Source organism: Photobacterium sp. (assembly GCF_057456235.1).
Window position 1 is genome coordinate 173,014 of record NZ_JBVCPH010000006.1, and the last position, 57,671, is coordinate 230,684.

Below are 57,671 nucleotides of genomic sequence, written 5' to 3' on the forward strand. Positions count from 1 at the left end.
GCCTGGGTGGCCGGCAGGAGACATCCAGTTCGCAGACAGGTTGATACGCTTCATGTCGCCGATATCAGCACTTGCGATATTGGTAATGGCTTCACCGACGGCTAAGCGTGCAGACGCACCGAAATCAAGCAGGGCTACGGGCGTACGCTCACCCATTGACATCGCTTCACCATGATACGTGTCATAGCTCGCAGCAGTTACGGCGCAGTTAGCAACCGGTACCTGCCACGGACCAACCATCTGATCTCGTGCAACCAAACCTGTTACCGTACGGTCACCAATAGTGATCAGGAAGGTCTTCTCAGCAACAGCTGGCAGACGGAGCACACGGTGGGTTGCTTCTTCTAGCTTGATCGCACTGCGGTCAATGGCCTGACCTTGCACTTTTTGCGTCTTAACGTCGCGATGCATCTTCGGCGCTTTACCCAACAAGATATCCATCGGCATATCAATTGGCGTATTGTCAAAGTGACTGTCTTCCAGCGTCAGGTGACGTTCTTCGGTGGCTTCACCCACGACGGCGTATGGCGCACGCTCGCGTTTACAGATCGCATCAAATACCGCCATGTTTTCTGGTGCAACCGCCATAACATAACGTTCTTGCGATTCGTTACACCAGATCTCTAACGGGCTCATACCGGGCTCATCGTTAGGTACATCGCGCAACTGGAACTTACCGCCACGTTCGCCGTCATCAACCAGCTCAGGCAGTGCATTAGAAATACCGCCCGCCCCTACATCGTGGATAAAGGCGATTGGGTTGTTTTCACCCATCTGCCAGCAACGGTCGATCACTTCCTGGCAACGACGTTCCATCTCTGGATTTTCACGCTGTACCGACGCGAAATCTAAATCTTCCGCAGACTGACCCGATGCCATGGATGAAGCGGCACCGCCGCCCAGACCAATGTTCATCGCTGGGCCGCCAAGGACGATTAATTTGGCACCTACCGGGATTTCTTTCTTCTGTACGTGTTCTGCCCGAATATTTCCCATGCCACCGGCAATCATGATCGGCTTGTGGTAACCACGGATTTCTTCACCGTTGTGCGAGATCACTTTTTCTTCGTAGGTACGGAAATAACCTAACAGGTTAGGACGACCGAATTCGTTGTTAAATGCAGCGCCACCTAGCGGCCCTTCGAGCATGATATCTAATGCGTTAACGATACGCCCCGGTTTACCGAAGTCGGTTTCCCATGGCTGTTCAAACCCAGGAACGCGCAGGTTAGAGACAGTAAAGCCCACCAGACCCGCTTTTGGCTTACCGCCGATACCGGTCGCGCCTTCATCACGAATTTCACCACCAGAGCCGGTAGAAGCGCCAGGCCAGGGAGAAATGGCGGTTGGGTGGTTATGGGTTTCTACTTTCATCAGGATATGTGCTGCTTCCTGATGGTAGTTATATTGACGAGACTCTGGATTGGGGAAGAACCGGCCGACGTCTGAGCCTTCCATGACTGCGGCATTATCTTTGTACGCAGACAGAACGTGCTCATGGTTCTTTTCGTAGGTGTTCTTGATCATTTTGAACAATGACTTTTCCTGAACGACACCGTCGATAGTCCAGTCAGCGTTAAAGATCTTATGGCGACAGTGCTCTGAGTTTGCCTGAGCAAACATCATCAGTTCGATGTCGTTAGGGTTGCGTCCTAATTTAGTAAAATTTTCGACTAAGTAGTCGATTTCATCTTCAGCCAGTGCCAGACCTAGCCGCCGGTTCGCCTCTTCCAGCGCTTTTCGGCCGCCAGCTAAAATATCAACGCTCTGAACTGGTGCCGGCTCAGCTTGGGTAAAGAGTGCAGTCACAGCATCTAAATCAGTGAAAACCACTTCCATCATCCGATCGTGGATCAGACCTTTGAGTTCGGTTAGCTGTACATCCGTCAGAGCAGCCGTTGTGTCTACATAGTAAGCCGTACCGCGCTCTAGGCGCTTAACGTTATTTAACCCACAGTTATGGGCGATATCAGTCGATTTAGAAGACCATGGAGAGATAGTTCCCGGACGAGGGGCAACCAACAGCATCGTGCCTGTCGGCTCATGCTCAGCAATCGTCGGACCGTAGGTTAGCAGGCTTGCCAGCTTGCTTTGTTCATCAGCATTCAGGGGAGCCAATACATCAGCAAAATGCATAAACTCAGCGTAAATGCCTGACACAGGCAGATCTAACTCGCGGCAACGCTCTAGTAGCTTATTAACGCGAAACTCAGACAGTGCGGGTGAACCACGCAAAATTTCCATGTGCGTACGTCTCTCGATTAGCAGTTGAATGAAGGTGATATTGGCCTAACACCCAGTTCAGCCACTGGGCTAATTACGTCAATGCCACCTTTTTCACCAAATTGACCCGATAAATCGAAGCGACGGAAGGTCAGCGGGCCCTAGTATAAAGGAATTTTTTTTGTGACGTAACTCTTGACGCAACCGTTTGCGTGTTTTTTTTCGATCCCGCCATCATATGAGGAAAAAGACACCATCTGGCCATTGTCGATGGCAAAATGAGTAATTCTTCCCGAGATCAGGGCAGAGTCACTTTGCTGAGTTGTCTAGCTTTGGTATAAAGAACCCCAAATTATAACAATGAGCATTTTTTGTTGAGCAATGATCTGTTAATCACGAAGATTCGATACCTCTTCATCATCTTCCTGACATTTGTGCTACTCAGCGGATGTAAGAGGCAGGAGAGCACGCAAAGCGATCTTAAACAGATCCGCGAAAGTGGTGTTCTTCGGATTGGTACGCTAAACAACCAGCTGTCATATTACATTGGCCCCGACGGCCCGACGGGGCTCGATTATGAACTCGCCCAGCGCTTTGCCAGCAAGTTAGGTGTCAAACTTGAAATGCAGCCAATGTTTGCCCTGTCTGGCCTGTTTCCCGCTTTACAACGTGGCGATGTCGATATCATTGCCGCAGGGTTGACGATCATCCCTGACCGTTTGGTCTCATTCCATGCGGCACCGGCTTATTATTATGCCAGCCAGGTCGTGGTGTATAAAAAAGGACAATGGCGACCTCGCACTCCGGCCGATCTTGCCCAAAACAAAGGTCGCTTAACCGTCGTCAAAGGCTCCAGCCATGAAAAACGCTTACTCGAACTGAAAGCGGTGTATCCTCAGCTGACCTGGGAATCTGTCGAGGAAATAGACAGCGATGAACTGCTACGGATGGTTGCCGCGGGCAAGCTCGATTTCACCCTTGCAGATTCAGTTGATGTTGCCCTGAACCAGCGTATTCACCCTGATATTGCGCTGGCGATGGAGCTGACCGAAGATGAAGCGATCAGCTGGTTCGTCAATAGCACAACCGATGACAGCCTTTATGCGCTGTTAATTGAATTCTTCGGCGAATTGCAGCAGAGCGGTGAATTGGCCCGGCTGGAAGAAAAGTACTTTGGTCACGTCGACACGTTTGATTATGTTGATACCCGTGCATTCTTACGAGCGCTCGAGAGCAAGTTACCTCGCTGGGAGTCTCTGTTTAAGAAGTATTCCAGTGAACTTGACTGGCGTCTGATCGCCGCGTTGTCTTATCAGGAGTCACACTGGAACCCACGCGCAGTTTCACCCACCGGTGTCAGGGGCATGATGATGCTGACGCTACCAACCGCAAAATCGGTTGGGGTCAAAAACCGGCTTGATCCTGAGCAAAGTATCCGTGGCGGTACCCATTACCTACGCAAGATGATCGGCCGTATTCCTGACAGTATCGAAGCTCACGAAAAAGTCTGGTTTGCCCTCGCATCCTATAACATTGGCTTCGGCCATCTGATGGACGCTCGCCGTTTAACCAGACAACAAGGCGGAAACCCTGATGCCTGGAGTGATGTTAAACAGCGCCTGCCATTGTTACGCCAGCAGAAGTACTACAAACAAACTCGCTACGGTTATGCCCGCGGGGATGAAGCCCTCAACTATGTTGAAAATATCCGCCGCTACTACCAGAGCATTATTGGTTACGAACAAGCGCATAACCGTGAGCCGCAGAGCGACGAGATTCAGATGATTGATGGCTTGCAAACTATCACCCCGATCTTACCGGACAAACAGTCCAGTGATCAGAATGTGCTCAGTAAGACAGAAACGATAAGCGAAGTCAGCCAGTAGCCTCATCGCTATAGGTTCACATACTCCCCAGCAGCCCTACGTCATGTAGGGCTGTTTATTTTTCGAGCGAAGCGTTATAGCAATCGGGATAAGTATCAAGGTGAGATCTGGATCATTCTTAATTTCATATAATTACGTCACAATCCGAGCAATATACAGCATCATCCGGTGCTTACTGTGAATCAGTGTTTGACTGGCACATCTTTTCAGAAGAGAAAATAATGAGATTCTCGAAACAACATTCGGCAATGAAGCGTTTAAGACAACGCCTTACATCGGCAGCAACCCGCCGTAAACGTCTAAGTATCAATACTCATCGTAAAACACTCTGGCGCCAGCGTACTTACATTGTTGCCGCTAACATTGCCAGCTAATACCGCGGGCTGATTTCAGATACGATTGGTTTCAGATGGGTAATAATAAAGCTCGGTCATTGTTTTTTACCGGTATTTCCGAGCTTTGTGATTGGCAGCCTTATCATCTTAAGATTTAGCTTGCGCTGCCTGTCTGGCTTTTTTCTCCGCTTTTTTTTCAGCCCGGCGACGCTTAAAAAATGCCTGCAGTTGCCCCCGGCATTCCTCGGCCAGTACACCTGACTGACAACCGACATGGTGATTGACCTGATCATAACTCAGCAGGTTCATCAGACTGCCTGCGGCACCGGTTTTCAGATCATGGGCACCAAATATCACTTTGCCTATCCGACTGTGGACCATCGCCCCCGCGCACATCGGACACGGCTCCAACGTTACGTACAGTGTGGCATCAATCAAACGGTAGTTCTGCACCACTTTTCCAGCCTGACGCAATGCCATGATTTCTGCATGTGCCGTCGCATCATGCTGACCAATCGAACGGTTCCAGCCTTCACCCACAACCTGACCGTTATACACGACCACTGCACCAACCGGCACTTCCCCTTCGGCTTCCGCCAGAGACGCCAACTCAATCGCACGGCGCATATACAGTTCATCTTGGTTTATGTCTGTGTTCTGATCTGTCACGGGCTTTCTCAAATACGGTCATTTATCTGCGCGGCCGATTATATACCCAAGCCACCTCAAGATGCGAGATTCTGCATTGTACGTGGTTGGGAATAAGCCACGTTAACGCCTATGCCAATTGTCCCGCCAGATAATCCACCAGCATCCGCACTTTAGGGGATAAATGGCGGTTGTTGGGATAGAGAGCCCATATCCCTTCTTTCGGCTCCTGATAATTATCCAGCACCGATATCAGGTTGCCGGCTTTAAGCTCCTCGTCAACATAGTAATCAGGTAGCTGTACCAACCCTATCCCTTTTAACGTCGCATCGAGTAAGCCATAGCCGCTATTACAGATCAGCGTTCCACCAACCCGCACGCTCTTTTCTTTCCCTGCTTCCTGAAAACGCCAGTAATCGTGATTGCCTACTAAACAGTTATGGTGGCGAAGCTCAGATAAAGAGTGAGGAACGCCATATTTTTCCAGATATTCAGGTGCGGCGCAGACAAACTGGGTCCGGTTGGCGAGACGTTTCGCCATCATGGTAGAGTTCGATAACTTGCCTAAACGGATCGCCAGATCGTAGCCCCCTTCAACCAGATCAACCTGCCGGTTGGTGAGATCGACTACGACCTCAACCTCAGGGTAACTCAGCATAAAGTTACTTATTAGCGGCATAATGTACTTTTCGCCATACGTCACGGGCGCTGTCAGCTTCACGATCCCTTGCGGAGTGTCACGCAGATTACTGATAGCCCTCTCCGCTTCTTCCAGTCCATCCATGATCTGACGGCAATGGCGGTAATACACCGTTCCTTCTTCGGTCAATGACACCTTACGGGTCGTGCGGTAAAACAGTTTTGTACTCAGCCTGTTTTCCAGCGCACTAATTTGCCGACTGACTTGTGCGGTGGAAATGCCCAGCCGCTTCGATGCCGCCGTAAAGCTACCGGTCTCCGCCACGGCCACAAACTCGGTTACCCCTTCCCATAAAAACATTGCACGACCTGCCTGCTGACTCATCCAGCCCTGATTATTACACACTGGTAAAAGTAATTTGCATTTCAAGCTAATTATCATCCATCAGGAAACAAATACAATAGCTTCCATTGAAACAAACCACGCAGCACCACAAAGTTATTCGTTGTTACCAAAATTCTCTCCTACTGTGTATGGGTAGGAACAACAATCAAAGGCTCAGAGCCTGAACAGAGAGAACGAAAATGTCTGATCAATTTATTAAATCCAAAGCCGCAATCGCTTGGGGTCCGAATCAACCCCTCTCGGTTGAAGAAGTCGATGTGATGCTACCTAAAGCCGGTGAAGTCTTAGTGCGTATCGTCGCGACGGGTGTTTGCCATACTGATGCCTTTACACTTTCCGGCGACGATCCTGAAGGGATCTTCCCGGCAATCTTAGGCCACGAAGGTGGCGGTATTGTTGAGCAAGTCGGCGAAGGCGTCACAAGCGTACAAGTTGGCGACCACGTTATTCCCCTTTATACGCCAGAATGTGGTGAATGTAAGTTCTGTAAATCAGGCAAAACCAACCTGTGTCAGAAAATTCGCGAAACTCAGGGTAAAGGCCTGATGCCAGACGGCACGACCCGCTTCTATAAAGATGGCCAGCCTATCTTCCATTACATGGGGTGTTCGACATTCTCTGAGTACACGGTACTGCCTGAAATTTCACTGGCAAAAGTCAGTAAAGATGCGCCACTGGAAGAAGTCTGCCTGCTAGGCTGCGGAGTCACCACCGGCATGGGTGCCGTTCTGAAAACTGCCAAAGTTCAAAAAGGCGATACTGTTGCTATCTTTGGTTTAGGCGGTATCGGCCTGTCTGCCATCATTGGTGCAACCATGGCTGGCGCCAGCCGGATCATCGGGATCGATATCAATGAAAGCAAGTACGAACTGGCGAAAAAACTGGGCGCAACGGATTGTATCAACCCGAAAGATTTTGATAAGCCCATTCAGGAAGTGATCGTTGAGATGACTGACGGCGGCGTAGACTTCTCGTTCGAGTGTATCGGTAATGTTGATGTCATGCGCTCGGCGCTTGAGTGCTGCCATAAAGGCTGGGGCGAATCGGTCATCATTGGTGTTGCTGGCGCTGGTCAGGAGATTTCAACCCGCCCATTCCAGCTAGTGACAGGGCGCGTATGGCGTGGTTCTGCTTTCGGTGGCGTAAAAGGCCGCTCTGAACTGCCAGAAATCGTTGAGCGTTACATGGCGGGTGAGTTTAAGCTGGATGATTTCATCACCCATACCATGGGCCTTGAGGCGATTAATGATGCGTTTGATCTGATGCACGAAGGTAAGAGCATCCGTTCAGTGATCCACTACGACAAATAATCGTAACCACGACAAGTTAGCGCTGCTCATGCAGCGCTAACTGTTTGCATCGTTGTTAACCTTTGATAGCCATTAAGAGTCCCTCATGACCCTAGACAATATCAGCGCCAGCAAATGTTTTGGTGGCTGGAACAAGCAATACACCCATCGTTCTGCAGTATTAAATTGTGAAATGCGCTTTGCCATTTTCCTGCCGCCACAGATCAGCAAAGGGCAGAAAGTCCCCGTTCTTTACTGGCTGTCAGGGCTGACCTGCACCGATGAAAACTTTATGCACAAAGCCGGCGCACAGCGTATTGCCGCAGATCTTGGGATTGCCATCGTCGCACCAGATACCAGCCCGCGCGGCGAAGGGGTCGCCGATGATCCCGATGCTGGTTATGACTTTGGTTTAGGGGCCGGCTTCTACGTCAATGCAACTCAGGCGCCCTGGAACCGCCACTACCAGATGTATGATTACGTGGTCAACGAGCTGCCGGATCTGATTGAAGCGCACTTTCCGGTCACGCAGCAACGGGCGATCAGCGGTCACTCGATGGGCGGCCATGGGGCACTGACTATCGCCTTGCGTAACCCGCAGCGTTACAGCTCGGTATCTGCATTCAGCCCTATCTCGAATCCGATTAACTGCCCCTGGGGACAAAAAGCATTTACCGGTTACTTAGGCCAAGACAGTGAAAGCTGGAAACAATATGACGCATCAGAATTAATGAAGCAGGCTGAAACCAAGCTACCGGCTTTGATTGATCAGGGTGATCAGGACGGTTTCCTGGCAGAGCAGCTCAAACCTGAAGCGTTAATCGCAGCAGCGCAAGCCAGCCAATATCCGTTAGAACTGCGCATGCAGGAAGGTTATGATCACAGCTATTTTTTCATGGCGAGCTTTATCGAAGATCACCTGCGTTTTCATGCCAGCCACTTCGCGGCATAATTCAACGCCTGCTAAAAAGCCCGGCACCTTGCCGGGCTTTAATAGTTTCCACTGAAAATATCTCAGTAAAAATCACATGCTATAGGTGTACGGAGCCTGAATACCCAGCGGAATACCGAGTGCCCAGTAGGCCAGCAGGAAGAGGGTCCAGCCAATCAGCATCGCGATAGAGTAAGGCATCATCATTGATGCAAGAGAACCAATACCGGAGCTCTTCACGTAGCGCTGCATATAAACAACAACCAATGGGAAGAAGACCATCATCGGCGAGATGATGTTCGATACCGAGTCACCGACACGGTAAGCAGCCTGTGTCAGTTCAGGAGAAATACCGACCGCCATTAGCATCGGCACCAGGATTGGACCAATCAGTGCCCACTTCGCCGATGCAGAACCCACCAACAGGTTTATCAACGCAGTAAGCAGAATCATACCCACAATTGTCACCTGACCAGGCAGGTTCATCGCGTGAAGCATCTCGGCACCAGAAAGTGCAAGTAGCGTACCCAGGTTAGACTGGCTAAAAGCAACCAGGAACTGGGCAATGAAGAATGCCATCACCATGAAACTGCCCATGCTGCTCATTGTCGCTGACATTGACTTAATGACATCGTCGCTCGACTTGAACGTACCAGCTACTTTGCCGTAAACCACCCCGGGGATCACAAACAGAATGAAGATCAACGGCACGATAGACTGCATCAGTGGTGCTTTAAAGGCGGTAATTTCACCTGCCGGCGAGCGCAGTGGCGAGGTTTCAGGGAAGACAGCGGCAATCAGTACTACAATACCTGCAACCATTGCCCAGCCAGCACGCGAGAAGGCTTTGCTTTCGGTTTCAGTGAAAGAGCCCATATCCGGCGCTTCTTCCGCATCGTCATCAACCGCGGTATTCGCTAGACGTGGTTCAATGATTTTCTCTGTCACATACCAGCCAATAGCCACAACTAAAACTGAAGATAACCCGGTAAATAGCAAATTAGATAGCGGGTTAACAATATAGGCAGGATCGAGAATTTGCGCCGCAGACTGGGTAAAGCCAGCAAGAAGAGGATCGATCCCGGAAGGAATAAAGTTTGCAGAAAAACCACCGGAAACACCCGCGAATGCCGCAGCGATACCCACAAGAGGGTGACGGCCTGCCGCATGGAAGATGATACCACCGAGCGGGATAACCAAGACATAACCCGCATCCGCCGCAGTGTGCGATACAATCGCCACTAGGATCAGCATCGGTGTTAGCAGTTTCGCCGGGGTGAAGTTAAGCATTTTCTTCAGGCCGGTATTGATAAAGCCAGACGCTTCTGCCACACCAACACCTAGCATCGCCACCAAAACAATCCCCAGAGGGGCAAAACCGGTGAAATTCTTCACCATATTTGCCAAGAAACTGGCAAATGACTCACCCGTTAGCAGATTTTTCACTTCAACAGCCTGTCCGGTTACAGGGTGAACAAAACCAAAGTCAAATTGAGATAATATTGCGGACAGCACCCAGACAATGATTAGTCCCCAGAAGAACAGCAACGCAGGATCCGGAATTTTGTTTCCTGTTCGCTCAATTACGTTTAAAAATTTATTCATCGCACTGGAAGGTACATCCGGTGCTTTTTGTACGGCTTCGTTACTCATGGGAGCTCCATGCTCTTGATGATGTTGTTAATTTGCGGCGGTGTATTTACCTGTCGGGGTCGGCAGGTATTTTGATCTTATCGCCAGTCAATCTGATACTTTCTTGATATGAAAAAGCCACCATATATTGTAATAAAAACAACCACAAAACAAGCATGTTAAACCAATTAATCTTACAGGCTTGCTAGGTTGTATTGTAAATAAATATTAATTAAAAACATAACCCTAACAACCACAAAACAATAACACCTCACTGCTACAACAATAGGTGCTGCAAAAAAATTGCTAAATGGCTCAATTATTAATGGCATTAGTATGATTTGCTTAAACGGAATTCCCGGAGCACGCACTTATCGTGTGGCAGAAACCAAAAAAGACACCCGCAGGTGTCTTTTGAATTCATGCTTGCCGAATTGGCTCAACCAGCACGATGTATTTTACTTTCGTCGCAAGTTCATGCCAAACGCGACATCAACCCGCAAAGAAAAATTATTCCCACTCGATCGTTGCAGGCGGTTTACCCGAAATATCGTAAACCACACGCGAGATCCCATCGACTTCATTGATGATACGGTTCGAAACCTTACCTAAGAAGTCATATGGCAGGTGTGCCCAATGCGCGGTCATAAAGTCGATAGTCTCAACCGCACGCAGAGAGACAACCCAGTCGTATTTACGACCGTCACCCATCACACCAACAGAGCGAACAGGCAGGAATACGGTGAATGCCTGAGACACCTTGTTATAAAGATCGGCGTTGTGCAGCTCTTCAATGAAGATAGCATCCGCACGACGTAGCAAGTCACAATACTCTTTCTTCACCTCGCCAAGTACACGCACGCCCAGACCTGGCCCCGGGAATGGGTGACGATAAAGCATGTTGTAAGGCAGGCCTAACTCTAACCCAATCTTGCGCACTTCATCTTTGAACAGCTCTTTAAGCGGTTCGACCAGCCCCATCGCCATATCGTCAGGCAGACCGCCCACATTGTGGTGCGATTTGATAACGTGTGCTTTGCCTGTTTTCGATGCCGCTGATTCAATCACATCCGGGTAAATGGTTCCCTGAGCCAACCATTTAGCATTTTTCAGTTTCTTTGATTCTTCATCGAATACATCGATAAACACATGACCAATGATCTTACGTTTTGCTTCAGGATCGTTCTCGCCAGCCAATGCATCTAAGAAACGGTCTTCGGCTTTAACATGTATAATATTCAGACCGAAGTGGTCACCAAACATGTCCATAACCTGCTCACCTTCGTTTAAGCGAAGCAAGCCGTTATCAACAAATACACAGGTTAGCTTGTCACCGATAGCACGGTGAATAAGCATCGCGACGACGGATGAGTCAACACCACCAGACAAGCCGAGAATAACTTCATCATCACCTACCTGCTCTTTGATATCCTCAATAGCATTTTCGATGATATTGGCTGATGTCCAAAGCTTCTCACAGCCACAGATATTAAGAACGAAGTTCTCGATAATACGCATGCCCTGACGGGTATGGGTAACTTCCGGGTGGAATTGCACACCGTAGAAATGCTTATCTTCGTTGGCAATTGCCGCAAACGGGCAAGTATCAGTTTGCGCAACCTTAACAAAACCAGACGGGATTTCGACCACTTTATCACCGTGGCTCATCCACACATCCAGCAAGCCATTTCCATCTTCGGCTACTGCATCTTCGATATTTTTCAGGAATGATGTTGGTTCAATGATTTCGACTTGCGCGTAACCAAATTCACGCATTGAAGAGCCAGCAACTTTACCGCCAAGCTGCTCAGCCATGGTTTGCATCCCGTAACACACACCAAATACAGGTACACCCGCTTCAAACACATACTGTGGTGCGCGAGGTGATTCATCTCCGGTTACGCTCTCTGGCCCACCAGAAAGGATGATACCGTTCGGGTTGAAATCACGAATATCGGCTTCATCAACGTCCCAGCTCCAAAGCTCACAATAAACACCAATTTCACGGATACGGCGCGCGATCAGCTGAGTATATTGAGAACCAAAGTCCAGAATAAGGATACGTTGGTCATGAATATTTGTAGATGTAGTCATTATCGAGAAGTCTCAAAAATAAATAAAAATAGTGGGGGCAATAAACGCCCCCGATCTTATACAAGTTTCCCGCTCAGGCAAACGTTTTCGTTACGATCGAATGATCTGTAAACAATTAACGCATACGGTAGTTGGGTGCTTCTTTCGTAATGGTCACATCGTGGACATGCGACTCTTTGATACCAGCACCAGAGATACGAACAAACTCAGTTTTAGTACGCATGTCCTCAATCGTCGCAGAACCGGTCAGACCCATGCTTGAACGAAGGCCGCCCATCTGCTGATGAATGATTTCTTTGACATGGCCTTTGTAATCAACACGACCTTCAATACCTTCCGGTACCAGCTTGTCTGCGGCGTTATCAGACTGGAAGTAACGATCAGAAGAGCCTTGAGACATCGCACCGAGAGAACCCATACCGCGGTAAGATTTATAAGAACGGCCTTGATACAGTTCAACTTCGCCCGGGGCTTCTTCAGTACCCGCAAACATTGAACCGACCATTACGCATGATGCGCCCGCAGCAATCGCCTTACACAGATCGCCAGAGTAGCGGATACCACCATCGGCGATAACAGGAATACCAAAGTCTGATGCTGCTTCGACAGCTTCAGAAATAGCCGTTAGCTGAGGAACCCCCACACCGGTAACAATACGTGTGGTACAGATAGAGCCAGGGCCAATACCCACCTTAACCGCATCAACACCGGCATCGATGAGTCCGCGCGCACCGGAAGCAGTCGCTACATTACCACCGATGATTTGTAGTTCAGGGAACGCTGCACGGGTTTCACGAATGCGTTGCAGAACGCCTTCCGAGTGACCGTGAGAAGAGTCGATAAGCAGCACATCAACCCCCGCTTCGACCAATGCCTTAACGCGTTCTTCGTTCCCCGCGCCAGCACCTACCGCAGCACCAACACGCAGGCGACCTAGCTCATCTTTACATGCGTTAGGCTTACGTTCCGCTTTCTGGAAGTCTTTCGCGGTGATCATGCCTTTAAGCTGGAAGCTATCATTCACCAATAGCACTTTCTCTACACGGTGCTCTTGCATGATGGCTTCAACTTCTTCACGCGAAGCACCTTCTTTCGCTGCCGCCAACTTATCTTTTGGCGTCATCACTTGTTCAACCAGCATCGAAAGATCGGTAACAAAACGTACATCACGGCCAGTAATGATACCAACCAGCTCGTTGTTGTCAGATACAACCGGGTAACCAGCAAAACCATTAATTTCAGTCAGTTCTTTCACGTCAGCAATCGTAGCCGTTGGTTGAACCGTCACAGGTTCAGACACCACGCCAGCCTCGAACTTTTTAACCATGCGAACCTGAGCCGCTTGCTGTTCGATAGACATGTTTTTGTGAATGAAACCGATACCACCTTCCTGAGCTAACGCTATCGCGAAACGTCCCTCGGTCACTGTGTCCATTGCAGCAGAAACCATAGGAATGTTGAGCGTAATTTTCTTCGTTAGTTGGGTGCGCAGATCGGCAGTGTTAGGGAGAACCGTAGAGTGTGCTGGAACCAGCAGAACATCATCAAAAGTTAGAGCTTCTTGTTTGATACGTAACATTGCAATATCTCACACCGAGTTAGGGTTTATAGAAGGATAAAATATTGCGAACGAATTATACGTAGGGTGCAATCGTTTGGCTACAAAAAAATAATATTTTTTTATTGACACTTTTTACTTGATACGTAATATATGTCGGTTAAGTTTCCGGTGCTGCGGTCAGCCGTGTACGCCCATGATCTGTCTATAGATCTGCCTGTACACTTTTCATTCTCTTCCAGCACTTCAGTTTGCCTTTCGACAACAGGTGTCTCACCTCGTGACTATGTTCGCCCAACAGACCCAATCAAACGATCGTATCTATACCGTTTCCAGCCTGAATGCCGAAGTCCGATTATTACTCGAAAATGAAATGGGTATCGTCTGGCTGGTTGGTGAACTGTCAAACCTGTCGATACCGGTTTCCGGCCACTGGTACTTCACCCTGAAAGATTCCCGCGCTCAGGTAAAATGTGCCATGTTCCGCGGTAACAACCGCCGGGTAACCTTCAAGCCAGCCAATGGCAGCCAGGTACTGGTTAAGGCGCGTTTGTCACTGTATGAACCGCGCGGTGATTACCAGCTGATTATCGAAAGCATGCAGCCGGAAGGAGATGGTCGCTTACAGCAGCAATTTGAACAGCTAAAGATGGCCCTTGCCGCTGAAGGATTATTTGCCCAGTCACTGAAAAAAGCACTGCCGGAGCAGCCCAAGCGAGTGGGAATTGTGACCTCGAAAACGGGCGCGGCACTGCATGATATTTTGAACGTTTTACAACGCCGCGACCCAAGCCTGCCGATTGTTATTTACCCGACGATGGTACAGGGAGAAGGCGCTGCTATCTCGATAGCACAAGCCATCGGGCGTGCCAATACCCGCCAGGAATGTGATGTCTTGATTGTTGGGCGAGGCGGTGGCTCGCTGGAAGATTTGTGGGCCTTTAACGAAGAAATTGTGGCCAGGACTATCGCCGCCAGCCAGATCCCCATTGTCAGTGCGGTCGGCCACGAAGTCGATGTATCTATTGCTGATTTTGTTGCCGATGTCCGCGCGCCGACACCCTCTGCGGCGGCAGAACTGGTCAGTCGCGACATGACTCATCAGACGCAGAAGATCAACCAGAAAAGACAACAGTTACACCATGCCTTCCGTCACTATATAACGGGACACTCTGCCCGTCTGGTGCAGCTACAGCACCGTTTGGAACGCCAGCATCCGCAATTGCGATTAAACCAGCAACAGCAGCATCTGGATGATATTTCCAGCCGCCTAGAGCGCGCAATCAATAAGCTTACCGCCGGGCATCAGCAGCATTTAGATCGAATCGAATACAAACTGGCTTTACATTCGCCGGCACAAACAATTAAACACAATTCGACCCGACTGAAACAGACCGAACACCGTCTGCTCGATGCCATGGATCGCCGCCTGCTCAATGCCAGCCACAAGCTGGCCATGGCCGCTGAAAAGCTGGAAACCGTCAGCCCGCTGGCAACCCTTGGCCGCGGTTATTCCATAACCCGGGACACCAAGAATAATGTGATCCGTCGAGCTGATCAGGTTAAGCCCGGGGATGAGTTACGCACGAAAGTCGCAGAAGGCGAAATCCGTTCTGTGGTCACGGAATAACCGCAAAATACCCCGTATTCCCGCGCCAAAAACAGCGGTGCAAACGGTATTTTTTCTTTCTGAAGGCATGATAAGCGTAGATAGACTACGCTTTTTCAAACCGGATTTTAACCCGGGACTTAGATTTTAACTCATTGCAACTATTGCAGAAATAACTCGCTGAACCACATGCCTGAAGCTTTTCCATTTCATCATTGCAGTCGGGGCAAAAAGCCCTTTTCTTCACAGCATGCTGACACGAATCGCAATAATAACCATCGTTCTTCCAGCTCAGTTCTCTTTGACAGCTGGGACATAGATTACCGCTCATAACACCCTCTTTCTTTAAAATGATCTTTCCATACCTCAGGGGATCATATACCCAAACCACCTAAAAGAGCAGAGTTCAGCAAGAATTGAGCTTGTCCGGTCTATTATCAAGCGCAAACAAAATCCGGGTAACACTTCCGCCGCTTGATCCTACTTAGATACATCCACTTTAATGATCATGATCACGCAAACAGAAAGAAATGAAACCGGTTTCTGTAACCGGTTTCATTTTTCCGTTACTGTCGGTTCACTCCTTTCAACCACCTAAAGGTAAACGTGCCATGCCGAGCAGTAAAATCGTTTCAGGCTTTCCGGATAACTTCTTATGGGGAGCGGCTTCTGCAGCCTATCAAGTCGAAGGGGCTTACAATGTTGACGGTAAAGGCCCGTCAATCTGGGATAGTTTCTCGCACCAGCCAGGTACCACACATGAAGGAACTAATGGTGATGTCGCCGCCGATCATTACCACCGCTTCAAAGAAGATGTCGCTTTGATGGCAGAGATGGGGATGCAGAGCTACCGTTTTTCTATTAGCTGGCCACGTTTATTTCCTAAAGGTCGCGGCAAGGTTAACGCGGCAGGTGTAAAGTTTTACAGTGATTTGATTGATGAGTTGCTCACGCATGGCATTAAGCCCATGATTACATTGTATCATTGGGATTTGCCGCAAGCCTTACAGGATATCGGCGGCTGGGAATCTCGTGAAACCGTCGATGCCTTTGAGCAATACGCCCGCCTGTGCTATCAGGCATTTGGTGACCGTGTCGAGTTATGGTCAACCTTCAATGAAACGTTAATCTTTATCGGTATGGGTTACTTTACCGGCGCCCACCCTCCGGGTTTACATGATCCCAAGCGTGGCATCCAAGCCTGTCACCATGTATTCATTGCGCATGCCAGAGCCGTCAAGGCATTCCGCGAATACAAAAACACAGGACAAATACCGGTAAATGGGCAGATCGGCTTTGTCAACGTCATGCAACCCCACGACCCGATCACGAATAGCCCTGAAGATGTTGCGGCTTGCCATGTGGCAGACGATCTTCTCACCCATTGGTTATATGATCCGGTATTAAAAGGCGAATACCCCGCCCATATTCTCAACATCGCGCAACTGACCTGGGGCGTGCCGGAGTTTGCACCAGAAGATGAAGCGTTGCTCAAAGACAACATCTGTGACTTTATCGGCGTGAATTACTACAAACGCGAATGGGTTGCGGCGAATCCTGATGTTGATAACACCAAAATCAATACCACCGGCAACAAAGGTTCCGGGCAAGAATTTGGTATTAAAGGCCTGTTCAAATTTGTTCATAATCCCAAGTCGACCTATACCGATTGGGATTGGGAAATCTACCCTGAAGGACTGTGCGTTGGCATGATGCGCTTGAAAGAGCGTTATGGTGACATTCCGTTCTACATTACGGAAAACGGCCTTGGGGCTAAAGATCCGATCATTGACGGCGAGGTTATTGATCAGCCACGCATTGATTATCTTTCCAGCCATATTGATGCGGCTGAATCGGCCATCAAACAAGGTATCGATGTACGCGGTTACTACCCGTGGTCTTTTATTGATTTACTCAGCTGGTTAAATGGCTACCAGAAACAATACGGTTTTGTGTATGTCGATCGTGAGAATGATTTGCAGCGCAAGCGTAAGAAGTCCTTCTTCTGGTACAAAGACGTCATTGCCTCCAATGGCAGCAAACGTTAATTCACTTTGTTGATTTATATAATTGCCCGACGACGTTCGGGCTTTTTATTCGTCTCACAACACGCGGAATGAAAATCGATGGCAACCATCAACGATGTATGTACGTTAGCAGGGGTCTCGAAAGCCACTGTCTCACGGGTACTAAACAATACCGGCCAAGTAAAGAAAGCCACTGCCGAGGCCGTGTATCAGGCGATGAAATCCCTCAACTATAAACCCAATAGCCTTGCCCGTGCTTTAGCAACCAACAGTACCAATACCCTCGGTTTGGTGGTTTCTGCCTTTGAGGGGGCATACTTCAGCAGCCTGATGGAAAGAGCATCAGAAACAGCAGCTGAGGCAGGAAAGCAGCTGCTGATCATGGATGGCGGCCACAGCAGCAAAACCGAACAACAGGCCATTGAGAGCCTGGTTGAGCGTAAGGTCGACGGCATTATTCTTTATACCCGCAAGATGCCAGAAGATGCGCTAAAACAGCTGCTGATAAACTTACCGATCCCTTTGATTGTTATTAACCAACAGGTTGAAGGTTTCGAGGAACGCTGTATCAGCTTTAATCAATACCAGGCCGCACAGCAAGCCACTGAATTTCTGCTCAGCAAAGGCCATAAGGAAATCGCCTGCATTACAGGGCCGGATTCGTCAGTCAATTCCAGCCTTCGCCTGCAGGGCTTCAAAGACACGTTAGCCGCCCACAAACTCCAGTCCTGCGGTATCTATCGCGGTGATTACTTCAGGCAGAGTGGTTACCGTGCTTGTAATGACCTGCTAGCAAGCAAACAGTCTTTTAGCGCCATTTTTAGCGCAAACGACGATATGGCCATGGGGGCGATTCGTGCACTGCACGAAGCAGGATTGCGAGTACCGCACGATATTTCAGTCTTCGGTTTTGATAATGACCCGGCAGGCGAATTTACGATACCGAGCCTGTCTACCGTTATGGTGCCGATCGAGGAAATGGCACGCTCTGCTATCGCACAGGCCTTACGACTTATCAACGGACAAGAGATCAGCACTATTGCGCTTTTTTCGGGCAACTTGATCGTGCGTGAATCAGTTGATCATTTGTAAAAACTACCGCGTTCAGCGATCTGGTTCCAAAAGAACATTTATCAATACACATCCCGAAAGCATAAGTTACATGTGCTGTATATGGATTTTAAGCGATATATTACACTACTGAATGGCATTTTAATCAATGGATCCAGCAGTAGCCAAATATCATGATGTTTAAAGGCAACCTCTCATAACCCCAGTAATAATAGGCTTCCTGCCTGAACTCCCAGGATCAATGAAATCATTGGCAGCATGGCAATAGTGGCCGTTTAACGCTGTTCCAGCGACTCGAGGATGGCCCCGGATCCCAGCCTTTGATCAAAAAAATCGCCGGAAGGCGATCTTTCTTTCTAGTATAACGTGCTGTGTCATACCAACCGGTATGATGAATTTATGCTTTTGTATGGGTGATCATGACAAGCTCCTGCTCACTGGTCAGTTGAAGCTCAACAAATAGCGCACGGTACTCGGCAAGAGACTGTATATGGGTGCCACCACATGGGATCTCGATAACCTCCCCCTCTTTCAAATCACATTGCCAGAAACGGGAATCGGTTAGCGCCGGCCCCTCGCGGCGCATAATCACGGCCGCACCATTCTGACGCCAGGCCTCTAGCTGCTGGTTTATTCGCTCGCTGATATTGTTCAGGTTTTCCAGCATATCGGCCGTATTCAAACCTCGTTTACGTAACGTTTTACCCAAGCGGTAGGTATCGGTACTGCAATCTTCACTAACGATGCTTTGCTGCTGAGCATAACCATGGAAGTCATAATGCCCGAGTTCATCTTTGCGCGATGCATCTTTACGCCAATAATCACTATGCAGTACTTTATTTAACGCCAGAGATGAGAGATGACCCGCACTGTGGCCACGGCTTAATGCTTGCTGATGGGGTTTATCAACACTCAATACCACACGCTCACCCGCCTGGCACTGAACATTCTCTGCAAGATGATGAACGACGACAAATGCCCAGCCAGCTTCATCGCGCTTTACCGGGATATCACTGCCGACATAAAGCATATTGGTTGCTAAATCGACAGCACCGGTAAAACAGCCTGCAACCGAAAAACTGACCTCGCCAACAGCAATCGTCCCCTTATCTGCAGGGTGATCGGGCCATATATGGCTCACCGGATGAAAAGGTGTCTGGTTGGTCACAATCCAGGTTCCTCCTTGCCTTGCTGAAACACATAATTGAACCTCCGCTTCTGATTGCCACTGCGGAACGCTAAACAACACATGAGTAGGGGTAACAACAGACATCTTCTTTCCTTCACATTAAGTCATGAACGACTATTTTAATACCAGCCAGGATCATACCAAACTGATCCACGGCAAATCAGAATACAAACCAAAATATTTGCCTCACCACAGCTAAAAAAATACCCAGCATACAGGCTGGGTATTTTTCTATGACTCTTAGCTGGCAATATTACTTGCGACGATCTTTAATCGCACCAGTAAGTCGCTTACGTTTACGCTCTTGAGAAACGGTTAACTTCTGCTTAGAGGTTTCAAACGGGTTGTCACTGCTCTGGAACTGAATACGGATCGGTGTACCCATCATCTCCAGTGAGCGACGGTAGTAGTTCATCAGGTAACGCTTGTATGAACCCGGCAACTCATTCACCTGATTACCGTGAATAACGATAATTGGCGGATTATAGCCACCTGCGTGGGCATACTTAAGTTTCACACGGCGACCGCGAACCAATGGCGGCTGGTGATCATCCTGTGCCATCTGCATGATACGTGTCAGCAATGAAGTACTGATCCGCTTCGTTGCCGATTGGTATGCTTCCTGTACGGATTCGTACAAGTGACCCACACCCGTACCGTGCAGCGCAGAAATAAAGTGAATACGGGCAAAATCGACAAAACCCAAACGACGGTCAAGTTCAGACTTAACACGCTCTTTTACTTCATTATCAAGGCCGTCCCACTTATTTACCGCAAGCACCAGAGAGCGCCCTGCATTAAGAACAAAGCCCAGTAAGCTTAGATCCTGATCGGAGATGTTTTCACGTGCATCAATGACCAGCAGTACCACGTTGGCATCTTCTACGGCTTTGAGCGTCTGAATAACAGAAAACTTCTCAACAGCCTGATTCATATTTTTACGACGACGGACACCCGCTGTATCAATCAGGACATATTCCTGACCATCACGTTCCATCGGGATATAGATAGAATCACGAGTTGTACCGGGCATGTCATACACAACAACACGCTCTTCGCCCAGAATACGGTTCGTAAGTGTCGACTTACCGACATTTGGACGACCAATAATCGCCAGCTTGATCGGCTGTTCCTGCAGGCGTTTGTATGCCGCTTCTGCATCTTCTTCAGTCAGGTTCGCATTTTCAATGTCTTCAACCGAAGTCAGATCAACCAGACCTTCTTCAGCTTCATCTGCCTGCATTTTTTCAGCAAACGGTGCCAGTGCACGTTCCATCAGAGCCGTTACACCACGGTTCTGAGCCGCTGCGATTTGATACATCGCATCAACACCTAGCTTCCAGAAATCAGCACAAGCGCTGTCAGCATCAATGCCATCGATCTTGTTCACAACAAGGAACGTCGGCTTTTCACGACTGCGAAGGTGTTTGGCGATAGCTTCATCCGATACCGTTAAGCCCGCACGACCATCAACCAAAAATAACACCACGTCAGCTTCTTCAATCGCCATTAGCGATTGCTCAGCCATTTTGGTTTCTACACCTTCTTCCGTACCGTCAATACCGCCGGTGTCGATAACAATAAATTCATGCTCTTCGAGCTCAGCTTTACCGTATTTACGATCCCTTGTTAGGCCAGGAAAGTCCGCTACCAGCGCATCCCTTGTGCGGGTAAGACGGTTGAATAACGTCGATTTACCCACATTCGGGCGCCCGACAAGGGCAACAACAGGAATCATAACTACCTCTTACTTATAATATTTTTACTGATACTAAGTCCATTCATTGTTGTCTTCGGCAGAATCACTATTCGGCCATCAACCGACAATAATTTAGGGAACGGATATAACAATAACGGCCCCTGACTGTATAAACAGCAGGAGCCGAGATTCAATCTTAACACGTAAAGACTATGGCGTTTGCATTTTATTTATGCTGCCGTCACGCGTCACGACCAGGTAACCATCACTCAGTTTCACAGGCGGAATGGCAATACCGCTACCATCCGTTTTCTGCTGAGCAACAAACTCACCGCTGTAAGGGTCTAACCAGTGCAGATAACCTTCGCTGTCACCCAGCACGACATAGCCAGAAATCGAAGTCGGCGCACTCAGTAAACGGTATTCCAGTTCTTTGTTCTGCCAAAGTTCGGTACCACTACGAATATCAACCGCAACAATATGATCTTTATCTGTCACTAAGTATAACTGGTTACCATCAATCACAAAATCTTTTGCCGACGAGTAACTACGCTTCCAGGCAATCTTGCCCGTTCTTAGCTCAATCGACACCAGCGCACCGTTATAGCCCACCGCATACAGACGTTCGCCCGCAATCACGGGAGTGGCATCGACGTCAATCAGACGATCGATTTCAGTCGCGCCTTTCGGTGAACCAATCGGTTGCTGCCATAGCAACTGACCGGTATTGATAAGGGCACCAGCCAGACGGCCGTTCGCTTGTCCCCAGAAAATACCGCCAGAGATAGCAACCGGAGAACTGTCACCACGTAATGTCAGGGTTGGAACTTCATTACTGAGCTGCCATTTCTGTTCACCAGTATCAGCATCCAGGGCCTGAAGTACGCCACGGCTGGTATTGACAACAACCATCCCCTCGTCAACAAGAGGTGCGGCAAGCACTTCGCCTTCGACGTTGGTACGCCAGATTTCTTCGCCAGTCTCTTCATCTAAGGCAATAACCTCAGCGTTTTCGGTGCCAATGAACAATTTGCCATAGGACAACACAATACCACCCGACAGTTTTGCGGTGACATCGGTTTCGAGATCCTGTTGCCAAAGCACCTTACCGGTTTCCGGGTCGAGTGCTTTTACGATACCGTTTCGGTCGGCGGCAAAAATTTTGCCATAGCCTTCAGCCGGAGACAGATTAGAAAAGTAACCTGAGACTCCGTCACCGACGGTTTGGCTCCAGATTTTAGTCGGCGAGAAAGCACTCTCGACAACCGGTAATGGCGCCATTTGAATCGAATCTTCCTCGCTGGCACAACCGACGAGAACACCAAGAGTCAGCGCAACGGATAATGCTTGCTTGAACACCTTTTGCATATTTACCCGCCTTTACTGCGCTAGATCATCAAGCTTCATTTGCAATGCTGGCGAGGCGCCTAACTGCTGTGCACTCACGTAAGCTTCACGGGCAGCAATGGCATCACCTTTTTGCAGAAAAATATCACCTCGCAGCTCAGAGACTTTCGCCTGCCAGCTTGCAATCGTGACTTTGTCGAGTTCAGCCAACGCCTCATCGAATTTCTGCTGTTCGGCTAAAATACGTGCTAAACGAGTTGTTGCTAAAGGTAAGATTGCTTCATCCTTGGTCTGGCCAACAACCCAAGTAAGTTGCTCTGCCGCACCATCCAGATCGCCTTGCTTCACTTGCGCTTTAGCCAGCTGAAGTGCAGCAAGTACTGAGTACTGGCTACTCTCATTGGCCGCAATAAATGCTTTTACTTCAGCAATCGCATTTTCACTGCCACTGTCTAACGAATTCATGGCTTGCGTATAGGTTTCAGAAGCCTGCTCTTTCGCTGACTGAATCTCACCTTGATAGTAACGCCAGCCGTACAGACCACCCAAACCAATCACAGCACCCAGAACAACGGCTTTGCCGTTCTCTTTCCACCACGACTTAATCGCTTCAACCTGCTGTTCTTCGGTCTCGTAGACTTCCACTTGCTGTCCTCTCTTAAATCAATTCTGTGAGCTGCACTGCGACGTCATCCTGAGCCATGGTTTTTTGCTCACCACCACGCAGATCTTTTACTACCACAGTGTTATCGGCGATTTCGTTTTCACCAAGCACTAAGGCAATGGCCGCACCAACGTTATCAGCGCGTTTAAACTGTTTCTTGAAGTTACCACCACCGAAGTGGCTCATTACCCGCAGGCCCGGTACTTCTTCGCGTAGCTTCTCAGCCAGCTTCATACCTGCCATCATGGTGCCTTCACCAGCGGTAACAATGTATACATCTACTGCACGACGTACATCGGTCAGCTGAAGGGTTTCCATCAGCAGAACCAGACGTTCCAGCCCCATTGCAAAACCAACGGCTGGGGTTGATTTTCCACCGAGCTGCTCAACCAGACCATCATAACGGCCACCCGCACAGACGGTGCCCTGGGCACCCAGGCTGTCGGTGATCCACTCAAAAACAGTACGGTTATAATAATCCAAACCACGCACAAGACGTTCATTTACTTGATATTCGATACCAGCAGCGTCTAATAGTTCACAGAAACCGGCAAAATGTTCTTTAGATTCGTCATCTAAGTACTCAGAAAGCTTAGGTGCATCGACCAGAATTTCCTGTACCGCTGGGTTTTTAGTATCCAGAACACGCAGTGGGTTGGTATGCATGCGGCGCTTACAGTCGTCATCAAGCACATCAAGATGCAGCTCAAGAAAAGCGACCAATGCATCACGGTAGTTTGCACGCGCTTCCAGTGAACCGATAGAGTTCAGCTCAAGGCGAACATGCTGGTCAATACCCAGCTCGCGCCACAGACGTGCCGTCATCATGATAAGTTCAGCATCAATGTCAGGCCCGTTCAGACCAAAAACTTCAACCCCAACCTGGTGGAATTGACGGTAGCGTCCTTTTTGCGGACGCTCGTGGCGGAACATCGGACCGATGTACCACAGACGTTGCTCTTGGTTATAAAGCAGACCATTTTCGATGCCCGCTCGGACACACCCGGCAGTCCCTTCAGGACGCAGAGTCAGGCTGTCACCGTTGCGATCATCAAAGGTGTACATTTCTTTTTCAACGACATCCGTCACTTCACCGATTGCACGCTTAAACAGATGAGTAGATTCCACGATAGGCATACGAATTTCGCTGCAGCCATATGCGCTAACGACTTGCTTAATAGTCCCTTCTACTTTTTGCCAAAGAGGAGATTGCGTTGGTAGGCAGTCGTTCATGCCTCGAATTGCTTGAATTTGTTTCGCCACGTTTGTTCTCGTTAACCAATGGGGAATTAAGTCGAATATATAGGTTCTAGCAGAAATAGTGAACCACGCCCTGAGATTCAAGGCGTGATTTAAGGTTATTTCGCTATTTTTCCGTTATATCAATGCGATTATTGACATCCAGCATTGCTGCTTTTGCTCGGATTTTGGTTTCCAGCTGGTCGATAACGTTACCATTGTCAAAGCGCTCTTTCTGGCGGATACCGTCTTCATAGAAAGCACTCTTGCGATTACCACCCGCAATACCAAGGTGTGAAATCTCAGCTTCGCCCGGGCCATTCACCACGCAGCCGATCACCGACACGTCCATAGGCACCGTAATGTCTTCGAGTCGCTGTTCCAGCTCGTTAACAGTGCCGATAACATCAAACTCCTGGCGCGAACACGTCGGGCAGGCGATGAAGTTAATTCCACGAGAGCGGATACGCAGAGATTTCAGGATATCAAAACCAACTTTGACCTCTTCCACGGGATCAGCAGCCAGTGAAACACGTAAGGTATCACCAATGCCTTCAGCTAAAAGCATACCTAAACCAACCGCAGATTTGACTGCCCCGGCACGTGCCCCTCCCGCTTCGGTGATCCCCAGGTGCAATGGTTGCTTTATCTGGGCTGCCAGCCTACGGTACGATTCTACGGCCAGGAAGACGTCTGAGGCTTTCACGCTGACTTTGAACTGGTCAAAATTGAGGCGGTCAAGAATGTCAACATGGCGCATGGCTGATTCAACCAGCGCATCCGGTGTTGGCTCACCGTATTTCTGCTGGATATCTTTTTCCAGTGAACCGCCGTTGATCCCGATACGGATCGGAATATTCCTATCCCGGGCACAATCAACCACGGCACGAATACGGTCTTCATTACCGATATTGCCCGGGTTAATGCGCAGGCAGTCAACACCGTACTCAGCGACTTTCAGCGCAATACGGTAATCGAAATGAATATCGGCCACTAAGGGGATATTCACCTGTTGTTTGATTAGCTTGAATGCTTCGGCAGCATCCATCGTCGGCACAGAAACACGAACAATATCTGCCCCGACTTTTTCCAACGCCAGGATCTGTGCCACGGTTGCTTCGACATCAGTGGTTCGCGTATTGGTCATTGACTGTACGGCAATAGGCGCACCATCACCAATAGGCACATCACCGACATAGATGCGGGTTGATTGACGACGTATGATTGGAGATTCGTTATGCATTAGATTTACTCTTTACAGCGGCAGCTTGAGCTTTGCTACTTTCCCTGCAGGGTACTCACTCAGATCGACCGGTTCGCCTTTGTAGTTGATTTTTACAACACCCGGTGCTCCAAGCACGACTTTAAAGGGTGCTGTTCCATTTAGATTCAAAACATCGCCCGATTGTTTTATCCCGGTATCCAGACGCTTGCCATCTGCATCGCGTATATCAACCCAGCAGTCTCCGGCAAAGGTGATGTTCAAATCCGCGATAATCTTCGCCACATTGGCTGTGGTGATCTCTGCAATTAATTCGGCCGAATCAGGCTCAGTACTAAAACTGTCGGCGTCCGCTGTATCTTCAACCAAAACAGGGGGCTCAGTTTCATTAGTCGCAGGAAGCAAATCGGTAATTGTATCTACCAGCTCTGTGGATTCGTTGTCGATGCCAGCAACATCACCTTCTGCCACAGAGTTGACATCAGGTGCTGATATGTCATTGCCCGTTGCATCAGATAAATTTGAATTGCCGGGTGATTGACTCAGAGGCTGAGATTGCTCTGCGGCCACCGCCGAAATCTCATCGGTTGGCTCCATTTGTAAGCTCTGCCACCACCATATTGCCGTTAAACCAACAAAAATGGCCGCCAAAGCCCAGGTCAGGCTCATAATGCGACTATCATGCGCTTCACGCTTGGTACGGCGCGAAAAGCTCTGCATTTCCTGTTCTTTCGGCTGGGCGTGACCAAGCTTATCGAGCTGTTCCAACATAACCTTGGCGTCTAAGCCAACAAATTTGGCATAAGAACTCACATAACCACGGGTAAATGTGGCCAATTGTGATTTGGCAAAATTGTTGTCTTCAATGTCATTGATAACTGAAACTCGCAAACGCAGGCGGCTGGCAATATCCTTTTGTGAATAGCCGAGCTGCTCACGTGCCTTACGTAGCGTATCTCCGGGACGAATGACTTCTTCTGTTGCTCGTTCTTCGTTCTGTTCAGTATTCATTGGCTAGATATTTCTGATATTGCTGAGAGTCCGGGAATTGCTGCTTGAGCAAATCGGCGTATTTATCTGCCTGAGTTAGTCGTCCAGCCTGATTTTCTAACTGAATGAGTAACCACAAGCAATCCGCCTTGTACCCATATCTCTTATTAAATTTAAGCAGCATAGCGCGCGCGTCTTTGTAATTCTGAAATTCAATTTTCATCTGCGCCAGCTGCAACATTGACTTCGGCCGGTATGGGTCATGAGACAGTGCTTTCTCAAAATACCGTAGAGCCAGCTGTTTATTGCCGTTATCCAGGCTGCATAGCGCTGCATTCTCATAACTGGCTGATGTCAAATAGTAATCCGGTTGCTCTATCGCCTTTAAAAAGGCGGCAGTGGCTTCGTCGTAACGCTGCTCACTACACAAGAATACACCATAGTTATTCAAAGTATCGCCACTTTTAGGGGAATCTTGTAAGGCTTGCTTATACATTGCCTCTGCAGCATCCGGTTCATCGACTCGTTGATAGTAATACGCCATGGCATTTTGCGCCCGATAATGCTTAGGCCCGTATATTAAGGCCTGCTCAAGGTTTTCGCGAGCACGCTGCCATTGACCCGTTTCTAAATATCGAAGACCAAGAGCGATCCTGGCCTCTGATGCATCGATACTATTAAACTCTTTTTTATTGCTTGTTTCTTTAACGGTGACGCAACCAACCAATAAACTACACAATAAAGGGTACACCGTCCATCGTACCATATTTTTCCCAACCCAACGTCCATGCCTAATCTATGCTTATGTTTTTAGGCTGATTTTAACTTTTAGACTGCTTTTACCGGAATTTGTTCAGCATTGTTCAGTTTTGCTTGTGTCCGTTTTGTGCGGTCAATCACATCACCGACCAATTGACCACAGGCTGCATCAATATCGTCACCCCGTGTCTTACGTACTGTGACGGTAAAATCGTATTCCATAAGGGTTTTCATGAAACGATCAATCCGGGAATTGCTCGGCTTGCGATAAGGAGACCCCGGATAAGGGTTAAATGGGATCAAGTTAATCTTCGCTGGTGTATCTTTCAGCAGTACTGCCAGCTGACGCGCATGCTCCATGTCGTCATTAACATGATCTAACAAAACATATTCGACGGTAACACGTCCGCGGTTCGCATTTGACTGTGAAACATAGTTACGAACCGACTCTAAAAATGTCGCGATATTGAACCGGTCATTGATTGGCATGATTTCAGAACGCAGCTCGTCGGTGGGTGCATGCAGCGAAATCGCCAGTGCAACATCGATGGTTCCTGTCATCTGGTCAAGGCCAGAAACAACACCCGATGTGGATACGGTGACACGGCGCTTAGACAGACCAAAACCAATATCATCCAGCATAATTTCCAGTGCCGGGATCAGGTTTTTCATGTTAAGCAATGGTTCGCCCATCCCCATCATAACGACGTTAGTGATCGGGCGGCGACCCGTCTCTTTTTCGATACCAATTTCTTTTGCGGCACGCCATACCTGGCCAATGATCTCAGACACACGTAAATTACGGTTAAAGCCTTGCTGTGCTGTTGAACAAAAAGTACAAGCCAGGGCGCAACCAACCTGAGAGGAGACACATAGCGTCGCACGGTCACCGTCAGGGATATATACCGTTTCGACATCTTGGTCGCCAACGCGCATCGCCCATTTAATGGTGCCATCAGTAGAGTGCTGCGCTTCAGAAACATACGGGGCGCGAATTTCAGCAACCTGCTTCAGCTTCTCGCGTAATTTCTTGTTGATGTTCGTCATTTGATCGAAATCATCACAACCGAATTGGTAGATCCACTTCATGATCTGATCGGCACGAAAGGCTTTTTCACCCAGCTCGTCAGCAAAGTATTTACGCAGCCCTTTGCGATCGAAATCCAGCAGATTGGTTTTGACTGTTGTCATCGGTTGTTGCCTCATTGTAAAACGACTGATTCTATGCCTTGGCAACCCACTGGCTGCATGTCACAGGACAATTCAAGGCGCGAAATTGTACAGCCTTTGCCCTTTAGTTTCCACTGTATCCCAAAACTACCTTAAGATGCAGGATATCGCCTCTATGGTTATTTTAGCAATGGATCATAACCCCGCAGGGAAACAGACCTGAAACGGTCAGACATAACAACGGGAAGCCGAAGCTTCCCGTTCGTAATTTGCTTTATATGGTATTCAAGCGCAATTAGTCGCGCGGACAGATTTCATCATCAGCAAAGAAATAGGCAATCTCTCGTTTAGCCGATTCAGGGCTATCTGAACCGTGCACTGAGTTATAGCGCATGCTTAACGCGAAATCTGCACGGATTGTCCCGCACGCGGCTTCTTCCGGATTGGTTTTTCCCATCAGTTCACGATAGCGATAAATCGCACCTTCACCTTCCAGCACCTGTACCATTACCGGGCCTGACGTCATGAACTCAACAAGTTCGTTAAAAAACGGCTTGCCTTCATGTTCTGCGTAAAAGCCTTGCGCTTTTTCCGCATCTAAGCGAACCATTTTCGCCGCAACAATATTCAATCCCGCATTTTCAAAACGCTGGTAGATTGCACCAATTAAGTTTCGCTTTACCGCATCGGGCTTTACGATCGAAAAAGTTCTTTCTATTGTCATTATTCTTCCTTTAAGTCTGTTCGGTATTGCCACAGTATGTCACAGCAAGCTTACCCAGCCTGCTCCGCCACGGTTATGACAACAACAATGCGGCGATATTGGCTACGCCCAATCCTGTAGCGCCTGCTGCCCAACGGCTATCTGCGCTGTCTCTAAAACAAGAGGCTAAATCAAAATGCACCCAACGGCTGGTTTCGCTGTCAACAAAACGGGACAGGAACGCCGCGGCATTTGATGCACCGCCCATACCGCCACCTTTCTGCGAGCGGCTGTTGGCTGTATCAGCATAGAACGACGGGCAATTTGCCTGGTGCCATTTCTCTAATGGCAGTGACCATGCCGGTTCATTCACCAAGTCTGATAACTGCTGGGCCTTCAGCAATAGCTGCTTATCAAAACCAAAAATGGCATTGTAATCTGTTCCCAGAGCCATCATTGCTGCACCCGTTAAGGTCGCCGCATCAATGATTAATGGGGTATTGGTTTCACTGGCTGCAATCAGTCCGTCGGCAAGTACCAGCCGCCCCTCGGCATCAGTATTAACCACTTCTACGGTCAAGCCGTTTTTATACGTTAACACATCACCTAGCTTGTAAGCGTTACCGGCGACCATGTTTTCTGCGCAACACAAGATCAACTTCACACGCTGATTCAAACCTTGCTCAATGGCATAACCGAGCGCTGCCGTTACTGTTGCCGCCCCTCCCATGTCACACTTCATGGTCACCATACCGGCACTTGACTTCAGACTGTAGCCGCCAGAATCAAAAGTGATGCCTTTCCCTACCAGACAAGCAGCAACCGGAGCATCGGCATCACCTGTCGGGTTATAGTCCAGCTTCACCATCACGGGTGGACGGCTGCTCGCACGACCCACACTGTGAGTACCGATCCAGCCATGATCAAGTAACTGATCACCCGTTAACATTGTGTGGCTAATTTTGCCTCCCGCAATAGCAGACAAGAAAGCAACAGCGTCATTGGCCAGCTTTTCCGGATACATATCTTCCGGTGTCGCGTTGACCACCTGACGCACCCAGTCAGCACTGCGGCGGCGAGCATTCAATAGCTCCAGTTCATCATCATCGATTGATGCCCACTTGAGCTCAACCGATGTCATGGTTGCCGCAAAACCACAGTAGAACGCCCACTGACGCTCATAGCTCCACCCTTCCCCCTCAAGGCTCGCTTTTTCGGCACCTTGTGATTGCAATTGGCGTGCAGCCTGTTGAATACGGCGCAACGGGAAGTCACCACTGTAATGAATCTCTGCGCCATCGTCTTTGTAACTCAGCAGTGCCTTTTCTCCCCAGACACCAGCGCTGGCTTCAGCTGATAATGTGATCCGTAACATGACAGCTCCCGTATTACGCTTCTGAAGACAGAATATTGGCTAGTGTACGCACACCCATCCCGGTTGCGCCCGCACCCCATTTGTCGCTGGCGCTCTTACGGTATGCTCCGCTGCAGTCGATGTGCATCCAACCCTTTTTATAGTCTTCAACGAAGTAAGATAAGAAAGCGGCCGCTGTACTGGCACCCGGCATAAAGTCACCGCTAGAAATATTGGCCAGATCAGCAAAGTTAGACGGCATCATGCTACGGTGGTGATCCGCTAGCGGTAGCGGCCATAGGCCTTCTTGCTCTTCACTTGCCGCCAGCAAGGCTTGCTGTGCCAGCTCATGATCAAAACTGAATAAGGCATGGTAATCATTACCCAGTGCATTTTTCGCTGCGCCAGTCAGGGTGGCACAGTCGATGATCACTTCCGGATTTTGCGAACTAGCGTAGATAAGACCGTCAGCCAAGACCAGGCGACCTTCAGCATCGGTATTGAGTATTTCAACAGTCTTACCATTTTTGTAAGTAATAATATCGCCCAGTTTAGCCGCACGACCTGAGATCATGTTCTCTGCACAGCACAGGATCAACTTAATACGCTTATTCGTACCACGCGAAATAGCCAGAGCCAGACCACCGGTTGCGGTTGCCGCGCCGCCCATATCGGCTTTCATTGCTATCATGCCAGCAGAGGGCTTCAAGCTGTAACCACCTGAATCAAAAGTGATACCTTTGCCTACCAGGCAAGTATGTACCGGAGCATCAGCATCACCTGTTGGATTGTAGTCAAGACGTAACATTGCGGCCGAACGCTCTGAACCACGGCCTACGGTATGCGTCCCCATCCAGCCTTCGTCCAGCAGATCGTTACCCTTAATAATTTTATACGTCACATGCTCAGGGGCCAGTGACTTGATAAACTCACCCGCGCGAGAAGCTAACTGAGATGGACGAACCACATCTGCTGACTGGTTAATCACTTCACGTACCCAGTGAGTGGCTGTAATACGCGCTTTCAGTTCCGCTTCATCTTCATCAGCTAACGCTTTCCAGGAAACTTGATTACCCGGCTTGGCATTATGGTGGCCTTGAACAAAGGCCCAAATTGCATCCAAATCCCACTCATCACCAACCAGTGATATGTGCTTGATCCCTTGCGCATCTAACTTACGACCAGCACGCTGTAGCGCACTATGCTGATATTCGTCCGTCAGGTGAATAGTAACGCCATCGGCAACAAAAGAGATAAGGGCATTTTTACCCCATTGCTCGGCTGCTGCTTCATGAGATAAGAATACAGACATACAGGCAGACATGAAAAACTCCTTGGGTTCTGATGCCAAACTGATCCGTTTGATGATCTCAGTTTGGTATGAATTTAGGTTTCAGCGTAGGTAATTCCAATCGGGATAAGACAGACATGGGATAGCGATTCCCCACCAAATCATTTTCCCCTTCAATCGCGAACTGAGAACACGTTCGCTCGACATCGCCGACCCGGTAACATCTAAGGAACATATGAGGAACATTCGTTGCTTCGCTGTTACTCGTCCTTCAACAAGTTATGGGGGTAACGGTTTGGAATTACAAGATAATAGCTGGCTGAAATACAACAAAGCGGACCATTAGGTCCGCTTTTATCTCTATTTCGTTCACTTTGCCCTTTTGCTCATCTATAAACAAGTTGTTTACATCAAGACTAAGAGCAAGATCATACTAGTCAGCTTCTTCCATCCAGCACAACTGCACAGCTTCTAATACACGCTCACCACTGTGGTTTGGATCATCATCGAAATCATCTAAATCGATGATCCATTGACGAAGATCGGTAAAGAGAACCGTTTGCGGGTCGATGTCAGGAAAACGTTCAGACAGTTCAATCGCTATTTCTCTAGAATCCGTCCATTTCAAGCCCATGATACTGCCTTCTTATTTAATATAACCGTCTTACGAGAAGTCTAGCCTGTCTGTTTGGAAATGCTTACTCAGACTAGTGTTTTTCTGACGCCAGATTAATCGTGTAACGTGGAATTTCAACCACCAGATCATTGTCTGCCACTTTAGCCTGACAACCCAGCCGAGACTCAGGCTCCAGACCCCATGCTTTATCGAGCATGTCATCTTCAAGCTCATCACTTTCTTCGAGAGAATCAAAACCTTCCCGAATAACAACGTGGCAGGTCGTGCACGCACAAGATTTCTCACAGGCGTGCTCAATACCGATACCGTTACGTAGCGCGACATCAAGTACCGTTTCACCGGTTTGGGCGTCTAAAACTGCACCCTCAGGGCAAAGTTCTTCGTGGGGTAATACAACAATTTTAGGCATGCCTAAACCTCATCAATCGATTGACCAGCCAGTGCCTGACGAATGGATTGATCCATTCGACGTGACGCAAATTCCTGGCTTGCTTTATCTGTTTTCTTTATACCTGCTTCAATTGCATGGGCATCAGTACCCTGACGCAATTGCACAAGCTCCATCATTACGGTTTCCAGATCTTCACGCTCTTGTTTCGATAGCAAGGTCTCACCATCGATAGCCAGCGCGGCGATCAGCCCCTCAAGGACGCGATCTGCTTCCACTTGCTGCTCGGCAAGTGTACGTGCATCTTTATCTTCCTGGGCATGAGTCATCGACTCACGGAGCATTGTTGCAATTTCATCATCGGTTAAGCCATAAGACGGTTTCACCTGGATCGATGACTGCACACCACTGCTCTTTTCCATCGCCGTTACCGACAACAGGCCATCCGCATCCACCTGGTAGGTGACACGGATATGCGCAGCACCTGCTGCCATTGCGGGAATCCCCTGCAAGGCGAATCGAGCCAATGAACGGCAATCACTCACCATTTCACGCTCACCTTGCACCACGTGAACAGACATCGCTGTCTGACCGTCTTTGAAAGTAGTGAACTCTTGTGCGCGAGCGACAGGAATCGTGGTGTTACGAGGAATAATTTTCTCGATCATTCCGCCCATGGTTTCAATGCCCAGAGACAACGGGATCACATCAAGTAATAACATGTCTGAATCTGGCTTGTTACCCGCTAAGATATCAGCCTGAATGGCAGCCCCAATCGCAACGACTTTATCCGGATCAATCGATGTCAGTGGTTCTTTTCCAAAGTAGCTTCCGACCATCTCACGTACCAACGGGACACGAGTCGAGCCTCCCACCATAACAGCTTCGATCACACCGTCGATCTCAATGCCGGAATCTTTAATGGCACGTCGGCATGACATCAGGGTTTTCTTCACTAACGGCTGGATCAGCGCATTAAACTGCTCCCGGCTCACGGAGCCCTGCCAGCCAAGCACATCGATCGGCGCTTCTTCGGCATCTGTCAGAGCCAGTTTTGCATCCGTGGCGGCATCTTGCAAAATACGTAGCTGCTGCGCGGTTAAATCATTGGAAAAACCCGCTTGTTGTTTGATCCAATCCGCGAGTAAGTGATCAAAGTCATCGCCTCCCAGTGCTGAATCACCGCCGGTCGCCAAGACCTCAAAGACCCCTTTAGACAGGCGCAGAATAGAAATATCGAACGTGCCGCCGCCTAAGTCATAAACCGCAATCACCCCTTCCTGACCTGAATCTAAGCCATAGGCAATCGCTGCCGCTGTCGGCTCGTTCAAAAGACGAAGTACATTCAAATTTGCCAGCTTAGCTGCATCTTTTGTGCCGGCACGCTGGGCGTCATCAAAATATGCAGGAACCGTGATCACCACGCCTTCCAGATCACCGCCTAAGGTCGCTTTCGCGCGCTCGCTCAGTGACTTCAGGATCTCGGCGGAGACTTGGATCGGGTTGACGTTTCCGCCTCGAGTCACAAGCTGCGGCAAACCATTCTCTGATGCTTCAAACTGATACGGAAGATGAGGATAACGCAGCTGGATATCCGCCATCGAGCGGCCGATCATGCGTTTTACTGAAAAGATAGTATTGACCGGATCTTGCTGAGCAAGCTCTCGTGCATCATGACCAACAAGCAGGGCTTCTTCACCGTAGTGAACAACTGAAGGCAGAATAGAACGGCCATGCTCATCGTTTAACGTTTCTGGAACGCCGCTGCGCACGGCAGCAACGAGAGAGTTTGTGGTACCCAAATCAATACCCACCGCCAATCGATGTTGATGCGGTGCAGCACTCTGACCGGGTTCAGCAATCTGTAACAGTGCCATTATCGTTCCTGTAGAGTTAGTGCGCGAGTGAGAATAGATTAATCGAGTAACGTCTCTTCAAGACGTTCAATTTCATAACGCAGCTTATCAATAAATTTCAGCTTACGCACGGCATCTGCCGCCAGTTGCCAATCTTCCTGATTTAGCCATTCTTCAAGCTCTGCAAGCCGAGATTGATACAGTGCTGAAATTTGCTTGTCAAAATCACATAGCGCATATTCAGGATCACTGGCAGACGGAATATCTTCGAGTGCTTCTCGCAGTTCCATCTGCTGCATTAAGAACTCAGGATCATGTAACGTCTTTTGCTCGCCACGAATATCGATGTCTTTCTCCGACAGCATATACTCTGCGCGTAATATCGGATTCTTTAGCGTTTGAAATGCATCGTTAATTTGCGCCGCTTTCTGAACCGACATCAGGCGATCGCGTTCTGACGCTGTGGCGAAATTGTCAGGATGGAAACGACGTTGCAGTTCCCGGAACTGAGTTGCAAGAAGGCTACCATCCAGTTCAAATTGGAAAGGTAGCCTAAATAATTTGAAATGATTCATATTGCATCTGGTATCTGTAGGTTCTAACCCTGGCCGCCACTTACTGCGTAGCGACCAGGTTCAGTGGAAACAACTTTAGCGACTATACGTTGAAGCTTTCACCACAACCACACTCACTTGATACGTTCGGGTTGTTGAATTGAAACCCTTCATTTAGCCCTTCTTTGGCAAAATCCAGTTCGGTACCGTCAAGATAAACAAGGCTTTTCGCATCAATCACGATTTTTACGCCCCGCTCTTCAAATACCTGATCCTCTTCATTCACTTCATCGACAAACTCGAGCACATAAGCCATTCCTGAACATCCTGAAGTACGGACCCCTAAGCGCAGGCCAAAGCCTTTGCCGCGGTTCTCAAGGAAACTAGCTACGCGACGTGCCGCCGCCTCAGTAATAGTAATGGCCATACAACAACCTCGGAAATTAATGTATTCAGCAGACTTTCGCTGCTGTTCCGCTCGCGGCTATTTCAGTCAAGAGCAAAGAAAATGGGGCACTTTATCAGAATAAAGTGGCATTTTCGATCTCGCAATTGAACGAAATAGCAATGCGGTAAAAGTTACTCTTGGTGTTTCTTTTTGTAATCACTGACTGCGGCTTTAATTGCATCTTCCGCAAGAATTGAGCAGTGAATTTTTACCGGTGGCAGCTCAAGTTCTTCAGCAATAGCCGAGTTTTTAATTGCTGCCGCTTCATCAAGGCTCTTACCCTTCACCCATTCGGTGATTAATGAGCTTGAAGCGATAGCTGAACCACAGCCGTACGTTTTAAACTTCGCATCTTCAATGATGCCGTCATCGGACACCTTGATTTGAAGTTTCATCACGTCGCCACAAGCAGGAGCACCTACCATGCCGCTACCGATGTTTTTGTCGTTTTTATCGAATGAGCCCACATTACGCGGGTTCTCATAATGCTCGATGACTTTTTCACTATATGCCATGATAATTTCCTCGACATGTCTATGTCACAAGTTTATGACCGCAAGATTAGTGGTGTGCCCACTCAACGGTGTTCAAATCAATGCCTTCCTGGTACATATCCCACAATGGAGACATTTCGCGTAGTTTCTCTACCGCTGTACGGATCTGGCCGATTGCATAGTCAACTTCTTCTTCTGTCGTAAAGCGACCGAAAGAGAAGCGAATCGAACTGTGTGCCAGCTCGTCATCAAGACCAAGTGCACGAAGTACGTAAGAAGGCTCCAGGCTTGCAGATGTACATGCAGAACCCGATGAAACAGCAAGATCTTTCAGTGCCATCAATAACGATTCACCCTCGACGAAGGCAAAACTGATATTCAGGTTACCGGCTACACGCTGTTCTAAGTCACCGTTAATATGAACGGCTTCCATGTCTTTAAGACCATCAAGCAGACGAGTGCGTAAGGCTAAAGTATGCTGACGATCTTGTTCCATCTCTTCTTTAGCAATACGACATGCTTCACCCATACCGACGATCTGGTGAGTTGCAAGGGTGCCGGAACGCATACCGCGCTCATGGCCACCACCATGCATTTGCGCTTCCAGACGAATACGTGGCTTACGACGTACGTATAGAGCACCAATACCTTTAGGACCGTAAATTTTGTGCGCAGACAGAGAGATAAGATCAACTTTCATCTCTTGCACGTCGATAGGTAATTTACCTACAGACTGAGCGGCATCGACGTGGAATATAATTTTGTTTTCACGACAGATTTCACCAATCGCGGTGATGTCCTGAATGACACCGATTTCGTTATTGACGTGCATGATTGACATCAAAATTGTATCTTCACGAATGGCATCACGCAGCTTCGCAAGATCAAGCAAACCGTTTGATTCAGGCTCCAGGTAAGTCACGTCAAAACCTTCACGTTCTAGCTGACGACATGGGTCGAGAACAGCTTTATGTTCAGTTTTACAAGTAATAATATGCTTACCCTTCTTGCCATAGAAGTGTGCTACACCCTTAATTGCCAGATTATCGGACTCAGTTGCGCCTGATGTAAAAACAATCTCACGCGGGTCGGCATTGAGCAAATCAGCAATATTTTCACGGGCTGTATCAACAGCTTCTTCTGCCTGCCAACCGTAGCGGTGAGAACGAGAAGCCGGGTTACCGAAGTTACCATCCATCGTCAAACATTGCATCATCTTCTCTGCAACGCGAGGATCTACTGGGCAAGTAGCGGAATAATCAAAATATATAGGCAGTTTCATTATCATCTCCGAAAACACGGACGTCTGGTCTCTAAGAGCGGACATCGACACCTATTGTGGCGCTGTCGTGTGTTTTTTTATGTCCAAATGACGTTTTTTGTAGAATCTGATCCTGGCGACCAGAAATTTCTTTTACGTCATTATCTGTCATCAACTCACCAAGAGTGATGTTGTTCAAAAAGCCACTGATGCGAGAGCTAAGATCATGCCACAGAGTATGTGTCAGACAGCGCGTACCGCCCTGGCAGCCACCTCTTCCATGGCATTTAGTAGCATCAACCGATTCATCAACAGCTGCGATAACCATACCTACTGCTATGTCATTCGCATCTTCGCCTAAGCGGTAACCACCACCCGGGCCACGAACACTAGCGACCAGACCGGCTTTACGCAGGCGTGAAAAAAGTTGTTCTAAGTAAGACAGTGAAATACCTTGGCGCTCAGAAATATCAGCTAAAGGTACTGGACCACCTTGAGAATGCAGGGCGACATCTAGCATCGCGGTTACCGCATATCTTCCTTTTGAAGTCAATCTCATAACACACCGCTACCCACTTATGTATATGGTGGCAGTGTTACATACCCGACTAAAATGGTCAAGTATTTACCTGACTATTTTAGTCAGGCTTTTAACCTTGTCTCTAATAAGGCTATTTTTCGTCTTTTGGTAAGATTCTTTCGACGGAAGTAAGTATGCCTCGCAAAATATTTAGCTCCTGCTGCTCGGGACGAGCGCGAGTAAATAAACGGCGGAGTTTGGCCATGACCATGCCAGGGTGTTTCTTATTTATGAAATTGGTTCCTGAAATGACTTTTTCAAGGTGTTCGTAGAACAATTCCAGCTCTTTTGCACGAGGATACTCTTCAACCGTCGTTTCACCAGCGGATTTTTGCTGCTCAAGGTAAGCCATTCGGATTTCATAGCTGACGGTTTGGACGGCCATCGCCAGGTTTAAAGAGCTATATTCAGGGTTAGCCGGTATGTAGACATGGCAGTGACATTTTTGTAATTCATCATTTGTCAGGCCTGTACGCTCGCGACCAAACAGAATCGCAACCGGATGAGACGCCACTTCATTAATTGATCTAATCCCACATTCACGTGGGTCAAGCTGTGGCCATTCCAGAGTTCGAGAACGGGCGCTTGAACCAATCACTAAACCACAATCAGCAACTGCTTCATCTAACGTCTTAACAATCTTCGCATTGGCAACAATATCTGCTGCACCCGCCGCCAAAGCAATGGATTTTTCGTCAATCTCACAAGCGGGGTCAACCAGAACAAGATTCGTTAAGCCCATCACCTTCATGGCTCGGGCTGCCGAACCAATGTTTCCCGGATGGGAGGTACCAATTAAAACAACGCTGATTTTATCTAACATGGCGTAGCATCTTTCCGACTATATTTAAAAGCGTGGAGATTTTAGCACAGCCTCTAAAAAAGTGGGGAAAACATGCAAAACTAACCCGTGTTTTTGTGAAACTTTTGACACAAGGTGAGCTCGACCAAAAAATAACCACTTCCCTTTTCCGTAAGCTCTGTTATACTCGCCGCCGCTTTTTAGTTCTTTAACATCCGTTGGGAAGATCCTATGCATCCGATGCTTAATATCGCCATTCGCGCTGCGCGAAAGGCTGGTGACCATGTCATTAAATCGTTAGAAAAACCTCAAGGCATTGAAGTTGCCAATAAAGGTAATGATGTTGTTACCAACATCGATCATGAAGCTGAAGCTATCATTATCGCCTCAATTCTTAAGTCTTACCCTGACCACTGCATCATTGCAGCAGAGTCTGGTACTAAAGAAGGCCGTGACAAAGAGTGTCAATGGATCATCGACCCACTGGATGGCACCAAAAACTTCGTTCGCGGTTATCCTCACTATGCTATTTCAATTGCACTGCGCATGCGCGGCCGTACTGAAATTTCTGTAGTCTACGACCCGTCTCGTAACGAACTCTTCACTGCTACTCGTGGTTCAGGCGCTCAGCTTAACAGCCAACGCATCCGAGTTTCTCAGCCACGCGATCTAACGGGTACAGTTATAGCAACAAGCCTGCCTTTCGCCGCTAAGCAATTCTCTGAAAGCTACTTCAAGATTCAAAATGCAATGTTCGTTGAATGTGACGACATGCGTCAGTCTGGTTGTACAGCACTTGATCTTTGCTACCTGGCAGCCGGCCGTGTTGACGGCGTATTCAAACTAGGCCAGAAGGCTTGGGAATTAGCTGCCGGTGAGCTTATTGCACGTGAAGCGGGTGCTATCTGTACTGACTTTACTGGAAACACTAACTACCTGACATCTGGCAATATCGTTGCTGGTAATGCTCGCGTCGTTAAGCCAATGCTGGCTAAAATCCGTGAACACGGTAGCGAAGCATTAGCTAAGTAATCGCTCATAACGATTCAAACATTTGAAAGCCCCGGCAGCAATGCCGGGGCTTTTTGTGTTTAAGGTCATAGGTATCTAGGGACGAGTGGCGAGTGGCGAGTGGCGAGAAAAAGGGTCTAAAAACGAATAATACTATCAAGTTATTGCTGCTACCTTCCCAAAACAGAAACCCTGCTCTTTCGAGAATCTCGTAACTCGTATCTTTTCCATCGAACCATAGATCCGCGTTTTCTGCTGTTTCCATAAGGTATAGAACAAAAAAACGGAGCCTTTCGGCTCCGTTTTTATTCAGCTCAATCTGGCAAGTCTCGTATCTCGACACCCGCTTCTCGAAACCGAATTAAGGCATCGCATCAAACTCCTCGCCTTCTTTCTCAACTTGCGGCGGCATCAGGTGTTCACGAGTGATACCCAATTTCAGAGCCACTGCCGAAGCAACATAGATCGACGAGTAAGTACCGACCGTAATACCGATAAGCAACGCCGCGGCAAAACCGTGGATCATGGTGCCGCCTTTCATAAACAGCGCAATAACCACAAATAAAGTCGTCGCTGATGTGATCAAGGTACGACTCAATGTTTGGGTGATTGAGCTGTTCATAATGTCAGCGGGCTCACCTTTACGCATCTTACGGAAGTTCTCACGAATACGGTCGAAAACAACAATCGTATCGTTGAGCGAGTAGCCGACAACGGTTAGCAAGGCTGCAACAATCGTCAGGTCGATTTCAATCTGAGTGAAAGAAAAGATACCGATGGTAATGATCACGTCGTGAGCCAGTGCCAATACCGCACCAGCAGCCAGACGCCATTCAAAACGCATCGAAACATAAAGCAGAATACAGATCAGCGCAGCCAGAATCGCCAGCCCCCCCGCTTCTGCCAGTTCATCACCCACATTAGGCCCAACAAACTCGATACGGCGCATTTCAACGTTCTGGCCAGTGCCCACTTTCAAAGCATCGATGATCTGGTTGCCCAGCTTCTCACCTTTGGCATCTTCTCGCGGTTGCAAACGGACGATCACATCACGTGCAGTACCAAAGTTCTGCACGATAGCATCGCCAAAGCCTGCACCTTCCAGCGACTCACGGATACGTGATAAATCTACCGGCTGCTCAAAGCCCACTTCAATCAGGGTACCGCCGGTAAAATCCAGCCCCCAGTTAAGCTTTTGAGTCGCAACGGTGCCAATTGCCCCCACAATCATTAAGATCGAAAAAACAAAAGCCACTTTCGACCAGCGCATAAAGTCGATCGCGTTACCCGCTTTCAATATTTGAAACATGTCAGCGTCTCCTTAGATCGACAGCTTATCTACGCGCTTACCGCCATAGATAAAGTTAACGACAGCACGGGTACCCACAATCGCAGTAAACATAGAAGTCAGAATACCGATTGAAAGAGTAACAGCGAAGCCTTTAATTGCACCTGTACCTACCGCAAACAGAATAATTGCAGTAATTAAGGTCGTGATATTAGCATCGGCAATCGTACTGAACGCATTTGCGTAACCTTGCTGAATCGCATGCTGAGGGCTTCGGCCCTCTTGTAGCTCTTCACGGATACGCTCAAAGATCAGTACGTTAGCATCAACGGCCATACCGACAGTCAATACGATACCGGCAATACCCGGCAGGGTCATGGTTGCCCCCGGGATCATCGACATCACACCGATAATCAGTACCAGGTTCATCGCCAGTGCCATATTGGCAATCAGACCAAACTTACGGTAGTACACTAGGGTAAACAGCATTACTGCAATCATGCCCCAGATACATGCCTGAATACCCATATCGATATTCTGCTGGCCCATAGACGGGCCAATGGTACGCTCTTCGACAATAGAGATTGGCGCAATCAATGCACCGGCACGCAGTAACAACGCCAGGTTATGTGCTTCAGCCTGTGAATCAATACCGGTAATACGGAAGTTACGGCCCAGTGCCGTCTGGATAGTAGCCTGGTTGATCACTTCTTCGTGCTTCTGAAGAATAACCTTGCCATCCGGATTACGTTTACCGCTGTCTTTATACTCGGTAAACACCGTTGCCATCAGCTTACCCACGTTGTTACGTGAGAATGCTGTCATCTTGCTACCACCTTCGCTATCTAGCGAGATGTTAACCTGAGGACGACCATATTCATCAGCACTTGAGCTGGCATCAGTGATGTGAGAACCCGCAAGAATAATGCGTTTCTTCAGTACTGCCGGACGCTTGTCACGGGTGTACTTCACTTCACTTCCAGCCGGCACACGACCAGCAGCGGCAGCCGCAAGATCTGCGGTACTGTCCACTTCCCGGAACTCAAGGGTTGCTGTCGCACCAAGAATCTCTTTGGCACGAGCAGTATCCTGAACACCAGGCAGTTCAACAACAATACGGTTTGCACCCTGACGCTGTACCAGAGGCTCGGCAACGCCTAACTCATTAACACGATTACGAAGAATAGTAATATTCTGATCGACGGCGTAGTTACGGACCTCTTTCAAACGCTCTTCAGTAAATACCGCCGTCAGTACAAAACGGCCATTGCGGTCACTGTCAGTGAACAGCATATCCGGATGCAGTTTAGCCAGCGCAACTTTCGCTTCATCCAACTGCTCTGCATTTCGCAGACGCACCTCTACCGATGAATCAGTTTTGCTGATGGCGCGATAGCGCACTTTGGCTTCACGCAGTTCGGTACGGAAAGTCTCTTCTTGTTGACCAAGCAATTTTTCCATCGCCGCGTCCATATCCACTTCCATCAGGAAGTGCACACCGCCGCGCAGATCAAGGCCCAGCTTCATTGGCGTCGCACCAATGGATTCAAGCCAGTCAGGTGTTGATGCAGCCAGGTTCAGCGCAACAACATAACCTTCGCCAAGTTGATCATTAAGAATATCGCGAGCACTGATTTGAGTATCAGTATCGTGAAAGCGAACCAGTACAGTACCGTTTTCGAAAGCGACAGATTTATAGGAGATTTGGCTTTTTTCTAAATCTTCGGTGACAGTATCCAATGCAGACATATCAACCGAGGCGCCACGCGCCCCGGTGATTTGAATCGCTGGATCTTCACCGTAAACATTGGGAAGTGCATAAAGCAAACCGATAAGCAGTGCAAACACCACCATCAGATTCTTCCACAAGGGATAACGGTTTAACACTGCTGTGATCCTTCAAAGCGAATAAACTATAGAGATTTCATTGTGCCTTTTGGCAGAACTGCTGTAACAAAATCTTTCTTGATTGTCACTTCAGTGCTGTCATTCAGGGCAATAACAATGTAATCGCTCTCTTCAGAAACTTTAGTGATTTTACCAAGCAAACCACCACTGGTTAGTACTTCATCGCCTTTGCCCATAGCAGACATCAGGCTCTTGTGTTCTTTAACACGCTTCGCCTGTGGACGATAAATCATAAAATAGAAAATAACTGCGAAAAGACCCAGCATGATGAATAGCTGCATGCTGCCACCCTGTGGAGCACCTTCAGCTGCGGCGTGTGCCTGAGAAATGAAAAGACTCATTTAGTAACGTCCTCGTTGATTGTTAAGCGTTTTTTAATGGTGGAACTTCACGGTCACGACGCGCGTAGAATTCTTCTACAAACGCATCGAAACGATCTTCTTCAATCGCATTACGAATACTGGCCATCAAACGCTGGTAGTAACGCAAGTTGTGGATTGTGTTAAGGCGCGATCCCAGGATTTCGTTACACTTATCCAGATGATACAGATATGCCTTTGAATAATTACGACAAGTGTAACAGTCACAATGTGGGTCCAGAGGGGTTGTATCCGTTTTATGTTTCGCATTACGGATCTTGATCACACCACCGGTCACAAAAAGGTGTCCATTACGGGCATTTCGGGTCGGCATTACGCAGTCGAACATGTCGATACCACGGCGTACACCTTCCACAAGGTCTTCCGGTTTGCCAACCCCCATTAGGTAGCGAGGCTTATCTTCAGGCAGTTTAGGGCAGGTATGCTCTAAGATACGATGCATATCTTCTTTTGGCTCGCCAACCGCCAGACCGCCAACGGCATAACCGTCAAAACCAATGTTCGTCAGGCCTTCAACAGAAACGTCGCGTAAGTCTTCATATACACTACCTTGGACGATGCCAAATAGCGCATTTTTATTTTCTTGCTTGTCGAAATGGTTACGGCTTCGCTGTGCCCAGCGCAGTGACATTTCCATTGACTGCTTCGCTTCGTCATGTGTCGCGGGATACGGTGTACATTCGTCAAAGATCATAACAATGTCAGAACCCAGGTCGTACTGAATTTCCATCGACTTCTCAGCGTCCATGAAAATCTTGTCACCGTTTACCGGGTTACGGAAATGTACACCTTCTTCGGTGATCTTACGAATATCACCAAGGCTAAACACCTGAAAGCCGCCTGAATCAGTCAGGATAGGACCTTTCCACTGCATAAAGTCGTGCAGATCACCATGCATTTTCATGACTTCCTGACCAGGGCGAAGCCACAGGTGGAAAGTATTACCGAGAATGATCTGCGCACCGGTCTCTAGCACTTCTTCCGGCGTCATGCCCTTAACCGTACCGTAAGTACCCACAGGCATAAATGCCGGCGTTTCAACCGTACCACGTTCAAACTGCAGGCGACCGCGACGTGCGCGTCCCTGAGTTTTATCTAATTCAAATTTCACTCAACCTCCAAAAGCCAGAGAAACAATCTGACATCAATTCCCACTAAAGGACTTAAGCACAACAGGTCATTCGCCTGGTGTACGTATTACATTTGTCGCCACGCCATAAAGCCTGGCGGAAGAAAATTTAAGAGTCATGGCAAATCTGCCATCGCTCTTTTGTCGATGCTATAAACCGACAAAGGCTGCGATTTTAACAAAAGCAGCCTTAAGAGACACTGAATTAACACCCTAAGTTCAATTATTTGTTTTTTCGAGTGATGAACATCGAGTCGCCATAACTGAAGAAGCGGTATTTATTTTCAACCGCCTGATGGTAAGCATTCATGGTATGTTCATAGCCTGCAAATGCACTTACCAGCATAATAAGTGTTGATTCGGGCAGGTGAAAATTCGTTACCAAAACATCCACTAGCTGGAATTCATAGCCGGGGAAAATAAAAATATCGGTATCGCCGAAAAATGGCTTCAGCTCAGTTCCCTTTTTCAGCGCATCCTGAGCGGCACTTTCAAGTGAACGGACGGAAGTCGTTCCCACCGCTACGACACGGCCGCCGTTGGCTTTGGTTGCATTGATCGCATCAACGACCTCTTGCGGTACTTCGACGTATTCGGCATGCATGTGGTGATCGTCAATATTATCAACGCGTACAGGCTGGAACGTTCCGGCCCCGACATGCAGTGTTACAAAAGCGAAATTAACCCCTTTCGCTCTGAGCGCATCCATCAAGGTATCATCAAAGTGCAGCCCCGCGGTCGGAGCAGCAACAGCCCCGGGCTTGGCATTATAAACCGTTTGATAACGCTCTTTATCGGCATCTTCGTCTGGACGGTCAATATAAGGCGGTAGCGGCATATGCCCGACATCTTCCAGAATTTCCAACACTGTTTTATCGCTATTAAAACGAATTTCAAACAGCGCATCATGGCGTGCTACCATTTCTGCCCGATATTCGTCATTTTCACCCAGCAGCAACTCATTGCCCGGTTTTGGCGATTTTGATGCACGTACATGCGCCAGGATGCTCTTGTCATCTAACATCCGTTCAACAAGGACTTCCAATTTTCCGCCAGAGGCTTTACGGCCAAATATCCGGGCAGGGATCACACGGGTATTATTAAAGACCAGCAAATCACCAGGCTGAACCAGATCAAGCACATCTTTAAAGCCTTTGTGCTGGATCTCACCTGTATCGCCAGTGAGTTGCAGAAGGCGACTCGCTGTCCGCTCAGGTTGTGGATAACGAGCAATAAGCTCATCAGGAAGGTCAAAATGAAAATCAGAAACTTGCATCGTTATATGCCTCAAATTACAGCAGGCAGGTAGTATAGGCTGCCTTACTGCAATTTCAAGGAAAGATGGGATTTGCAGGCTAATTTGCGGATATTATCTGTTTATTCTCGCCCCCGTGAAACTCGCCGCCAATAGACCACCAACATCAGTAATAGCAAACTTATCATTCCGACACTGCCGCCGCTGTCTGATTTTACGACTGGCACCCTACCGGCATTACGATAATCCGACAGAAACGGGTTAATACTAAAGTCCCTTTCGGGTAATGTGCCAATCGTGCTCCCCGTTTCATCTTCAATCCAGGGAATATAATACGCCACCTCGGTATACACTCCGGGCAGATCGCTCGCACAGCCTTCGCCGAAGCTGACCAGACCGATTAACCGTAAACCAAAATCACGGTCACCGGCTGCCTGCGGATCTTGCCAAACCAAGGGGCCGCCCGAGTCACCAAAACAACTATCCCGACCTAACAGAGGTGAGGGTGAACTCGCGCATACATAAATGCTGTAATCACTTACAGTGATATTTGACTTCCACATAACGTCGCAGGTGGGATCAGGTACGCCGGATAGCAGCGTCTGCATTAACAACGTTGACGATGTGCCACTACCATCGGTACTTCCCCAACCAGAGACCAGTAAATTAGCAGGTCGGTCACTGTTTGCTACCCAACCATTCTCAAATTCATTATCCGCTCGCTTCTGGGTTTCCGTATTGGCAACCTGAATCGGTATCGCACCGGCTGACGCCGGTTCCGACAGCACTAATAGCGCAATATCATTCCTAAAACTGATCGGATCAAAATCAGGATGCCGGACTCTTTTGTCCACCGCAATTGCGTTGGTGCTACTGGCACTGAAAACACTGGTAATACCTGCCCATACCTGGATATTTTCAGTTGACACGAGCGCTGAACCATTTTGTATACAGTGCGCTGCAGTTAGCACGACCTTAGGGGTAATCAAGACACCACCACAAATGAATGTCTGCCCCCCCGCAGAGCCAGGAAAAGTCAAGTTAATGTAAACCTGCCAGGGAATTTCATTGGTGGATGATTCAATTCCTCCAATTATTTTAGGGGTCACCGTCTGCTCAGCAGCAAACACTTGAATCGCGAACAGCGTATTCCAATACAACAGGAAGCCTAGCAACAACTTAGCCATGGAATAATACCCATTGGGGATACCGTTCATTGATTATATGACACAAATCACTTTTTAACCGTCAAATAACACAGCCCCTACCAAATGGTAACTTTGCGTTTTTTTGACTATGGTCATAGGTAGTTACGTCAATATTCGCTACATTCAGAGAGGACAAGGAAAGAATAATTTTTGTCTTATTGCAGCTGGAGGTTTGTATGTTTACTGTCTCAGATATGATGACTCCTCATCCTCATACGCTTAGTCCCTCTCATACCCTGGCCGATGCCAAAAAAATGATGGCAGAGCAAGGGATACGACATATCCCCATCACCAATGATGAAAACCAGCTGGTCGGTTTAGTGACTCAGCGGGATGTATTAGCCGCTCAGGAATCAAGTTTAGAGCATTTTAGCAAAGCCAACGCGATCTCCACCTTGGATGTCTCGCTGGATCAATGTATGAACCGGACATTGCTCAGCGTCAATTCTCATGCAGGCTTAAAAGAAGCGGCCACCTATATGCAAAAGCATAAAATTGGTTGTTTACCTGTTACTCATCAGAAGAAACTGGTGGGGATCATTACCGATTCCGATTTCGTGTCTATTGCAATTAACCTGCTAGAAATTCAGGAAGAAATTGAACCGCTGAATGAAGACGAAGCCTAATTGGTTTTAGTTTTGTTATAAATCGCGAATTTCCTAACTCACGGGCATCTTGCTGCCGCTAAACAGCAACGCAAACGCCAGTTGTCATATATCTAACCAGCTCAACATACAGCGAAAGCCCTGAATCTCGTCTCTTGAGCTGAGTTGGAGATAACCCCCATAAAAAAGGGGGAGCAACGAGTGCTCCCTGACTTACCAAAAACGATAACAACGATTTGCTAGGATAGATTGTACAAAACCAGTCTGGTTAGAATTGATCTTCTTCCGTTGAGCCGGTCAGTGCGGTGACTGACGACTGGCCGCCCTGGATGGTATTGGTCATTTTATCGAAATACCCCGTGCCCACTTCCTGCTGGTGTGCAACGAAGGTATAACCACGCTCAGCAGCGGCAAACTCCGGACGCTGTACCTTTTCAACATAGTGCCGCATGCCTTCACCCTGCGCATAAGCATGCGCCAGCTCAAACATGTTGAACCACATGTTATGAATACCTGCCAGTGTTATAAACTGATACTTGTAGCCCATGTCTGACAGCTCTTGCTGGAACTTAGTGATCGTTTCAGCATCAAGATTTTTCTCCCAGTTAAAAGACGGCGAGCAGTTGTATGCCAGTAACTGATCCGGATACTGAGCATGAATGGCTTCGGCAAACTTACGCGCCTCTTCCAGACAAGGTTTTGCGGTTTCGCACCAGATAAGATCAGCATATGGTGCGTAAGCCAAGCCACGAGAAATAGCCTGATCTATGCCCGCACGTACACGGTAGAACCCTTCCGCGGTACGTTCGCCAACAATAAAGTCGTTATCATATGAATCACAATCTGACGTTAACAAATCAGCCGCGTTAGCATCAGTACGGGCAATAACAAGTGTCGTGGTACCTGCCACGTCAGCGGCTAGGCGTGCTGCAACTAACTTTTGCACCGCTTCCTGGGTCGGTACCAGTACCTTGCCCCCCATATGACCACATTTTTTCACTGAAGCAAGCTGATCTTCAAAGTGTACCCCTGCCGCTCCGGCATCAATCATATTACGCATCAATTCATAGGCGTTCAGCACCCCGCCAAAACCGGCTTCGGCATCTGCGACAATCGGCAAGAAATAATCAATACCTTCTTCCGGGCTGCCGCCATTTGCCCACTGGATTTGATCGGCACGACGGAATGCATTGTTAATACGGGTTACGACGGCAGGTACGGAATCAACCGGATACAATGATTGATCAGGGTACATAGTCGATGCGGTATTATTATCAGCAGCAACTTGCCAGCCTGATAAATAAATCGCTTCAATGCCCGCTTTTGCCTGCTGAACCGCCTGACCACCGGTTAGCGCCCCCAGACAGTTAACATATCCCTTTTTCGCCGAGCCATTGACCAGATCCCACAGCTTATCTGCACCGCGCTGGGCAATCGTATTAGCCGGGGCAAATGAACCACGTAGATTTATCACTTCCTCTGCGGTGTAAGTACGCTTTACGTGCTTCCAACGTGGATTTTCAGCCCAGTCTTTTTCAATAGCTTCAATTTGCTGCTGGCGAGTCAATGTCATAATGATGTCCCTCGTTTCATTTGGCGATAATCAACTTAACGCAATCGTTAATGTTTATTTTCTTTGGCAATGATTACGGTAAGTATTCATAGCCGGGTACAGTCAGGAAATTCACCAATTCATCACTGGTCGTGATTCGCGACATTAAATTCGCCGCTTCCTGATATTGTCCTTGTTGGAACCTGTCCCGTCCCAGTTCCTGTTCCAACACGATCAACTCTTCTTGTAACATCTGTTCAAACAAGGCCTTCGTCACAACGCTACCGTTGCTCAGCGACTTTCCGTGTTTAATCCACTGCCAGATTGATGCCCGTGAAATTTCCGCGGTGGCGGCATCTTCCATCAGACCGTAGATCGGTACACAGCCATTGCCGGTGATCCAGGATTCGATATATTGCACCGCAACGCGAATGTTATGCCGCATCCCCTCTTCAGTACGTTCGCCTTCGCAAGGTTCTAGTAATTCGGCAGCGGTAATTGGGGCGTCTTGTTCGCGGCTAATGTCCAACTGGTTGCTACGATCACCCAGCACTTTGTCAAAAACGGCTTTTGCCGTATCAGCCAGCCCGGGGTGTGCAACCCAAGTACCGTCATGGCCATTTTTCGCTTCCAGTGACTTGTCGGTCTGAATTTTATTCAGCACCCATTCATTACGATCAGGATCTTTGGACGGAATAAAGGCCGCCATACCGCCCATCGCAAACGCCCCTCGCCGGTGGCAGGTCCGAACCAGTAATCGTGAGTAAGCATTAAGGAAGGGTTTTTCCATGGTGACCACCTGACGATCCGGCAAGACCCTGTCAGGGTAATTACGTAATGTTTTGATATAGCTAAATATATAATCCCAACGCCCACAATTGAGGCCTACAATATGTTCTTTCAGGCTGTAGAGAATTTCATCCATCTCAAACACTGCTGGCAAAGTTTCAATCAATACCGTGGCTTTAATGGTGCCGCGAGAAAGACCGAATTCATCTTCGGCAAAACTGAACACATCACTCCACCAGGCCGCTTCCTGATAAGCCTGCAGCTTAGGCAGATAAAAATACGGACCACTGCCTTTAGCCAGCAACTGTTTGTAGTTATGGAAAAAATACAAGGCAAAATCAAATAATGCCCCGGGGATCGGCTCCCCCTGCCATAACAGATGTTTCTCAGGCAAATGAAGGCCGCGAACCCGGCAGATCAGCGCCGCAGGATCATCGCAGAGCTTGTACTCTTTCCCATTTTCCGGATTGGTATAACTTATCGTTCTATTGATCGCGTCGCGAAGGTTTCGCTGCCCATCCAGCACCTCATCCCAGGCTGGTGAAAAGGAGTCTTCAAAGTCAGCCATGAACACTTTCACGTTCGCATTCAGGGCATTGATCACCATTTTCCGATCAACCGGTCCGGTAATCTCGACCCGGCGATCCTGTAGATCGTCGGGGATCCCCTGAATCGTCCAGTCACTATCACGAATATGCGAAGTTTCAGGAAGAAAATCCGGTAACGTACCGGCATCGATTGCAGCCTGACGAGCCTCGCGGGCAGCTAGCAGTTCAGGCACTCGGGAAGCAAAGCGCTGTACTAAGCGCTCTAAAAACTGCAGAGCCTCATCGCTAAGGATCTCTTGTTGTTCTGATGTCAGCGTCGTCTGTAATGACAGCTTAACATGGTGATTCGGTATACTTCCTTTATCCGTCATCGCTCCCTCCCCTACCTTCACTTGTAACTTAATCACTACTTTTATCAGTAATGACCGCAATTACTCTTATCCCACCAGCTACCTTAACGGCTTCTTTACGTTGCCGTAACAAATCTGCAAAAGCAAGTAGATATTTTTTGCTCACATCAAACCAACCACACCTGATGGCAATAAAAACAGTAGCTTAATAAGTGTAGAGCAAAAACTCAAAACGCCAAATTAAAACAAAAATCAGGAAAAAGTTCGGTAGGCATTATGCTCACCGAACGACGGTATATTTGTAATGAGTTACGTAATTAAATTACACAAAAGGTGAGATCTAACGCGAAATAAAAAACCGTTTAAAACATGGGATAAGTAAAACGAGTCTAAAAAACAAACAAATAACAGGCACTTATAAATACAATCTGCTCACAATTCATACCAAAAAAGCATACCTGCTTATTCACCCTGTTTCATTTATTCGCGAAGCGAAATAGAATAAACCTACAAAATGGCAACCTTGACGCCCCTTTCAGGAAGATGAAATATACCAATAAATGCTAAATTAAAAGAATATCATGCTGTCAAAAAGGAAGGACTGACAGCACGGCCTCAACATTGCTACAAAAGCCCTTCAACAATATCTGCCAAGCCATTAAATGTCTGAATCCGACTGGACGTCGGCCGCCAAACCAAGCCAATTTGACGATATGCTGCCTGGCCCGGAGGTTCGACAACGACTAGGTTTTGATTATCCAGCAAACCATGATCAATCGCCATCTGGGGAATAAAGGTAGTGCCCAAACCATTGGCCACCATTTGGACTAAGGTATGTAAACTGGTTGCGGTAAAAGGATTAATTTTCTCTTTGGTTGTGAGTTTGCATGCTGAAACCGCGTGTTCAGTTAAGCAATGTTCTTTCTCCAGCAGGAAAACAGATTCATCGGGTAAATCAGCATATCGAAGTGGAACGTTCACTTTTTCCGCCTGATTTTTACTGATCACCATTTTGAACGCATCACGGCCAACAATCTTGCTATGCATACCGTTAATCTCAATGGGCAAGGCGAGGATCAAGACATCCATTTCACCATTTCTCAGCGCTGCCAGCAGATTCGTCGTGGTATCTTCTCGTAATAACAAGTGAAGGTTTGGATGCAGCCGGTTTACCTCTTGCACTAAGTCACACAGAAGAAAAGGGGCGATCGTCGGAATACAGCCCACCCGCAACTTTCCTTCCATACCATCACCGGTACATTTAGACAGTTCCATTAAATCCTGGCTACGCGCCAGTAACTCACGGGATCGGGTAACCACCTCTTCGCCCATAGAGGTGAAAACCAGAGATTTATTATCGCGCTCGATCAGTTGACTACTCAGCAACTCTTCCAGGTTCTGAATACCAGAGCTCAAAGTAGACTGACTGACAAAGCATTTTTTTGCCGCCTCACCAAAGTGACGGGTTTCAAACAGCGTCACCAGATAGTGAAGCTGTTTTAGAGAGGGAAACTTTGTCATCGTTTTTTCCGATTGCTTCAATCTGTTTATTCCGCTTTTTTCAATCTACCAGTTTCGCTATAGTTTGTCTCGTCCAAACAAGGAGCCCACCGAAAAGGTCGGCACCAAAACGAATATTGTAGGAGCACCAAAATGGTACTAGTAGGTCGTCAAGCACCAGATTTTACTGCTGCAGCTGTTTTAGGTAACGGCGAAATCGTTGATAACTTCAACTTTGCAGAGTTTACTAAAGGTAAGAAAGCGGTAGTTTTCTTCTACCCACTAGACTTCACTTTTGTTTGCCCATCAGAGCTAATTGCTTTTGACAAGCGTTTTGAAGATTTCCAGGCTAAAGGCGTTGAAGTTATCGGTGTTTCTATCGATTCTCAGTTCTCTCATAACGCATGGCGCAACACGGCTGTTGAAAACGGCGGTATCGGTCAGGTTAAATACCCGCTAGTTGCGGATGTGAAGCACGAAATCTGCAAAGCGTACGATGTCGAGCACCCAGAAGCAGGTGTTGCTTTCCGCGGTTCTTTCCTAATTGACGAAGACGGTGCAGTACGTCACCAAGTGGTTAATGATTTGCCTCTAGGCCGTAACATTGACGAAATGCTACGTATGGTTGACGCACTTAATTTCCACCAGAAAAACGGTGAAGTTTGCCCGGCACAGTGGGAAGAAGGTAAAGCGGGTATGAACGCATCGCCAAAAGGTGTTGCTGACTACCTGTCTGAGCACACTGCAGACCTGTAAGTCTCAGCAAGCACAAGAATGCTACAAGCAGCACCCCGCTCAACGGTGTTGTGGCAACAAACGCGATAGCGTAAAGCCAAAGTCAGCCGCAAGGCAAAAAAATAATGAGGCCCGGACCACCGGGCCCTTTTTCGATCTAAGTTCGGGGTTTCGAACGACTACTCCCCAAAGACTCTCGCATCTTGCATCTCGCATCTCGCATCTCGCATCTCGCATCTCGCATCTCGCATCTCGCATCTTAAGATAATATCTCGCGCTTCCTTGTCGCCACTCCTTAAGCAATGAATTACACTGCCAATATGTTCCCAACCGTTTTGTATCACTATGATTAACCATATCGAAGTCTGTATCGATAATCTCGAATCGTTGCATTATGCCCGACACGGTGGCGCAACCCGCATTGAGCTTTGCTCATCATTAGCGCTTGGCGGCTTAACCCCCAGCCTCGGTTTTATGAAGCAAGCCATAAAACATGTCCATATTCCTGTGTATGCCATGATCCGCCCTCGTCAGGGGGACTTTTTGTTTTCAGATGATGAAATTGAACTGATGCTGGAAGATATTCATGCCGCCAAACAAGCTGGCCTGCAAGGTGTCGTGGTCGGTGTTTTAACCGCCCAAAGCCAGATCAACCGAGATGTACTGGCAACGCTGGTAAAAGAAGCCAAGGGGTTAGGCGTTACTTTCCACCGCGCAATTGATCAGTGTCTGGAGCCTTTTGAAGCCCTGGATACGATTATGTCGGCAGGTTGTGAGCGAGTACTTACATCCGGACTTAAAGCCAATGCTCTGGCAGGTGCTGATACTATTGCCCGTATGGTGCAGCATTGCGGAAATCATTTGAGTATCATGGCCGGAGCCGGTGTTACGGCGGAGAACGCGGCGGAAATTATCGCTAAAAGTGGTATCAAAGAAATCCACCTCTCCGGTAAAAGTACCCGCCCCAGCCATATGATCAACGTTGCCCGTCAGGCACATATGGGCAGTGCTGATATTGATGACTTCCTTATCCCGGTAACCTCTGCCGAGAAAATTGCGGCGGTGGTAAAAGCAATTCGATAATAATAGCGATTTAATCACCCGCTAACAAAGAGCCTGAAATTGCAGGCTCTTTCATCTATACGGTTACCAGCCAATCACCTCTTTTGCCGGATACCGGGCATCCAGCATTACCGTATATGTCTTAACGGATACATCATTAATCCTTATTTATTCTTTTTCGCATCAACAATACAGAAAGACCTACTAATAGCTGATGTGAATTTGTCACAACGTTTAATTCGTCACCGTGCTGATCTGGCATTACTCTTAATAACAATGAGGAGTGTAATAACTGAGCGGAGTCTGACATGACCAATAGTCCATCAGCCAAAAAACTAAAAAAGAAAGATTATGATCGTGAGCTCAAACGGTTACAGGTTGAGCTGGTTAAGCTGCAGGAATGGATTAAGCACCGCGGGCTTAAAGTGGTCGTCATTTTTGAAGGGCGGGACGCGGCGGGAAAGGGCGGCGTGATAAAACGGATCACAGAAAAACTTAACCCTCGGGTATGCCGGATCGCAGCCTTACCCAAGCCAACCGAGAGAGAGAAAACCCAATGGTATTTCCAGCGCTATGTCGCCCACCTTCCCTCGGCAGGAGAAATCGTGCTGTTTGACCGCAGCTGGTACAACCGGGCAGGAGTCGAAAAAGTGATGGGGTTTTGCAGCGATGAGGAATACGATGAGTTTCTCCGTTCATGTCCTGAATTTGAGTGCATGCTGCTGCGCTCCGGAATTATATTGCTGAAATACTGGTTCTCAGTTTCCGATGAAGAGCAGGAAAGTCGCTTCCTTAAGCGCATTCATACCCCGATAAAACGCTGGAAATTTAGCCCGATGGATCTTGAATCACGAGGCCGCTGGGCTGAATACTCAGCCGCGAAAGATCGCATGTTTGACCATACCGATACCAGGCAATGTCCGTGGTGGGTGGTAGACGCAGATGACAAGAAAAAGGCGCGGATCAATTGTATCTCACACCTGCTGTCCCATATCCCTTATGAAGAGCTCCACTACCCTCATATTGAGCTGCCGGAAGTCAACAAGGAGCGATATATTCGAGCCCCTGCAGACAGCCAGACCTTTGTGCCCAACCGGTTTTCCGATCATAAATGATAAGAAGAAAAGTGAGAAATAACACATCAAGAAATCGAAGCAAACCGGATTATTTTAAGACATTTTCGAACTCATCCGGGTTAGTGTGCCGTATATCTTTGCCTTTAACGAAATAGATAATGTATTCGCAAATATTCTGACAGCGATCACCGACACGCTCGATTGAACGTGCCGACCACATCACCTGCAGCACATTCGGAATAGAGCGTGGATCTTCCATCATATAGGTCATCAGCTGGCGAATAATGGCCTCGTATTCCCGATCAATGCGATCATCCTCTTGATAGACTTCAATCGCGGCTTTGACGTCCATACGGGCGAAGGCATCTAATACCTCATGCAACATTTTAACCGCATGCTGACCCAGAGACTCCAGCGATACCAATAAGGTGTACTGCTTATTGGTAAAATTCTCCAGCGCCACTTTCGCAATGCTTTCCGCGACATCGCCAATACGTTCCAAATCCGTAATGGTTTTGATAATCGCAATCACCAGGCGCAAATCACTGGCGGTTGGCTGACGTTTAGCAATAATACGGGTGCATGCCTCATCAATCGCCACTTCCATGGCATTGACCTTGTGATCACCTTTTATAACCCGCTTAGCCAGTTCAGCATCTTGCCGGTGCATCGCTTTCAGTGCATCTGCCAGTTGCTGTTCAACCAGTCCTCCCATGGCTAAGACATGGGTACGTATACTTTCTAACTCGGCATTAAACTGGCCAGATATATGTCGGCCCAGGCTTAAATTATCCAACATGTTGCGACTCCCTAACCGTATCGGCCGGTAATGTAATCTTCGGTGCGTTTCTCTTTCGGAGTGGTAAAAATATCGTTTGTATTGCTATATTCCACCAGCTCTCCCATATGCATGAAGGCGGTTTGATCTGACACCCTTGCGGCCTGCTGCATATTATGAGTCACAATGATCACTGTATATTTGGTTTTCAATTCATTGATCAGCTCTTCAATCGTCAGCGTTGAGATCGGATCCAGTGCTGACGTTGGTTCATCGAGTAATAATACCTCGGGCTCAATCGCTATCGCCCGGGCAATTACCAAGCGCTGCTGCTGACCACCCGACAAACCAAACGCATTCTCATGCAGGCGATCTTTCACTTCATCCCACAAGGCCGCGGCCCGTAGCGAGCTTTCAACTGCATCATCTAAGACTCGGCGGTCGCGGCTCCCCTGCAGCCGCAGACCATAAACCACATTTTCATAAATTGATTTAGGAAACGGGTTAGGACGCTGAAAGACCATGCCAACCCGACGGCGTAACGAAGCCACATCGACCTTGCTATCATAGATATTCTGGCCATGAAGCATGATTTCCCCATCAACACGACAGCCTTCAACCAGCTCATTCATCCGGTTGATACAGCGTAATAAGGTTGACTTACCACACCCCGACGGGCCGATAAAAGAGGTCACCTGGCCTTTGGCAATCCGCATATTAATATTAAACAGTGCCTGCGTATTACCGTAATGCAAATCCAGCCCTTTAATCGACAGCGCGGTTTTCTCTTCGGGCAACGAGGCTAAATCTAATGGCTTAAAAAATCCCATTGTAGTGTTAACTGAAAGCATGTATTTACTCGCTATTGCTCGACTCGTTACTGCTCCAAAGAGCGGAACTTCTCACGCAGATGATTTCGAATCCCGATCGCGGTTAAATTCAACCCGACAATCACCGTAACCAATAAAAATGACGTTGCGTAAACCAGCGGGCGTGCCGCTTCAACATTGGGGCTCTGAAAACCGACATCATAAATATGATAGCCAAGGTGCATAAACTTACGATCCAAATGCACATATGGAAAATGACTGTCGACCGGCAGGGTCGGTGCCATTTTTACCACCCCCACCAACATGAGAGGGGCGACTTCGCCGGCCGCTCGGGCCACGGCTAAAATTAACCCGGTCATGATTGCCGGACTGGCCATTGGCAGTACAATACGCCATAAGGTTTCCGCTTGGGTTGCCCCTAAAGCCAGAGAGCCATGACGTACCGAATTAGGAATTCGAGCTAACCCTTCTTCGGTCGACACAATCACAACAGGCAACGTAAGAATCGCCAGGGTTAACGCCGACCACAAAATACCCGGTGTGCCAAACGTTGGCGTCGGCAGTTGATCCGAGAAGAAAACGTCATCAATGGTTCCCCCCACCATATAAACGAAGAAGCCTAAACCAAACACCCCATAAACGATAGAAGGTACACCGGCAAGATTAATCACA

At 48.2% G+C, this 57,671-nt stretch carries 52 protein-coding genes (2 of these 52 only partly in view); 12 read left to right on the forward strand and 40 right to left on the reverse strand.

Annotated features, from left to right (window positions below; translation table 11 throughout):
- Positions 1-2,244, reverse strand: the 5' portion of a protein-coding gene (purL, locus tag AC2204_RS09075; RefSeq protein WP_318925192.1) for a phosphoribosylformylglycinamidine synthase. Its footprint begins 1,677 nt before the window's first position; only the first 2,244 of its 3,921 coding nucleotides appear in the window; its start codon is at positions 2,242-2,244; its stop codon lies beyond the left edge, outside the window.
- Positions 2,245-2,594: 350 nt separating this feature from the next.
- Here purL and mltF point away from each other — a divergent pair, with 350 nt between their 5' ends.
- Together mltF and AC2204_RS09085 are read left to right on the forward strand one after the other, a co-directional pair.
- Positions 2,595-4,109: a membrane-bound lytic murein transglycosylase MltF gene (gene mltF / locus AC2204_RS09080; protein WP_413466689.1), complete on the forward strand. Its 1,515-nt coding sequence runs from the start codon at positions 2,595-2,597 to the stop codon at positions 4,107-4,109.
- Positions 4,110-4,330: 221 nt separating this feature from the next.
- Positions 4,331-4,483 (forward strand): hypothetical protein, encoded by a 153-nt coding sequence (locus tag AC2204_RS09085; RefSeq protein WP_170107741.1) that lies wholly within the window; start codon positions 4,331-4,333, stop codon positions 4,481-4,483.
- A 108-nt stretch (positions 4,484-4,591) separates the two neighbouring features.
- Here the strand turns inward: AC2204_RS09085 and tadA are convergent, their stop codons facing one another.
- Both tadA and AC2204_RS09095 read right to left on the reverse strand, forming a co-directional pair.
- Positions 4,592-5,113 carry a tRNA adenosine(34) deaminase TadA gene (gene tadA, locus AC2204_RS09090; protein ID WP_318925193.1) on the reverse strand — a complete coding sequence of 174 codons (522 nt, stop codon included), beginning with the start codon at positions 5,111-5,113 and terminating at the stop codon, positions 4,592-4,594.
- A gap of 109 nt (positions 5,114-5,222) precedes the next feature.
- Complete coding sequence (locus tag AC2204_RS09095; RefSeq protein WP_318925257.1) at positions 5,223-6,092, reverse strand: LysR family transcriptional regulator; 870 nt, start codon at positions 6,090-6,092, stop codon at positions 5,223-5,225.
- A gap of 224 nt (positions 6,093-6,316) precedes the next feature.
- Between AC2204_RS09095 and AC2204_RS09100 the strand changes: the two genes are divergently transcribed.
- Both AC2204_RS09100 and fghA read left to right on the forward strand, forming a co-directional pair.
- Positions 6,317-7,447 (forward strand): S-(hydroxymethyl)glutathione dehydrogenase/class III alcohol dehydrogenase, encoded by a 1,131-nt coding sequence (locus tag AC2204_RS09100; protein WP_318925194.1) that lies wholly within the window; start codon positions 6,317-6,319, stop codon positions 7,445-7,447.
- A gap of 85 nt (positions 7,448-7,532) precedes the next feature.
- Positions 7,533-8,378 carry an S-formylglutathione hydrolase gene (gene fghA / locus AC2204_RS09105; RefSeq protein ID WP_318925195.1) on the forward strand — a complete coding sequence of 282 codons (846 nt, stop codon included), beginning with the start codon at positions 7,533-7,535 and terminating at the stop codon, positions 8,376-8,378.
- Positions 8,379-8,450: 72 nt separating this feature from the next.
- On the opposite strand, the gene AC2204_RS09110 is transcribed toward fghA, so the two are convergent.
- The 3 genes from AC2204_RS09110 to guaB all read right to left on the reverse strand — a co-directional run bounded on the left by AC2204_RS09110 (position 8,451) and on the right by guaB (position 13,662).
- Complete coding sequence (locus AC2204_RS09110) at positions 8,451-10,010, reverse strand: AbgT family transporter (protein WP_318925196.1); 1,560 nt, start codon at positions 10,008-10,010, stop codon at positions 8,451-8,453.
- 489 nt (positions 10,011-10,499) lie between these two features.
- A complete protein-coding gene (guaA, locus tag AC2204_RS09115) occupies positions 10,500-12,083 on the reverse strand; it encodes a glutamine-hydrolyzing GMP synthase (RefSeq protein WP_318925197.1) in 1,584 nt (527 codons plus the stop codon).
- Between the two features lie 115 nt (positions 12,084-12,198).
- Entirely contained in the window at positions 12,199-13,662 is a 1,464-nt protein-coding gene (guaB, locus tag AC2204_RS09120; RefSeq protein WP_318925198.1) for an IMP dehydrogenase, read from the reverse strand.
- A 259-nt stretch (positions 13,663-13,921) separates the two neighbouring features.
- Between guaB and xseA the strand changes: the two genes are divergently transcribed.
- The gene (gene xseA / locus AC2204_RS09125) at positions 13,922-15,271 is read left to right on the forward strand and encodes an exodeoxyribonuclease VII large subunit (protein ID WP_318925199.1); all 1,350 of its coding nucleotides are present in this window, start codon (positions 13,922-13,924) and stop codon (positions 15,269-15,271) included.
- An 85-nt stretch (positions 15,272-15,356) separates the two neighbouring features.
- Here the strand turns inward: xseA and AC2204_RS09130 are convergent, their stop codons facing one another.
- Positions 15,357-15,581, reverse strand: coding sequence for a zinc ribbon domain-containing protein (locus AC2204_RS09130; protein ID WP_318925200.1), 225 nt, complete (start codon positions 15,579-15,581; stop codon positions 15,357-15,359).
- A 199-nt stretch (positions 15,582-15,780) separates the two neighbouring features.
- Here AC2204_RS09130 and AC2204_RS09135 point away from each other — a divergent pair, with 199 nt between their 5' ends.
- A complete protein-coding gene (locus AC2204_RS09135) occupies positions 15,781-17,298 on the forward strand; it encodes a GH1 family beta-glucosidase (protein WP_318925201.1) in 1,518 nt (505 codons plus the stop codon).
- A gap of 78 nt (positions 17,299-17,376) precedes the next feature.
- Positions 17,377-18,369: a LacI family DNA-binding transcriptional regulator gene (locus tag AC2204_RS09140; RefSeq protein WP_318925202.1), complete on the forward strand. Its 993-nt coding sequence runs from the start codon at positions 17,377-17,379 to the stop codon at positions 18,367-18,369.
- A 376-nt stretch (positions 18,370-18,745) separates the two neighbouring features.
- Here AC2204_RS09140 and AC2204_RS09145 read toward each other — a convergent pair whose 3' ends face one another.
- The 21 genes from AC2204_RS09145 to trmJ all read right to left on the reverse strand — a co-directional run bounded on the left by AC2204_RS09145 (position 18,746) and on the right by trmJ (position 39,016).
- Positions 18,746-19,621 carry an alanyl-tRNA editing protein gene (locus AC2204_RS09145; protein WP_318925203.1) on the reverse strand — a complete coding sequence of 292 codons (876 nt, stop codon included), beginning with the start codon at positions 19,619-19,621 and terminating at the stop codon, positions 18,746-18,748.
- Between the two features lie 169 nt (positions 19,622-19,790).
- Positions 19,791-21,275, reverse strand: coding sequence for a ribosome biogenesis GTPase Der (der, locus tag AC2204_RS09150; RefSeq protein WP_318925204.1), 1,485 nt, complete (start codon positions 21,273-21,275; stop codon positions 19,791-19,793).
- Positions 21,276-21,446: 171 nt separating this feature from the next.
- Positions 21,447-22,604 (reverse strand): outer membrane protein assembly factor BamB, encoded by a 1,158-nt coding sequence (bamB, locus tag AC2204_RS09155; protein ID WP_318925205.1) that lies wholly within the window; start codon positions 22,602-22,604, stop codon positions 21,447-21,449.
- A 12-nt stretch (positions 22,605-22,616) separates the two neighbouring features.
- Positions 22,617-23,228 (reverse strand): YfgM family protein, encoded by a 612-nt coding sequence (locus tag AC2204_RS09160; protein ID WP_318925206.1) that lies wholly within the window; start codon positions 23,226-23,228, stop codon positions 22,617-22,619.
- Positions 23,229-23,241: 13 nt separating this feature from the next.
- Positions 23,242-24,510, reverse strand: a complete 1,269-nt coding sequence (gene hisS / locus AC2204_RS09165; RefSeq protein ID WP_318925207.1) for a histidine--tRNA ligase — start codon at positions 24,508-24,510, stop codon at positions 23,242-23,244.
- Between the two features lie 103 nt (positions 24,511-24,613).
- Positions 24,614-25,729, reverse strand: coding sequence for a flavodoxin-dependent (E)-4-hydroxy-3-methylbut-2-enyl-diphosphate synthase (gene ispG, locus AC2204_RS09170; protein WP_318925208.1), 1,116 nt, complete (start codon positions 25,727-25,729; stop codon positions 24,614-24,616).
- Positions 25,730-25,741: 12 nt separating this feature from the next.
- Entirely contained in the window at positions 25,742-26,719 is a 978-nt protein-coding gene (gene rodZ, locus AC2204_RS09175; protein WP_318925209.1) for a cytoskeleton protein RodZ, read from the reverse strand.
- Positions 26,709-27,464, reverse strand: a complete 756-nt coding sequence (gene pilW, locus AC2204_RS09180; RefSeq protein WP_318925210.1) for a type IV pilus biogenesis/stability protein PilW — start codon at positions 27,462-27,464, stop codon at positions 26,709-26,711. Before pilW ends, rodZ begins: the two co-directional genes overlap by 11 nt.
- Positions 27,465-27,526: 62 nt before the next feature.
- Positions 27,527-28,648 carry a dual-specificity RNA methyltransferase RlmN gene (rlmN, locus tag AC2204_RS09185; protein ID WP_318925211.1) on the reverse strand — a complete coding sequence of 374 codons (1,122 nt, stop codon included), beginning with the start codon at positions 28,646-28,648 and terminating at the stop codon, positions 27,527-27,529.
- Between the two features lie 274 nt (positions 28,649-28,922).
- Positions 28,923-29,351, reverse strand: coding sequence for a nucleoside-diphosphate kinase (gene ndk / locus AC2204_RS09190; protein ID WP_318925212.1), 429 nt, complete (start codon positions 29,349-29,351; stop codon positions 28,923-28,925).
- A gap of 73 nt (positions 29,352-29,424) precedes the next feature.
- Positions 29,425-30,705 carry an aminopeptidase PepB gene (pepB, locus tag AC2204_RS09195; RefSeq protein ID WP_318925213.1) on the reverse strand — a complete coding sequence of 427 codons (1,281 nt, stop codon included), beginning with the start codon at positions 30,703-30,705 and terminating at the stop codon, positions 29,425-29,427.
- Between the two features lie 13 nt (positions 30,706-30,718).
- Complete coding sequence (gene pepB, locus AC2204_RS09200; RefSeq protein ID WP_318925214.1) at positions 30,719-32,008, reverse strand: aminopeptidase PepB; 1,290 nt, start codon at positions 32,006-32,008, stop codon at positions 30,719-30,721.
- A 400-nt stretch (positions 32,009-32,408) separates the two neighbouring features.
- Positions 32,409-32,603 carry a Fe-S cluster assembly protein IscX gene (iscX, locus tag AC2204_RS09205; RefSeq protein WP_318925258.1) on the reverse strand — a complete coding sequence of 65 codons (195 nt, stop codon included), beginning with the start codon at positions 32,601-32,603 and terminating at the stop codon, positions 32,409-32,411.
- A 79-nt stretch (positions 32,604-32,682) separates the two neighbouring features.
- Positions 32,683-33,021 (reverse strand): ISC system 2Fe-2S type ferredoxin, encoded by a 339-nt coding sequence (fdx, locus tag AC2204_RS09210; RefSeq protein ID WP_318925215.1) that lies wholly within the window; start codon positions 33,019-33,021, stop codon positions 32,683-32,685.
- A gap of 2 nt (positions 33,022-33,023) precedes the next feature.
- Positions 33,024-34,877: a Fe-S protein assembly chaperone HscA gene (hscA, locus tag AC2204_RS09215; protein WP_318925216.1), complete on the reverse strand. Its 1,854-nt coding sequence runs from the start codon at positions 34,875-34,877 to the stop codon at positions 33,024-33,026.
- Between the two features lie 38 nt (positions 34,878-34,915).
- Positions 34,916-35,431 carry a co-chaperone HscB gene (gene hscB, locus AC2204_RS09220; protein WP_318925217.1) on the reverse strand — a complete coding sequence of 172 codons (516 nt, stop codon included), beginning with the start codon at positions 35,429-35,431 and terminating at the stop codon, positions 34,916-34,918.
- 82 nt (positions 35,432-35,513) lie between these two features.
- Positions 35,514-35,837, reverse strand: coding sequence for an iron-sulfur cluster assembly protein IscA (iscA, locus tag AC2204_RS09225; RefSeq protein WP_318925218.1), 324 nt, complete (start codon positions 35,835-35,837; stop codon positions 35,514-35,516).
- Positions 35,838-35,989: 152 nt separating this feature from the next.
- Complete coding sequence (gene iscU / locus AC2204_RS09230) at positions 35,990-36,373, reverse strand: Fe-S cluster assembly scaffold IscU (protein WP_318925219.1); 384 nt, start codon at positions 36,371-36,373, stop codon at positions 35,990-35,992.
- A gap of 46 nt (positions 36,374-36,419) precedes the next feature.
- Positions 36,420-37,634, reverse strand: a complete 1,215-nt coding sequence (locus AC2204_RS09235; protein ID WP_318925220.1) for an IscS subfamily cysteine desulfurase — start codon at positions 37,632-37,634, stop codon at positions 36,420-36,422.
- Positions 37,635-37,665: 31 nt separating this feature from the next.
- On the reverse strand, positions 37,666-38,172 hold the full coding sequence (gene iscR, locus AC2204_RS09240) for a Fe-S cluster assembly transcriptional regulator IscR (protein ID WP_318925221.1): 507 nt from the start codon (positions 38,170-38,172) through the stop codon (positions 37,666-37,668).
- Between the two features lie 112 nt (positions 38,173-38,284).
- Complete coding sequence (gene trmJ / locus AC2204_RS09245; RefSeq protein WP_318925222.1) at positions 38,285-39,016, reverse strand: tRNA (cytosine(32)/uridine(32)-2'-O)-methyltransferase TrmJ; 732 nt, start codon at positions 39,014-39,016, stop codon at positions 38,285-38,287.
- A gap of 210 nt (positions 39,017-39,226) precedes the next feature.
- Here trmJ and suhB point away from each other — a divergent pair, with 210 nt between their 5' ends.
- Positions 39,227-40,027: an inositol-1-monophosphatase gene (suhB, locus tag AC2204_RS09250; RefSeq protein WP_318925223.1), complete on the forward strand. Its 801-nt coding sequence runs from the start codon at positions 39,227-39,229 to the stop codon at positions 40,025-40,027.
- A 340-nt stretch (positions 40,028-40,367) separates the two neighbouring features.
- Here suhB and secF read toward each other — a convergent pair whose 3' ends face one another.
- From secF to AC2204_RS09280, 6 genes are all read right to left on the reverse strand, one after another.
- Positions 40,368-41,315, reverse strand: coding sequence for a protein translocase subunit SecF (secF, locus tag AC2204_RS09255; RefSeq protein ID WP_318925224.1), 948 nt, complete (start codon positions 41,313-41,315; stop codon positions 40,368-40,370).
- A gap of 12 nt (positions 41,316-41,327) precedes the next feature.
- Complete coding sequence (gene secD / locus AC2204_RS09260) at positions 41,328-43,181, reverse strand: protein translocase subunit SecD (protein ID WP_318925225.1); 1,854 nt, start codon at positions 43,179-43,181, stop codon at positions 41,328-41,330.
- A 26-nt stretch (positions 43,182-43,207) separates the two neighbouring features.
- Complete coding sequence (gene yajC, locus AC2204_RS09265) at positions 43,208-43,543, reverse strand: preprotein translocase subunit YajC (protein WP_318925226.1); 336 nt, start codon at positions 43,541-43,543, stop codon at positions 43,208-43,210.
- Between the two features lie 22 nt (positions 43,544-43,565).
- Positions 43,566-44,693, reverse strand: coding sequence for a tRNA guanosine(34) transglycosylase Tgt (tgt, locus tag AC2204_RS09270; protein ID WP_318925227.1), 1,128 nt, complete (start codon positions 44,691-44,693; stop codon positions 43,566-43,568).
- Between the two features lie 241 nt (positions 44,694-44,934).
- Positions 44,935-45,987: a tRNA preQ1(34) S-adenosylmethionine ribosyltransferase-isomerase QueA gene (queA, locus tag AC2204_RS09275; RefSeq protein ID WP_318925228.1), complete on the reverse strand. Its 1,053-nt coding sequence runs from the start codon at positions 45,985-45,987 to the stop codon at positions 44,935-44,937.
- Between the two features lie 101 nt (positions 45,988-46,088).
- Positions 46,089-47,153: a serine protease gene (locus AC2204_RS09280; protein ID WP_318925229.1), complete on the reverse strand. Its 1,065-nt coding sequence runs from the start codon at positions 47,151-47,153 to the stop codon at positions 46,089-46,091.
- Positions 47,154-47,350: 197 nt separating this feature from the next.
- Between AC2204_RS09280 and AC2204_RS09285 the strand changes: the two genes are divergently transcribed.
- A complete protein-coding gene (locus tag AC2204_RS09285) occupies positions 47,351-47,800 on the forward strand; it encodes a CBS domain-containing protein (RefSeq protein ID WP_318925230.1) in 450 nt (149 codons plus the stop codon).
- Positions 47,801-48,047: 247 nt separating this feature from the next.
- Here AC2204_RS09285 and aceA read toward each other — a convergent pair whose 3' ends face one another.
- From aceA to AC2204_RS09300, 3 genes are all read right to left on the reverse strand, one after another.
- Positions 48,048-49,352: an isocitrate lyase gene (gene aceA / locus AC2204_RS09290; protein ID WP_107285331.1), complete on the reverse strand. Its 1,305-nt coding sequence runs from the start codon at positions 49,350-49,352 to the stop codon at positions 48,048-48,050.
- A gap of 73 nt (positions 49,353-49,425) precedes the next feature.
- Positions 49,426-51,039 carry a malate synthase A gene (gene aceB, locus AC2204_RS09295; protein ID WP_318925231.1) on the reverse strand — a complete coding sequence of 538 codons (1,614 nt, stop codon included), beginning with the start codon at positions 51,037-51,039 and terminating at the stop codon, positions 49,426-49,428.
- Between the two features lie 603 nt (positions 51,040-51,642).
- A complete protein-coding gene (locus AC2204_RS09300; protein WP_318925232.1) occupies positions 51,643-52,539 on the reverse strand; it encodes a hydrogen peroxide-inducible genes activator in 897 nt (298 codons plus the stop codon).
- A gap of 132 nt (positions 52,540-52,671) precedes the next feature.
- On the opposite strand from AC2204_RS09300, the gene AC2204_RS09305 reads away from it, so the two are divergent.
- From AC2204_RS09305 to ppk2, 3 genes are all read left to right on the forward strand, one after another.
- Positions 52,672-53,274 carry a peroxiredoxin C gene (locus tag AC2204_RS09305; RefSeq protein WP_318925233.1) on the forward strand — a complete coding sequence of 201 codons (603 nt, stop codon included), beginning with the start codon at positions 52,672-52,674 and terminating at the stop codon, positions 53,272-53,274.
- A gap of 324 nt (positions 53,275-53,598) precedes the next feature.
- Positions 53,599-54,336 carry a copper homeostasis protein CutC gene (locus AC2204_RS09310; RefSeq protein ID WP_318925234.1) on the forward strand — a complete coding sequence of 246 codons (738 nt, stop codon included), beginning with the start codon at positions 53,599-53,601 and terminating at the stop codon, positions 54,334-54,336.
- Between the two features lie 287 nt (positions 54,337-54,623).
- On the forward strand, positions 54,624-55,430 hold the full coding sequence (gene ppk2 / locus AC2204_RS09315) for a polyphosphate kinase 2 (protein ID WP_318925235.1): 807 nt from the start codon (positions 54,624-54,626) through the stop codon (positions 55,428-55,430).
- Positions 55,431-55,479: 49 nt separating this feature from the next.
- On the opposite strand, the gene phoU is transcribed toward ppk2, so the two are convergent.
- The 3 genes in view from phoU to pstA are tightly spaced (at most 26 nt apart) and all read right to left on the reverse strand, a layout consistent with a single transcriptional unit that may run on beyond the window.
- Positions 55,480-56,190, reverse strand: coding sequence for a phosphate signaling complex protein PhoU (phoU, locus tag AC2204_RS09320; protein WP_318925236.1), 711 nt, complete (start codon positions 56,188-56,190; stop codon positions 55,480-55,482).
- Positions 56,191-56,201: 11 nt separating this feature from the next.
- Positions 56,202-57,020 (reverse strand): phosphate ABC transporter ATP-binding protein PstB, encoded by an 819-nt coding sequence (gene pstB / locus AC2204_RS09325; RefSeq protein ID WP_318925237.1) that lies wholly within the window; start codon positions 57,018-57,020, stop codon positions 56,202-56,204.
- 26 nt (positions 57,021-57,046) lie between these two features.
- Positions 57,047-57,671, reverse strand: the 3' portion of a protein-coding gene (gene pstA / locus AC2204_RS09330; RefSeq protein WP_318925238.1) for a phosphate ABC transporter permease PstA. Its footprint extends 1,013 nt past the window's final position; only the last 625 of its 1,638 coding nucleotides appear in the window; the start codon falls outside the window, past its right edge; its stop codon occupies positions 57,047-57,049.

Bases quoted from the DNA above. Each gene is read 5' to 3' on its own strand.
- AC2204_RS09085 (WP_170107741.1), top strand. From the start codon at position 4,331: ATGAGATTCTCGAAACAACATTCGGCAATGAAGCGTTTAAGACAACGC.
- AC2204_RS09095 (WP_318925257.1), bottom strand. From the start codon at position 6,092: ATGTTTTTATGGGAAGGGGTAACCGAGTTTGTGGCCGTGGCGGAGACC.
- AC2204_RS09100 (WP_318925194.1), top strand. From the start codon at position 6,317: ATGTCTGATCAATTTATTAAATCCAAAGCCGCAATCGCTTGGGGTCCG.
- fghA (WP_318925195.1), top strand. From the start codon at position 7,533: ATGACCCTAGACAATATCAGCGCCAGCAAATGTTTTGGTGGCTGGAAC.
- AC2204_RS09110 (WP_318925196.1), bottom strand. From the start codon at position 10,010: ATGAGTAACGAAGCCGTACAAAAAGCACCGGATGTACCTTCCAGTGCG.
- guaA (WP_318925197.1), bottom strand. From the start codon at position 12,083: ATGACTACATCTACAAATATTCATGACCAACGTATCCTTATTCTGGAC.
- guaB (WP_318925198.1), bottom strand. From the start codon at position 13,662: ATGTTACGTATCAAACAAGAAGCTCTAACTTTTGATGATGTTCTGCTG.
- AC2204_RS09130 (WP_318925200.1), bottom strand. From the start codon at position 15,581: ATGAGCGGTAATCTATGTCCCAGCTGTCAAAGAGAACTGAGCTGGAAG.
- AC2204_RS09135 (WP_318925201.1), top strand. From the start codon at position 15,781: ATGAAACCGGTTTCTGTAACCGGTTTCATTTTTCCGTTACTGTCGGTT.
- AC2204_RS09140 (WP_318925202.1), top strand. From the start codon at position 17,377: ATGGCAACCATCAACGATGTATGTACGTTAGCAGGGGTCTCGAAAGCC.
- AC2204_RS09145 (WP_318925203.1), bottom strand. From the start codon at position 19,621: ATGTCTGTTGTTACCCCTACTCATGTGTTGTTTAGCGTTCCGCAGTGG.
- der (WP_318925204.1), bottom strand. From the start codon at position 21,275: ATGATTCCTGTTGTTGCCCTTGTCGGGCGCCCGAATGTGGGTAAATCG.
- bamB (WP_318925205.1), bottom strand. From the start codon at position 22,604: ATGCAAAAGGTGTTCAAGCAAGCATTATCCGTTGCGCTGACTCTTGGT.
- ispG (WP_318925208.1), bottom strand. From the start codon at position 25,729: ATGCATAACGAATCTCCAATCATACGTCGTCAATCAACCCGCATCTAT.
- rodZ (WP_318925209.1), bottom strand. From the start codon at position 26,719: ATGAATACTGAACAGAACGAAGAACGAGCAACAGAAGAAGTCATTCGT.
- pilW (WP_318925210.1), bottom strand. From the start codon at position 27,464: ATGGTACGATGGACGGTGTACCCTTTATTGTGTAGTTTATTGGTTGGT.
- rlmN (WP_318925211.1), bottom strand. From the start codon at position 28,648: ATGACAACAGTCAAAACCAATCTGCTGGATTTCGATCGCAAAGGGCTG.
- ndk (WP_318925212.1), bottom strand. From the start codon at position 29,351: ATGACAATAGAAAGAACTTTTTCGATCGTAAAGCCCGATGCGGTAAAG.
- pepB (WP_318925213.1), bottom strand. From the start codon at position 30,705: ATGTTACGGATCACATTATCAGCTGAAGCCAGCGCTGGTGTCTGGGGA.
- pepB (WP_318925214.1), bottom strand. From the start codon at position 32,008: ATGTCTGCCTGTATGTCTGTATTCTTATCTCATGAAGCAGCAGCCGAG.
- fdx (WP_318925215.1), bottom strand. From the start codon at position 33,021: ATGCCTAAAATTGTTGTATTACCCCACGAAGAACTTTGCCCTGAGGGT.
- hscA (WP_318925216.1), bottom strand. From the start codon at position 34,877: ATGGCACTGTTACAGATTGCTGAACCCGGTCAGAGTGCTGCACCGCAT.
- hscB (WP_318925217.1), bottom strand. From the start codon at position 35,431: ATGAATCATTTCAAATTATTTAGGCTACCTTTCCAATTTGAACTGGAT.
- iscA (WP_318925218.1), bottom strand. From the start codon at position 35,837: ATGGCCATTACTATTACTGAGGCGGCGGCACGTCGCGTAGCTAGTTTC.
- iscU (WP_318925219.1), bottom strand. From the start codon at position 36,373: ATGGCATATAGTGAAAAAGTCATCGAGCATTATGAGAACCCGCGTAAT.
- AC2204_RS09235 (WP_318925220.1), bottom strand. From the start codon at position 37,634: ATGAAACTGCCTATATATTTTGATTATTCCGCTACTTGCCCAGTAGAT.
- iscR (WP_318925221.1), bottom strand. From the start codon at position 38,172: ATGAGATTGACTTCAAAAGGAAGATATGCGGTAACCGCGATGCTAGAT.
- trmJ (WP_318925222.1), bottom strand. From the start codon at position 39,016: ATGTTAGATAAAATCAGCGTTGTTTTAATTGGTACCTCCCATCCGGGA.
- suhB (WP_318925223.1), top strand. From the start codon at position 39,227: ATGCATCCGATGCTTAATATCGCCATTCGCGCTGCGCGAAAGGCTGGT.
- secF (WP_318925224.1), bottom strand. From the start codon at position 41,315: ATGTTTCAAATATTGAAAGCGGGTAACGCGATCGACTTTATGCGCTGG.
- yajC (WP_318925226.1), bottom strand. From the start codon at position 43,543: ATGAGTCTTTTCATTTCTCAGGCACACGCCGCAGCTGAAGGTGCTCCA.
- queA (WP_318925228.1), bottom strand. From the start codon at position 45,987: ATGCAAGTTTCTGATTTTCATTTTGACCTTCCTGATGAGCTTATTGCT.
- AC2204_RS09280 (WP_318925229.1), bottom strand. From the start codon at position 47,153: ATGGCTAAGTTGTTGCTAGGCTTCCTGTTGTATTGGAATACGCTGTTC.
- AC2204_RS09285 (WP_318925230.1), top strand. From the start codon at position 47,351: ATGTTTACTGTCTCAGATATGATGACTCCTCATCCTCATACGCTTAGT.
- aceA (WP_107285331.1), bottom strand. From the start codon at position 49,352: ATGACATTGACTCGCCAGCAGCAAATTGAAGCTATTGAAAAAGACTGG.
- aceB (WP_318925231.1), bottom strand. From the start codon at position 51,039: ATGACGGATAAAGGAAGTATACCGAATCACCATGTTAAGCTGTCATTA.
- AC2204_RS09300 (WP_318925232.1), bottom strand. From the start codon at position 52,539: ATGACAAAGTTTCCCTCTCTAAAACAGCTTCACTATCTGGTGACGCTG.
- AC2204_RS09305 (WP_318925233.1), top strand. From the start codon at position 52,672: ATGGTACTAGTAGGTCGTCAAGCACCAGATTTTACTGCTGCAGCTGTT.
- AC2204_RS09310 (WP_318925234.1), top strand. From the start codon at position 53,599: ATGATTAACCATATCGAAGTCTGTATCGATAATCTCGAATCGTTGCAT.
- ppk2 (WP_318925235.1), top strand. From the start codon at position 54,624: ATGACCAATAGTCCATCAGCCAAAAAACTAAAAAAGAAAGATTATGAT.
- phoU (WP_318925236.1), bottom strand. From the start codon at position 56,190: ATGTTGGATAATTTAAGCCTGGGCCGACATATATCTGGCCAGTTTAAT.
- pstB (WP_318925237.1), bottom strand. From the start codon at position 57,020: ATGCTTTCAGTTAACACTACAATGGGATTTTTTAAGCCATTAGATTTA.